Origin of the sequence: Malikia granosa (assembly GCF_002980595.1) — a bacterium.
Lineage (GTDB): Bacteria > Pseudomonadota > Gammaproteobacteria > Burkholderiales > Burkholderiaceae_C > Malikia > Malikia granosa.
In genome coordinates this window covers 223,729-279,865 of the sequence record NZ_PVLQ01000027.1, presented here as the reverse complement: position 1 = coordinate 279,865, position 56,137 = coordinate 223,729, and the positions used below count along the sequence as shown (strand labels likewise).

General features: G+C 67.3%; 51 protein-coding genes and 1 pseudogene (2 of these 52 running past the window's edge). 15 read left to right on the top strand and 37 right to left on the bottom strand.

Annotation, left to right across the window (positions count from 1 at the left end; genetic code table 11):
* The 4 genes in view from C6P64_RS09035 to C6P64_RS09020 are tightly spaced (at most 46 nt apart) and all read right to left on the bottom strand, a layout consistent with a single transcriptional unit that may run on beyond the window.
* A protein-coding gene (locus tag C6P64_RS09035; RefSeq protein WP_170073073.1) for an STAS domain-containing protein crosses the window boundary here: on the bottom strand, positions 1 to 74 show its start. The gene continues 211 nt to the left of window position 1, outside the view; the window shows 74 of its 285 coding nt (coding positions 1–74); its start codon is at positions 72 to 74; its stop codon lies off the left edge, out of view.
* 46 nt (positions 75 to 120) lie between these two features.
* On the bottom strand, positions 121 to 1,419 hold the full coding sequence (locus C6P64_RS09030) for a methyl-accepting chemotaxis protein (protein ID WP_105748220.1): 1,299 nt from the start codon (positions 1,417 to 1,419) through the stop codon (positions 121 to 123).
* Positions 1,409 to 1,774, bottom strand: coding sequence for a response regulator (locus C6P64_RS09025; RefSeq protein WP_105748219.1), 366 nt, complete (start codon positions 1,772 to 1,774; stop codon positions 1,409 to 1,411). Before C6P64_RS09025 ends, C6P64_RS09030 begins: the two co-directional genes overlap by 11 nt.
* A gap of 46 nt (positions 1,775 to 1,820) precedes the next feature.
* A complete protein-coding gene (locus C6P64_RS09020) occupies positions 1,821 to 2,210 on the bottom strand; it encodes a response regulator (RefSeq protein WP_245911683.1) in 390 nt (129 codons plus the stop codon).
* Between the two features lie 312 nt (positions 2,211 to 2,522).
* Here C6P64_RS09020 and C6P64_RS09015 point away from each other — a divergent pair, with 312 nt between their 5' ends.
* The 5 genes from C6P64_RS09015 to C6P64_RS08995 all read left to right on the top strand — a co-directional run bounded on the left by C6P64_RS09015 (position 2,523) and on the right by C6P64_RS08995 (position 10,019).
* Positions 2,523 to 6,371: a PAS domain-containing hybrid sensor histidine kinase/response regulator gene (locus tag C6P64_RS09015; RefSeq protein ID WP_170073072.1), complete on the top strand. Its 3,849-nt coding sequence runs from the start codon at positions 2,523 to 2,525 to the stop codon at positions 6,369 to 6,371.
* Positions 6,372 to 6,495: 124 nt separating this feature from the next.
* Entirely contained in the window at positions 6,496 to 7,542 is a 1,047-nt protein-coding gene (locus tag C6P64_RS09010) for a TRAP transporter substrate-binding protein (protein ID WP_170073071.1), read from the top strand.
* A gap of 122 nt (positions 7,543 to 7,664) precedes the next feature.
* Positions 7,665 to 8,204, top strand: coding sequence for a TRAP transporter small permease (locus C6P64_RS09005; protein WP_105748216.1), 540 nt, complete (start codon positions 7,665 to 7,667; stop codon positions 8,202 to 8,204).
* Positions 8,205 to 8,209: 5 nt separating this feature from the next.
* Positions 8,210 to 9,529, top strand: coding sequence for a TRAP transporter large permease (locus tag C6P64_RS09000; RefSeq protein ID WP_342747524.1), 1,320 nt, complete (start codon positions 8,210 to 8,212; stop codon positions 9,527 to 9,529).
* A gap of 7 nt (positions 9,530 to 9,536) precedes the next feature.
* Entirely contained in the window at positions 9,537 to 10,019 is a 483-nt protein-coding gene (locus C6P64_RS08995; protein ID WP_105748214.1) for a MarR family winged helix-turn-helix transcriptional regulator, read from the top strand.
* A gap of 106 nt (positions 10,020 to 10,125) precedes the next feature.
* Here C6P64_RS08995 and C6P64_RS08990 read toward each other — a convergent pair whose 3' ends face one another.
* From C6P64_RS08990 to C6P64_RS08950, 9 genes are all read right to left on the bottom strand, one after another.
* On the bottom strand, positions 10,126 to 10,653 hold the full coding sequence (locus C6P64_RS08990) for a MarR family winged helix-turn-helix transcriptional regulator (RefSeq protein ID WP_105748257.1): 528 nt from the start codon (positions 10,651 to 10,653) through the stop codon (positions 10,126 to 10,128).
* Between the two features lie 49 nt (positions 10,654 to 10,702).
* Positions 10,703 to 12,400 carry an acyl-CoA dehydrogenase family protein gene (locus C6P64_RS08985; RefSeq protein WP_105748213.1) on the bottom strand — a complete coding sequence of 566 codons (1,698 nt, stop codon included), beginning with the start codon at positions 12,398 to 12,400 and terminating at the stop codon, positions 10,703 to 10,705.
* Between the two features lie 88 nt (positions 12,401 to 12,488).
* On the bottom strand, positions 12,489 to 13,475 hold the full coding sequence (locus tag C6P64_RS08980) for a Bug family tripartite tricarboxylate transporter substrate binding protein (RefSeq protein ID WP_105748212.1): 987 nt from the start codon (positions 13,473 to 13,475) through the stop codon (positions 12,489 to 12,491).
* A 49-nt stretch (positions 13,476 to 13,524) separates the two neighbouring features.
* Positions 13,525 to 13,950 carry an acyl-CoA thioesterase gene (locus tag C6P64_RS08975; RefSeq protein ID WP_105748211.1) on the bottom strand — a complete coding sequence of 142 codons (426 nt, stop codon included), beginning with the start codon at positions 13,948 to 13,950 and terminating at the stop codon, positions 13,525 to 13,527.
* A 17-nt stretch (positions 13,951 to 13,967) separates the two neighbouring features.
* Positions 13,968 to 14,732: an SDR family NAD(P)-dependent oxidoreductase gene (locus C6P64_RS08970; RefSeq protein ID WP_105748210.1), complete on the bottom strand. Its 765-nt coding sequence runs from the start codon at positions 14,730 to 14,732 to the stop codon at positions 13,968 to 13,970.
* A gap of 49 nt (positions 14,733 to 14,781) precedes the next feature.
* Complete coding sequence (locus C6P64_RS08965) at positions 14,782 to 16,338, bottom strand: acyl CoA:acetate/3-ketoacid CoA transferase (protein ID WP_105748209.1); 1,557 nt, start codon at positions 16,336 to 16,338, stop codon at positions 14,782 to 14,784.
* A gap of 41 nt (positions 16,339 to 16,379) precedes the next feature.
* The gene (locus C6P64_RS08960) at positions 16,380 to 17,630 is read right to left on the bottom strand and encodes a thiolase family protein (RefSeq protein ID WP_105748208.1); all 1,251 of its coding nucleotides are present in this window, start codon (positions 17,628 to 17,630) and stop codon (positions 16,380 to 16,382) included.
* A gap of 13 nt (positions 17,631 to 17,643) precedes the next feature.
* Positions 17,644 to 19,509 carry a feruloyl-CoA synthase gene (locus C6P64_RS08955; RefSeq protein WP_105748207.1) on the bottom strand — a complete coding sequence of 622 codons (1,866 nt, stop codon included), beginning with the start codon at positions 19,507 to 19,509 and terminating at the stop codon, positions 17,644 to 17,646.
* Positions 19,510 to 19,546: 37 nt separating this feature from the next.
* Positions 19,547 to 20,341: a crotonase/enoyl-CoA hydratase family protein gene (locus tag C6P64_RS08950; protein ID WP_105748206.1), complete on the bottom strand. Its 795-nt coding sequence runs from the start codon at positions 20,339 to 20,341 to the stop codon at positions 19,547 to 19,549.
* A gap of 260 nt (positions 20,342 to 20,601) precedes the next feature.
* Here C6P64_RS08950 and C6P64_RS08945 point away from each other — a divergent pair, with 260 nt between their 5' ends.
* The 5 genes from C6P64_RS08945 to C6P64_RS08925 all read left to right on the top strand — a co-directional run bounded on the left by C6P64_RS08945 (position 20,602) and on the right by C6P64_RS08925 (position 25,536).
* On the top strand, positions 20,602 to 21,699 hold the full coding sequence (locus tag C6P64_RS08945; RefSeq protein WP_105748205.1) for a TRAP transporter substrate-binding protein: 1,098 nt from the start codon (positions 20,602 to 20,604) through the stop codon (positions 21,697 to 21,699).
* A gap of 159 nt (positions 21,700 to 21,858) precedes the next feature.
* Positions 21,859 to 22,326 carry a MarR family winged helix-turn-helix transcriptional regulator gene (locus C6P64_RS08940; RefSeq protein ID WP_105748204.1) on the top strand — a complete coding sequence of 156 codons (468 nt, stop codon included), beginning with the start codon at positions 21,859 to 21,861 and terminating at the stop codon, positions 22,324 to 22,326.
* A 19-nt stretch (positions 22,327 to 22,345) separates the two neighbouring features.
* Positions 22,346 to 24,037: an FAD-dependent monooxygenase gene (locus C6P64_RS08935; protein WP_105748203.1), complete on the top strand. Its 1,692-nt coding sequence runs from the start codon at positions 22,346 to 22,348 to the stop codon at positions 24,035 to 24,037.
* A gap of 14 nt (positions 24,038 to 24,051) precedes the next feature.
* Positions 24,052 to 24,243: a DUF2783 domain-containing protein gene (locus C6P64_RS08930; protein WP_105748202.1), complete on the top strand. Its 192-nt coding sequence runs from the start codon at positions 24,052 to 24,054 to the stop codon at positions 24,241 to 24,243.
* A gap of 51 nt (positions 24,244 to 24,294) precedes the next feature.
* On the top strand, positions 24,295 to 25,536 hold the full coding sequence (locus C6P64_RS08925; protein ID WP_105748201.1) for a multidrug effflux MFS transporter: 1,242 nt from the start codon (positions 24,295 to 24,297) through the stop codon (positions 25,534 to 25,536).
* Between the two features lie 141 nt (positions 25,537 to 25,677).
* Here the strand turns inward: C6P64_RS08925 and C6P64_RS08920 are convergent, their stop codons facing one another.
* The 3 genes from C6P64_RS08920 to C6P64_RS08910 form a co-directional block, all read right to left on the bottom strand.
* On the bottom strand, positions 25,678 to 26,994 hold the full coding sequence (locus C6P64_RS08920) for a TRAP transporter large permease (protein WP_105748200.1): 1,317 nt from the start codon (positions 26,992 to 26,994) through the stop codon (positions 25,678 to 25,680).
* A complete protein-coding gene (locus C6P64_RS08915; protein ID WP_105748199.1) occupies positions 26,991 to 27,512 on the bottom strand; it encodes a TRAP transporter small permease in 522 nt (173 codons plus the stop codon). Before C6P64_RS08915 ends, C6P64_RS08920 begins: the two co-directional genes overlap by 4 nt.
* A gap of 104 nt (positions 27,513 to 27,616) precedes the next feature.
* Positions 27,617 to 28,657 (bottom strand): TRAP transporter substrate-binding protein, encoded by a 1,041-nt coding sequence (locus C6P64_RS08910; RefSeq protein ID WP_105748198.1) that lies wholly within the window; start codon positions 28,655 to 28,657, stop codon positions 27,617 to 27,619.
* Between the two features lie 237 nt (positions 28,658 to 28,894).
* Here C6P64_RS08910 and C6P64_RS08905 point away from each other — a divergent pair, with 237 nt between their 5' ends.
* Positions 28,895 to 31,543: a bifunctional acetate--CoA ligase family protein/GNAT family N-acetyltransferase gene (locus tag C6P64_RS08905; protein WP_105748197.1), complete on the top strand. Its 2,649-nt coding sequence runs from the start codon at positions 28,895 to 28,897 to the stop codon at positions 31,541 to 31,543.
* A 27-nt stretch (positions 31,544 to 31,570) separates the two neighbouring features.
* Here the strand turns inward: C6P64_RS08905 and C6P64_RS08900 are convergent, their stop codons facing one another.
* The 20 genes and pseudogenes from C6P64_RS08900 to paaX all read right to left on the bottom strand — a co-directional run bounded on the left by C6P64_RS08900 (position 31,571) and on the right by paaX (position 50,664).
* On the bottom strand, positions 31,571 to 32,353 hold the full coding sequence (locus C6P64_RS08900) for an enoyl-CoA hydratase (RefSeq protein WP_105748196.1): 783 nt from the start codon (positions 32,351 to 32,353) through the stop codon (positions 31,571 to 31,573).
* Positions 32,354 to 32,457: 104 nt separating this feature from the next.
* Positions 32,458 to 33,561, bottom strand: coding sequence for a 2Fe-2S iron-sulfur cluster-binding protein (locus C6P64_RS08895; RefSeq protein WP_105748195.1), 1,104 nt, complete (start codon positions 33,559 to 33,561; stop codon positions 32,458 to 32,460).
* A gap of 20 nt (positions 33,562 to 33,581) precedes the next feature.
* A complete protein-coding gene (gene paaD / locus C6P64_RS08890; RefSeq protein WP_105748194.1) occupies positions 33,582 to 34,112 on the bottom strand; it encodes a 1,2-phenylacetyl-CoA epoxidase subunit PaaD in 531 nt (176 codons plus the stop codon).
* A 4-nt stretch (positions 34,113 to 34,116) separates the two neighbouring features.
* Positions 34,117 to 34,899 carry a 1,2-phenylacetyl-CoA epoxidase subunit PaaC gene (gene paaC, locus C6P64_RS08885; protein ID WP_105748193.1) on the bottom strand — a complete coding sequence of 261 codons (783 nt, stop codon included), beginning with the start codon at positions 34,897 to 34,899 and terminating at the stop codon, positions 34,117 to 34,119.
* Positions 34,900 to 35,193, bottom strand: coding sequence for a 1,2-phenylacetyl-CoA epoxidase subunit PaaB (paaB, locus tag C6P64_RS08880; protein ID WP_105748192.1), 294 nt, complete (start codon positions 35,191 to 35,193; stop codon positions 34,900 to 34,902).
* A complete protein-coding gene (paaA, locus tag C6P64_RS08875; protein WP_105748191.1) occupies positions 35,190 to 36,200 on the bottom strand; it encodes a 1,2-phenylacetyl-CoA epoxidase subunit PaaA in 1,011 nt (336 codons plus the stop codon). Before paaA ends, paaB begins: the two co-directional genes overlap by 4 nt.
* A 42-nt stretch (positions 36,201 to 36,242) precedes the next feature.
* Positions 36,243 to 37,025, bottom strand: a complete 783-nt coding sequence (locus tag C6P64_RS08870; RefSeq protein WP_211296817.1) for an enoyl-CoA hydratase/isomerase family protein — start codon at positions 37,023 to 37,025, stop codon at positions 36,243 to 36,245.
* Between the two features lie 24 nt (positions 37,026 to 37,049).
* Complete coding sequence (locus C6P64_RS08865; RefSeq protein WP_105748189.1) at positions 37,050 to 38,195, bottom strand: ABC transporter substrate-binding protein; 1,146 nt, start codon at positions 38,193 to 38,195, stop codon at positions 37,050 to 37,052.
* Between the two features lie 21 nt (positions 38,196 to 38,216).
* On the bottom strand, positions 38,217 to 39,422 hold the full coding sequence (gene pcaF, locus C6P64_RS08860; protein WP_105748188.1) for a 3-oxoadipyl-CoA thiolase: 1,206 nt from the start codon (positions 39,420 to 39,422) through the stop codon (positions 38,217 to 38,219).
* 10 nt (positions 39,423 to 39,432) lie between these two features.
* Positions 39,433 to 40,758, bottom strand: a complete 1,326-nt coding sequence (paaK, locus tag C6P64_RS08855; protein ID WP_105748187.1) for a phenylacetate--CoA ligase PaaK — start codon at positions 40,756 to 40,758, stop codon at positions 39,433 to 39,435.
* Positions 40,759 to 40,807: 49 nt separating this feature from the next.
* Positions 40,808 to 41,272 carry a hydroxyphenylacetyl-CoA thioesterase PaaI gene (paaI, locus tag C6P64_RS08850; RefSeq protein ID WP_105748186.1) on the bottom strand — a complete coding sequence of 155 codons (465 nt, stop codon included), beginning with the start codon at positions 41,270 to 41,272 and terminating at the stop codon, positions 40,808 to 40,810.
* Positions 41,265 to 42,791, bottom strand: coding sequence for a 3-hydroxyacyl-CoA dehydrogenase PaaH (gene paaH / locus C6P64_RS08845; protein WP_105748185.1), 1,527 nt, complete (start codon positions 42,789 to 42,791; stop codon positions 41,265 to 41,267). Before paaH ends, paaI begins: the two co-directional genes overlap by 8 nt.
* 2 nt (positions 42,792 to 42,793) lie before the next feature.
* On the bottom strand, positions 42,794 to 43,594 hold the full coding sequence (paaG, locus tag C6P64_RS08840; RefSeq protein ID WP_105748184.1) for a 2-(1,2-epoxy-1,2-dihydrophenyl)acetyl-CoA isomerase PaaG: 801 nt from the start codon (positions 43,592 to 43,594) through the stop codon (positions 42,794 to 42,796).
* A 10-nt stretch (positions 43,595 to 43,604) separates the two neighbouring features.
* Positions 43,605 to 45,272, bottom strand: coding sequence for a phenylacetic acid degradation protein PaaN (paaN, locus tag C6P64_RS08835; protein ID WP_105748183.1), 1,668 nt, complete (start codon positions 45,270 to 45,272; stop codon positions 43,605 to 43,607).
* A gap of 267 nt (positions 45,273 to 45,539) precedes the next feature.
* A complete protein-coding gene (locus C6P64_RS18520; protein ID WP_245911685.1) occupies positions 45,540 to 46,241 on the bottom strand; it encodes an ABC transporter ATP-binding protein in 702 nt (233 codons plus the stop codon).
* A gap of 216 nt (positions 46,242 to 46,457) precedes the next feature.
* Positions 46,458 to 46,850 (bottom strand): annotated as a pseudogene (locus C6P64_RS18515) (hemerythrin domain-containing protein); the annotation flags it as partial.
* Between the two features lie 10 nt (positions 46,851 to 46,860).
* Complete coding sequence (locus C6P64_RS08825) at positions 46,861 to 47,622, bottom strand: ABC transporter ATP-binding protein (protein ID WP_105748181.1); 762 nt, start codon at positions 47,620 to 47,622, stop codon at positions 46,861 to 46,863.
* A gap of 2 nt (positions 47,623 to 47,624) precedes the next feature.
* Positions 47,625 to 48,557: a branched-chain amino acid ABC transporter permease gene (locus C6P64_RS08820; RefSeq protein WP_105748180.1), complete on the bottom strand. Its 933-nt coding sequence runs from the start codon at positions 48,555 to 48,557 to the stop codon at positions 47,625 to 47,627.
* Between the two features lie 2 nt (positions 48,558 to 48,559).
* Entirely contained in the window at positions 48,560 to 49,432 is an 873-nt protein-coding gene (locus C6P64_RS08815; protein ID WP_105748256.1) for a branched-chain amino acid ABC transporter permease, read from the bottom strand.
* Positions 49,433 to 49,695: 263 nt separating this feature from the next.
* A complete protein-coding gene (paaX, locus tag C6P64_RS08810; RefSeq protein ID WP_105748179.1) occupies positions 49,696 to 50,664 on the bottom strand; it encodes a phenylacetic acid degradation operon negative regulatory protein PaaX in 969 nt (322 codons plus the stop codon).
* Positions 50,665 to 50,788: 124 nt separating this feature from the next.
* Here paaX and grpE point away from each other — a divergent pair, with 124 nt between their 5' ends.
* The 4 genes from grpE to C6P64_RS08790 all read left to right on the top strand — a co-directional run bounded on the left by grpE (position 50,789) and on the right by C6P64_RS08790 (position 56,015).
* Positions 50,789 to 51,349 carry a nucleotide exchange factor GrpE gene (gene grpE / locus C6P64_RS08805; RefSeq protein ID WP_105748178.1) on the top strand — a complete coding sequence of 187 codons (561 nt, stop codon included), beginning with the start codon at positions 50,789 to 50,791 and terminating at the stop codon, positions 51,347 to 51,349.
* 120 nt (positions 51,350 to 51,469) lie between these two features.
* Positions 51,470 to 53,395 (top strand): molecular chaperone DnaK, encoded by a 1,926-nt coding sequence (gene dnaK / locus C6P64_RS08800; RefSeq protein ID WP_105748177.1) that lies wholly within the window; start codon positions 51,470 to 51,472, stop codon positions 53,393 to 53,395.
* Between the two features lie 92 nt (positions 53,396 to 53,487).
* Positions 53,488 to 54,624: a molecular chaperone DnaJ gene (gene dnaJ / locus C6P64_RS08795; protein ID WP_105748176.1), complete on the top strand. Its 1,137-nt coding sequence runs from the start codon at positions 53,488 to 53,490 to the stop codon at positions 54,622 to 54,624.
* A 26-nt stretch (positions 54,625 to 54,650) separates the two neighbouring features.
* Entirely contained in the window at positions 54,651 to 56,015 is a 1,365-nt protein-coding gene (locus tag C6P64_RS08790; RefSeq protein WP_105748175.1) for an MBL fold metallo-hydrolase, read from the top strand.
* Positions 56,016 to 56,069: 54 nt separating this feature from the next.
* Here C6P64_RS08790 and C6P64_RS08785 read toward each other — a convergent pair whose 3' ends face one another.
* On the bottom strand, positions 56,070 to 56,137 hold the 3' portion of the coding sequence (locus C6P64_RS08785) for a GGDEF domain-containing protein (protein ID WP_170073070.1). It continues 1,186 nt past the right edge of the window; the window shows 68 of its 1,254 coding nt (coding positions 1,187–1,254); the start codon falls outside the window, past its right edge; its stop codon occupies positions 56,070 to 56,072.

The following is a 56,137-nucleotide window of genomic DNA, read 5'->3' as shown; positions in this document are numbered from 1 at the left end:
CGGGACTTGAAGTCCGCAGCCTGGTAGATCGTGAGCTCGGCGGGCAGGACGAGATCGACTGCAGCTTGTTCCATGCGTGGCATCAATTGGGGTGGGGAAAATGCGCCGGCCGCCTGCCGATCAGAACAGCTCGATGCTCGGCGCGGCCGCTGCCGGACGTGCTGCTGCCCCGCCCACGACCTGGTGATGGGTATCGATCTGGCTGTGCATCACGTAGCGCTCGGCCTGCGCTGCCAGCAGGTCCTGCAGGCGCTGGCCGTCGGGCAGCGCGCCCTCGGGGCTGTCGAGCGCGCTGGCGAGCTGCTGCAAGTGGGCGCTCAGGTCGTGGATAGCGCCCTGCACATGGCCCACGCGCTGGCTCATCACGTCATAGAACTGCATCTCGCCCAGGGCCTGGGTCATCAATTCGACCAGTGCCCGGTGGCCCTGGCCCATGGCGCCGAACACCTGCTCGATGTCGTTCTTCTTCGCCGCCTCGTTGAAGCGCTGCTGCATGGCGTAGATGTCGGCCAGCACCTTGTGCATGTTGGCGACGGCGGTGTTGCGGTTGACGCTGTTGTTGGCCGCCTCGAGCTCCTTGTCCACCCCGACGGTGACGGCCTTGATCTTGGCCGAGATGTCCTTGACGGTCGCCGCCGTCTGGGTCGAGAGGCTGCGGATCTCGGCGGCCACCACGGCGAAGCCGTTGCCGCTGTGCCCGGCCCGGGCCGCTTCCACCGCCGCATTGATCGACAGGAAGTTGATCTGGCGCGCCACCGTCGCTATCGCGTCGACCAGCGGCTCGAGGGCCTTGACCTCCTTGAGCCGCTGCATGCGACTGAGGTTTTCGGTCACGTCCTGCTGGAGCTTCTGCACGAACATCTCGAGGATCAGGCCGAGCTGCTGGTCGAGCTGGATCTTCTCGTGCACCAGGTTCAGCAGGTCGGTCCCGTTGAGCTTGGAGACCTCGATGCGCTCGAGCTCCTCGAGCGAGACATCGTTCATCCGGTTCAGCGACTGGACGATGGCAGCCACGCTGCGCTCGGCATCCTGCAGCGCGCCCTGCAGCTGGCTGGTCAGCAACTCGAGGTAGGGCGCCGCGTCCCTGACCTCGGACACCACCTCGGTCAGGGGCAGGCTGCGGTCGATCAGCAGCCAGGGGAAGCGTTGCAGCCGCGGCTGCAAGGCCACCAGGACCCACAGCAGCCCGAGCAACAGCAGCAGCGTCAGCGCGGCGACGGCCAGCACCGAGGGCCAGGCCAGCTCGCCCGAGCCCGACAGCGACGCCAGCGCGCCGACCAGCACGAGCGTCAGCAGCGAGGCCAGCAGCACCGGACCGGCCAGGTTCAGGCCCGCCGAGGCGCCGCTGGCTGGCGACGTGGCCTGGGGACGGGACATCGGGCGCAGGGGCAGCGCGCTATCGGCGGCATCAGTTGGCATGGTCGTCAATCAGGTCGAGCAGCTGCATGGGATTGAACGGCTTGGTCAGGAAGACCCGCGCGCCGGCCTCCTGGCCCTGGCGCCGCAGCTCGGGGTCGTTGCTGCCGGTGAGCAGGATCACCGGAATGGCCGACAGCTGCGGATCGCGGGACAGGCGCTGAAAGAACTCGATGCCGTTGACACGCGGCATGTGCAGGTCGAGCAGGATCAGGTCGGGCTTCTCGCTGCGCGCGACCTGCAGGCCCTGCTCGGCATCCATGGCCTCGACCACCTGATGGCCCTCGAACTCCAGCGCCATCCGGATCAGGCGGCGGATATCGCCCTGATCATCGATCGTCAGAATCTTTTTTTTCATGATCTTCCACTACCCGGCCTCAGGCTGAGGACCGGCCGACGCCGACTCAGCGCCCTGCCGGCAGCACCTGGGCAATCACCTTGAGCAGGTCGGGACCCGAGACCGGCTTGACCATCCAGCCCGTGATTCCCATCTTGCGGGCTTCGTCGCGCTTTTTCGGGTCGCTTTCGGTGGTCAGCATCAGGATCGGGGTGAACTTCAGGCTGGGAATGGCCTTGACGGCGCGCACCAGCTCGCCGCCGTTCATCTTTGGCATGTTGAAGTCGGTAATGATCAGCGCCGGACGCAGACCGCCCTGAAGGCGACTCAGTGCTGCTGCACCGTCGGCTGCCGCTTCCACCTGGTAGCCGTTGAGCGTCAGGTTGGACTTGAGGCTCAGGATGACTGTGGGCGAATCATCCACAATCAGAATCAACTTGGACATCGGCAACTCCATCACAGGGACCCGCATCTTGATGCTGTCGTATTTATCGCATCAGCCACCAAAACCGCAGGAAGCGTAAAAATGCGAGTCCGATATGTGTAAGAGTATGTCACGAAATACCCAAATACATAAGTCAATCTAAAGAATTTTTTATCTCGTTCATGCTACAACCGCACCCGACAGGGACGCGGTCAGCCCCTGCCGCGGGCGGCAGCCAGGCCGTCGGCAGTGCAGCTTGGCGGCGAGCGCTTCGCACGGCTCGACTTCGGCGCCAGCAGTTTTCGCATTATCCAGGATGACATTGGAATGGAATTTGGTGACCGTTTGAAGAAACTCGTCCGCCCGTCGGCGCAGGCCGCGTCACCCCGCTCCGAGGCGGCGGGCTGGATGCTGAGCCTGGCGCGCTCGAACCGGCCGGTCGGAGGGCTGGTGCTGTGCCTGGGGGTGCTGCTCAGCCTGGGACTCGACCTCATCCTGCAGCACCAGAACGGGGTCCGGGTCCAGAACGATTTCGACAATGCGGTGGAGAGCGCCAAGTCCGAGCTGCTGGACCGCTTCAGGCAGCCAGTCCATGGCCTGAACGGGCTGCGCGGCACCTTTACCGGTGCCGAGCCCCTGACGCGCGCCCAGTTCAACCGCTACGTGGCCTCGCGCGACCTGCCCACCGAGTTCCCCGGCATCCTCGGCATCGGCTTCTCGCAGCGGGTGCAGCGGCAGGATCTGGAGCGCTTCCTGGCGGATGCCCGCAACGACGGGGTGCCCGACTTCGAACTGCGCCGCTTCAGCGACAGCGCCCATGACGACCTGTATGTCATGAAGTACATCGCGCCGCTGTCGCACAACAAGAGCGCGCTCGGGCTGGACCTGGGCTCGGACCCGACGCGCCGTGAGGCCATCGAGCAAGCCGTGCGCAGCGGCCAGGCCACCATGACCCAGGGCATCCAGCAGGTGCTCGACCATGAGCACAAGCGGCCCGGGGTGCTGATCAACGTGCCGGTCTACGCCTATGACTCGCCGCTCGATACCCCCGAGGAGCAGCAGGCGGTGCTGATCGGGGTGCTCAGTTCGCCGCTGGTGGTCTCGAGCCTGCTCGATGCGCGGGGCGAGATCGGCAACGGCAAGCTGCACATCCGCCTGTTCGGCCCGACGGCCCCCACGGGCTCGCACACCCTGTGGTACGACAACCAGGCCGATACGACCCGATCCACGCGGGCGCAACCGCGCTACCAGATCCGCGTGCCGCTCAAGCTCTACGGCCAGCAGGTCGAACTGCAGTTCGCCAGCACGCCCTACTTCGAGGACCTGCACCTGAGTTCGGTCCATTGGTGGGTGATGAGCACCGGCTTGCTGCTGAGCGCCGGGGCGGCCCTGTGGCTGTCGCGCCATGTACGCGCCCTCAGGCGGGCCGACAGCGAGCTGGAGCTGGCACAGCGCTCCCTGGACAGCTACCGCCAGCTCGCCGGCCAGACCCACTCGGCCTATATATCGACCGATCTGACGGGCCGCATCACCTCGGTCAGCTCGGGCTTCGAGCAGCTGACCGACTACAGCAGGAGCGAGGCCCTGGGCAAGCGCCCCGGCTGGCTGCTGCAATGCGAACAGACCGACGCCGACGAGGCCAGGCGCATCCGCGAGTCGCTGCGCAGCAGCGGGTATTACGTGGGCGAGATCCTCAACCGCAGCAAGCAAGGCCGGCTGTACTGGGTGGAACTGCACATCCAGCCCCACCTGAACAACGAAGGCGAACAGATCGGCTTCATTGCCAGCTCGATCGACGTGACGCAGCGGCGCCAGTCGCAACTGCTGATGGAGGAAGCCGAGCGCAGCAAGCGCAACCTGCTCGAGGCCCTCGACCACAACGCCATCGTCTCGGTCACCGACCGCAAGGGCGTGATCCAGCAGGCCAACGACGGCTTTTGCCGCATCAGCGGCTACAGCCGCGAGGAGCTGGTGGGCCAGCGGCACAACATCGTCAATGCCAGGGCGGACAATGTGGTCGACTGGGACCTGGTCTGGCAGACCATCAGCGAGGGTCGTGCCTGGCATGGCGAGGTCTGCAACCGCGCCAAGGACGGCCACCTGTACTGGGTCGACACGGTCATCATGCCCCTGTTCGGCAACATGGGCGAGGTCGACAGCTATGTCTCGGTGCGCTTCGAGATCACGCAGCTCAAGCTGGCACAGGCGCGCGCCGAGGAGCAGACCGCGCTGCTCGAGGGGGCGATCGCGACCATCGACGAGGCGTTCTGCATCTTCGACGCCCACGAAAGGCTGGTCTACTTCAACGAGCAGTACCGCCAGGTCTATGCCAGGAGCGCGGAGAAGATCGTCGCCGGCGAATCCTTCGAGAACATCGTGCGCTTCGGCGTCGAGAACGGCCAGTTCCCGGAGGCGGTCGGCCGCGTCGAGGAATGGGTGGCCGAACGGCTGGCGTTCTACCGCGGTGGCAAGGGCGAACTGATCCAGCACCTCGACAACGGGCGCGTCCTGCGCGTGGTCGAGCGCCGCATGCCCAACGGCTATGTCGCGGGCTTTCGCGTCGACATCACCGACATGGTCAAGGCCAAGGAGGCGGCCCAGGCCGGCGAAAGCGTCAAGAGCCAGTTCCTGGCCAATATGAGCCACGAGATCCGCACCCCGATGAATGCGGTGCTGGGCATGCTGGCCCTGCTGCGCAAGACCCCGATGACCGAGCAGCAGAAGGACTATGCCGGCAAGGCCGAGCGGGCCGGCAAGTCGCTGCTGGGCCTGCTCACCGACACGCTGGACCTGTCCAAGATCAACGCCAGCATGATGGTGCTCGAGCAGCGCCCGTTCCGGATCGGCCAGGTGCTGCGCGACCTGGCGGAAATCTTCGCCAGCACCCTGACCTCGCCGCGGGTGGAGCTGCTGCTCGACCTGGACCCGGCCGCCGATCTCTCGGTACTCGGCGACAGCCTGCGCCTGCACCAGATCCTGCTCAACCTGGGCAGCAACGCGATCAAGTTCACCGAGCAAGGCCATGTGCTGATCGGGGTCCGCCTGGTCGCGCGCGAACCGGGCCAGCTGCGCCTGCTGTTCGAGGTCAGCGATACCGGCATCGGCATGGACGCCAGCTTCCAGCGCGTGATATTCGACGCCTTCACCCAGGCCCAGCCGGCGACCACCAGCCAGTACGGCGGCACGGGCCTGGGCATGGCCATCACCAACCAGCTGGTCAAGTTCATGGGCAGCCAGTTGCAGGTCGAGAGCGAACTGGGCCGGGGCAGCCGCTTTTTCTTCGAGGCCGAGCTGGCGCTGGACCCGGCCGCCCCCGCCGGCCTGCCCGACGCCAGCCCGGGCGGCGGGCACGGCAAGGCCCTGGAGGTGCTGCTGGTCGACGACCACCCGCAGTCGCGCCGGCTGCTCGAGCAGATGTGCCGCTCGCTGGGCTGGCAGGCCCAGGTCTGCGACAGCGGTACCACGGCGCTGGCGCTGCTGCGCGAGAAGGCCCGGCAGGGCCAGCGCTACGATGTCGTGTTCATGGACTGCCAGATGCCTGGACTGAGCGGCCTGCAGACCTGCGAGCAGTTGCGCGCCTGGGACCCGGACACGCCGGTGGTGCTGATGGCCACCCTGGCCTACCTGGAATCGGCAACGCCCGGCGCCGATGCGCCGGGCCTGGTCAACGGCCAGCTCATGAAGCCGGTGACCGCCTCGATGCTCCACGACGCCTGGGCCCAGCTGGCGCGGCAGGACGGGCCGCAGGCCCAGGCAGCAGCCCAGCCGACCCTGGACGATGCCCCGCTGGCGGGCCTGCGCCTGCTGCTGGCCGAGGACAACCTGGTCAACCAGCAACTGGCGCGCGAACTGCTGGTGCTCGAGGGGGCCGAGGTGGACATTGCCGCCAACGGCCAGGTCGCCGTCGAGCAGGTGCTCGCCGCCCGCCCGCCCTACGACCTGGTGCTGATGGACATCCACATGCCGCTGATGGACGGGCTGCAGGCGACGCGCAAGCTGCGCGAGAGCTTCGATGCGCTCGAGCTGCCGATCGTGGCCATGACCGCCAATGCCATGAGCGAAGACCAGCAGGCCTGCCTGGATGCCGGCATGAACGGGCATGTGGCCAAGCCGCTGGACATGGACGAACTGATCGACGTGATCCTGCAGCAGGTGCCTGCGGGCCGCAACCCGGCCGGCAGGGCCCGGAGCTGAAAGGGAAGCGCGGTGGGAATTAGGGTAAACCTAGGGTTAACGATAGTTGATGTCGCAACCAAGCACGCATAAAGTTGCGCTCGCAACGGATTGCCATCCGATCCTTCCATTTGCCGGAGTTTCCATGAAAAACCTCTTCACTCCTGTCGCCACCCTGTCGGCCGCCATCGCGCTGGCCTTCGGCGCCTCGGCCGCCCAGGCCCAGACCGTCACGATCAAGTTCTCGCATTTCCTGGCGTCGAACTCGAACTTCCACAAGGGCGTGGCCGAACCCTGGTGCGCCGCGATCGAGAAGGATTCGGGCGGCAAGATGAAGTGCCAGATCTACCCGGCGCTGCAGCTCGGCGGCACCCCGCCGCAACTGGCCGACCAGGTCAAGAACGGCGTCGCCGACGTGGTCTGGACCTCGCCGAGCTACTCGACCGGCCGCTTCCCGCGCACCGAGGCGCTCGAGCTGCCGTTCAGCATGCCCCCGGGCGGCGTGGCCGGTGCCCGTGCGATGTGGGACTACACCCAGAAGCATGGCCTGGAGGACTACAAGGACTTCAAGCTGCTGGCCATCTTCAGCGGCACCAACGTCGTCATCAGCACCGCGAGCAAGCCGGTCATGTCGGCCGATGACCTCAAGGGCCTGAAGCTGCGCAGCCCGTCGCGCTTCACCTCGCTGTTCCTGAGCTCGCTCGGCGGCACCCCGGTCAACATGCCGGTGGCGGCCGTGACCGAGGGCATCTCGAAGGGCGTGATCGATGGCGCGATGGCCCCGTGGGAGATCCTGCCGGCGGTCAAGATCGACGAAGTCACCAAGTACCACATCGAAGGACCCGCGAACCTGGCCGGCTTCTCGCAGACCCCGTTCACGGTCCTGATGAACAAGAAGAAGTACGAGAGCCTGACGCCCGAGCTCAAGGCCGTGATCGACAAGAACAGCGGCCTGTCGCTGTCCGAGAAGGCCGGCAAGGTCTGGGACGACGGCAATGCCGAGGCGCGCAAGAAGCTCGCCGCCCAGGGCAACAAGGTGCTGGTGATCAAGGACGCCGAGTACAAGGCCATGGTCAAGGCATCGGCCGGCGTCGAGGCCGACTGGATCAAGCAGGCGACCGCCAAGGGCCTGGACGGCGCCAAGCTGGCCGCCGAGGTCCACAGCATCGGCAACAAGTACCTAGGCAAGTAAGGCTTGCGCGGGGCCCGGGTCCCGCGTGACTTCAGGCTCGACTCGCAAGCTGGCGTCGAGCCTTTTTCTTGAGGCGCGGCCACTGGTCGCGCTGTTTTCACAACCTCTACCCCTCCCTTCCCATGGCAGAACTCATTCCTGATGACATGGGTGCGGCAGCACCCAAGCGCACCGGCCTGGCCGGCCTGCTCGACACCGTGATCACCTGGTGGGCGCTGGCCGGCGGCATGGTCTTCGTCGCCCTCGTGATCATGTCCATCGTCTCCATCGTCGGCCGCAAGCTGTTCTCGCACCCGATCGAGGGCGACATGGAGCTGCTCATGATGGGCGCGGCCATCGGCTCGGCCGCCTTCCTGCCCATCTGCGAGCTCGACGACAACCACATCAAGGTCGACGCGCTGACCACCGGGATGAGCGAGCGTGGCCGCGCCGCCCTCGACGTCCTCGCCCACCTGCTGCTGACCATCGCCTCGGCCGTCATCACCTGGCGCAGCGCCCTCTATGTCGAGGAATGCTACGAGAACATGGAAGTCTCGACCCTGCTGCTGATCCCGGTCTGGCAGCCGGTGCTGCTGCTGGTGCCCAGCTTCGTGCTGCTGACCCTGGCGGCGCTCTACCGCACCCTCGTTTCCCTGAACACCGTTGTTGGAGGCCACAAATGAGCGGCATGGCCATTGGACTTTCGATTTTTGCCGGCCTGCTGGTGCTGCTGGCCTTGCGCATCCATGTCGGCGTCGGCATGCTGATCGGCGGCGCTGCCGGCTTCATGGCCATGAACGACTGGGACCCCTCGGCCCTGCTGTTCACCATGAACCACCTGGCCTACGCGCGCCTGTCCAACTATGACCTGGCGGTGATCCCGCTGTTCATGCTGATGGGCCAGTTCGCCACCCATGGCGGCCTGTCCAAGGCGCTGTTCCGCTTCGCCGCGGCCTTCATGGGCCACTGGAAGGGCGGCCTCGCGATGGCCTCGACCGGCGCCTGCGCCGGCTTCGGCGCCATCTGCGGCAGCTCGCTGGCCACCGCCGCCACCATGGCCCAGGTCGCCCTGCCCGAGCTCAAGTCGCACGGCTATTCGGGCCGCCTCTCGACCGGCACCCTGGCAGCCGCCGGCACGCTGGGCATCATGATCCCGCCCTCGGTGCCGCTGGTGATCTACGCCGTGCTGACCCAGGAGTCGATCGGCAAGCTGTTCATGGCCGCCGTCGTACCGGGCCTGATCGCGATGACCGGCTACATGCTGGTGATCAAGCTGATCGTCACCCTCGACCCCAAGGCCGGCCCCGCCAGCGAGAAGCACAGCTGGGCCGAGCGCCTGACCGCCACCCTGGCCGTGCTGCCCGTGATGGGCGTGTTCGCGGTCGTCATCGTCGGCATCTACGGCGGCTGGGCCAACCCGACCGAGGCCGCCTCGATCGGCGCGGCCGCCTGCGGCCTGCTCGCCATCATCACCGGCGGCATGCGCTGGGACGGCATCAAGAAGAGCCTGATCGGCACCGCGCACGCGACCGCCATGATCTTCCTGGTGCTGCTGGGCGCCGACCTGCTCAACTCGGGCCTGGCGCTGACCCAGTTGCCGACCGAGCTGGCCGAATGGGTGAAGAACTCCGGCCTGCCGCCGCTGATGGTGCTGTTCGCGATCCTGGTCGTCTATGTGCTGCTGGGCTGCGTGATGGACTCGCTGGCCATGATCCTGCTGACCATCCCGATCTTCTACCCGATGGTCATGGGCCTGGACTTCTTCGGCATGAGCGTGCCCGACAAGTCGGTCTGGTTCGGCATCCTGGCGCTGATGGTGGTCGAGATCGGCCTGGTCCACCCGCCGGTCGGCATGAACCTGTTCATCATCAGCAAGCTGGCCAAGGACGTCCCCTACATGGAAACCGCCAAGGGCGTGATGCCCTTCCTGGCTTCGGACTTCATCCGCATCGGCTTCCTGGTCTTCTTCCCGAGCATCACCCTCGGCCTGGTCCACTGGATGGGGTAAGCGCCAGATGAGCAGCGAGCAGCAGGCCCAGCCAGTATTGAGGCGGCATTTCACCTACCGCCTCAACACCCTGAGCAAGCTCAACGACATGATGAGCCAAGAGCTCTACCAGGCCGGCTCGGGACTGAGCCTGCCGGAGGCGCGCTGCCTGGCGGCCATCGGCTCCCAGCCCGGGCAGGTCACGGTCATGCAGCTCGCCTTCGAGGCCAATCTCGACAAGGCACAGGTCAGCCGCACGACCAAGCTGCTGGTCGAGCGCGGCCTGGTCTCCAAGATCCCCAGCCCCGAGGACGGCCGCTGCGTGCAGCTCACGCTCACCGCGCTGGGCCGGCAATGCTGGGAACAGGTGATGCCGCTGATCCAGCAGCGCAACCAGGACCTGCTGCGTTGCCTGAGCGAGTCCGAGCAGGCCAGCCTGCTCGACATGTTCGACCGCATGCTTGAGCAGGCGCGCCAGCAGGTCAGGTCAGACCGGTTGAACAACTACTGAAATAACCCGGGCCGGACGGCGGCCCATGACGACAAAAAGGCATTGCTTGGCAATGCCTTTTTGCTTTTCCGCACCCGAGCCGGCAGCAGGCCGGCGCTGGCGAGCTTCAGTGATCGGGCCGGTAGACCTTGCGCAGCAGCCGGATCAGCGTGACGCGCTCGAGCGGGGTCAGGCGCGGGGTCGCCTCGACCTCGAGCGCCAGCGCGGTGGCCTGGGCCTGCTCGAGGATGGCGGAGCCCTCCTCGGTCAGGTGCAGGCCCTGGGCCCGGCGGTCGCTCGGGTGGTCGCGCTTCTCGAGCAGGCTGCGCTTTTCCAGCCCCTTGATCATGCCGACCAGGTTGGGCGGCTGCAGGTCGAGCGTCGCGCAGAGCTGGCGCGCGGTGATGCCGGGGTTATGGCCGATCAGCGTCAGCACCGAGAACTCGACCGGACGCAGGCCGAACTGCGCCATGCGCGGCAGGAAATGGCTGATGATGGTGAGCGCCGTGCGGCGCGCGTTGTAGCCGATCAGCGCTTCGAGGAAGGAGGTATCGACCCGCTCCACCGCCAGTCCGACCGGTGCCGGGTCGGCCCCAGGCTGGGGCGCAACCGGCAAGGCAGGAGAGGAATGGCGGACCGGGCGGGACTCTGTCATGGTCTGGGACATGGCTGGTGGATCAACCCGCCATCATAGAGGGCGCGCTTCAGGCCGCCGCACCCAGGGCCTGGCGGATCATGAGCTGGCGCATCGCGAGCTCCGGCCAGACCCAGCGCGCGAAGGCGGTGCCGCCCTGGCCGGGAGCGCCGGCAGTTTCCAGCTTGGCCCAGGCCCAGGCCATCAGGGTCAGGGTGACGACGCGCAGGAAGTCGCCGGCGACCGGATACAGCTGCGCCGCCACGCCCGGACCGCCGGCCTGCAGCAGGCCGACCAGCTCGCGCAGCTGCTCCAGGCCGGTACGCGCGCGCGCCGCGGCGTCCGAGTCCAGGCCAGCCAGATCCTGTTCCAGCCCGCCCAGCATCGCGAGCAGGCCCGCGCCCTGGTCGGCCAGCACCTTGCGGAACAGCAGGTCCTGCGCCTGGATCTCGTTGGTGCCCTCGTAGATCATCGCCACGCGCGAGTCGCGCACCACCTGCTCGATGCCCCATTCGCGCACATAGCCATGGCCGCCGAAGACCTGCAGGCAGTCGCTGCCGCCATGGAAGGCCTGGTCGGTCCAGCTCGCCTTGAGCACCGGCGTCACCAGCGCGCACCACAGGTTGGCCTGCTGGCGCTGCGCCGCTTCGGGGTGATGCTTGGCGACATCGAGCTCGAGCGCGGTGCGATAGGCCAGCACCCGGCCGGCATCGACCCAGGCACGCTGGGTGTCGAGCAGGCGCTGCATGGCCGGATGCTCGATGATCAGGTCGGCCGGTTGAGCGGGGTCGCGCCGCACCGGCGCGCGCATCTGGCGGCGCTCGCGGGCATAGCCGTCGGCCTTCTGCCAGGCCGCGTCGAGCAGGCCGACGCCCTGCAGCGCCACATGCAGGCGGGCCGCGTTCATCATCAGGAACATCGCGTTGAGGCCCTTGCCGAGCTCGCCGACCAGCCAGCCGCGCGCCTCGTCGAAGCGCATCACGCAGGTCGGGCTGCCGTGCAGGCCCATCTTTTCCTCGATGCGCTCGCAGACCACCGCGCTGCGGCTGCCGTCCGGATAGAACTTGGGCACCAGGAACAGCGACAGGCCCTTGGGGCCGGGCGGGCTGTCGGGCAGGCGCGCCAGCACCAGGTGCACGATGTTGTCGGTCAGGTCATGCTCGCCGCCCGAGATGAAGATCTTGGTGCCGCTGACTGCATAGCTGCCGTCGGACTGGGCGACCGCCTTGGTGCGGGCCAGGCCGAGGTCGCTGCCGGCGTGCGGCTCGGTCAGGCACATGGTGGCCAGCCACTCGCCGGTGATGAGCTTTTCCAGGTACTGGCTCTTGAGTTCGGGGCTGGCATGGTGCTTGATGCACTCGCAGGCGCCATGCAGCAGGCCCGGCGCCATGGTCCAGCCCAGGTTGGCGCCGCTGAGCCATTCGTACAGCACCATCTCGAGCACGGTCGGCAGGCCCTGGCCGCCATGCAGCGTATCGCCCGACAGGGCCGGCCAGCCAGCCTGCCAGAAGGCCTGGTAGGCCTCGCGCGCACCGGGCGGCATGGTCACTGCGCCGTCCTTGAACCTCGCGCCAATCTCGTCGCCATCGCGGTTCAGCGGTGCCACCACCTCGCCAACGAACTTGCCGGCTTCTTCCAGCACCTGACGCAGCAGGTCGGGGTCGGCATTGTCGGCCAGCGCGGGCAGTTGTGACAGGGTGTCCTGCGCCTGCAGGACGTCGAACAGGATGAAGCCGATGTCGGAGGCTTGGGGGCGGTAGGCGTTCATGACGGGTCTCGGGATGCGCGTGGGTCGCGCGGGGATTCAGAAGTTGAAAAAGGGGGCCGGCTCCAGGCATCGGCCCCCGGGCCGGGGATCAGGAGTCGGCGCGGAAGCCGATTTCCTTCACGAAGCCGCGCCATTGCTCGGCGTCGGCCTTCATCCAGGCGGCCAGCTGGTCGGGGGTGGAGGACTGCACCTCCATGCCGACCTGGGCCATGCTGTCGATCAGGTCCTTGCTGTTGAGCGCGGGCTGCAGGTAGGCGGCGGCGCGGCGGCGTGCTTCCAGCGTGGCCTTGGCCGGCAGGAAGAAGCCATACCACTCGCGCACCGCGATGTCGATGCCCTGCTCCTTGAAGGTCGGCACGTCGGGCGTGAAGGGCGAGCGCTGCGGGCCCGAGGTGGCCAGCAGGCGCAGCTTGCCGCTCTTGACATGCTGCAGGTAGTCGCCGACCGGGGAGCACATGGCCGAGATCTGCCCGCCCAGCAGGTCCTGGATGCCGGGCGCCGAGCCACGGTAGGGCACATGGCTCAGGTTGGACTTGGTGAGCTTGTTGAGCAGCGCCGCGGTCAGGTGCGGGATCGAGCCGGCGGCGGGCGAGCCGTAGTTGGCCTTGTCCGGATTGGCCTTGGCCCAGGCCAGGAAGTCCTTGACCGTCTTGACCGACTCGGGCACGGCCGGGCCGACGCCGAAGCCGTGGCTGAAGAAGCAGCCGACCGAGACCGGAGCCAGGTCGTCCAGCGTGTAGGGCAGCTTGGCGTAGGTGAAGGGATAGACCGACAGCATCGACGACGGGGTCAGCAGCAGCACGCTGCCGTCGGCCGGCGCGGCCTTGAGCGCGCTGATCGCGATCTGGCCGCCGGCGCCAGGCTTGTTCTCGATGATGACGTTGCCGGCGTAGCCGCCACGCAGCTTGTCGGCGACGCGGCGCGACAGGGTGTCGGTGGTGCCGCCCGGCGGGAAGCCGACCAGGATCTTGGCCATGTCCATGCTGCCCTGGGCCATTGCCGCCAGCGGCAGGCCGAAGGCCGACAGGGCGGCAGATCCCAGCAGGGATTGGGTGAAAGCGCGTCGGGTAGTCATCTTGTCTCCTGGGTATTGTCGTGGTGGTGAAATCTCTTGCCGCGCGAGGTCAGCGGCACAGGTCCTTGATATCCTGCGGGATCGCAATCGCCTTGATCAGGGTCGGGTCTTCGGGCGGGTGGACGACGAAGGCACGCACCTCGGTGCCCTCGCACAGCAGTTCGTCGCCGCGCTTGACCACATGCTTGTGGATGAAGACCTTGTCGCGCCACTCGATCACGCTGGTGTGGACCTGCAGGCGCTCGCCGTAGGTGGCAGGACGGCGGAACCGGGTCTGGATCTCGAGCAAGGGCATGCCGGCGATGCCGCGCGTCTTCCTGAGCTGCTGCAGCGAGGGCAGGCCGCACTGGCGGAAGTAGTTCAGCGACGAGGCGTCCATCCACTTCGAGTAGTTCGGGAAGAACACGATGCCGGCAGGATCGCAATCGCCGAACATCACTTCGACCTCGTAGATGGTGGTGCGGGGCTCGCTCATGTCCTGCCGTCCTGCCTTCAGCGCGGTGCCAGGCGCAGCGCGCCGTCGAGCCGGATGGTCTCGCCGTTGAGGTGGCCGTTGCTCGCGATATGGCAGGCCAGCTCGGCGAACTCGCTCGGCTTACCCAGGCGCGACGGGAAGGGGATGCTGGCCGCCAGCGAGGCCTGCACGGCGTCGGGCAGCGTCTTCATCAGCGGGGTCGAGAACAGGCCCGGGGCGATGGTGCAGACGCGGATGCCGTACTGTGCCAGGTCGCGTGCCATCGGCAGCGTCATGCCGACCACGCCGCCCTTGGACGCGCTGTAGGCCTGCTGGCCGACCTGGCCGTCAAAGGCCGCGACCGAGGCGGTGAACACGATCACGCCGCGCTCGCCGTCTTCCATCGGCTCGGCCTTGGCGCAGGCGGCGGCGAACAGGCGCGCCACGTTGTAGCTGCCGATCAGGTTGACGTTGACCACGCGGGCAAAGTCCTCCAGCGGTGCCGGGCTGCCGTCCTTGGCGATCACGCGCTTGGCGGTGCCGATGCCGGCGATCTGCATCAGGATGCGGGCCGGGCCGTGGGCGGCGGCGGCGGTCTCGATCGCGGCCTGCACGCTGTCGGCATTGGTCACGTCGCACAGCAGCGCGATGCCGCCGATCTCGTCGGCGACGCGGCGCGCGTTGTCGAGGTTGACGTCGAGCACGGCGACCTTGGCGCCCAGGCGCGCGAGTTCGCGCGCGGTGGCCTCGCCGAGGCCGGAGCCGCCGCCGGTCACGAGTGCTGCTTGTCCTTGGATGTTCATGATGGGAATCCTGCTTGATCGGTTGGAAAAATGAGGGAGCTCGCTGGCTTCAGTGCTGGATCGCGCGCGCCAGGCCGCCCCATTGCTCGCTGAAGATGCCCGGGTCCATGGTCTTGAGATCGCGGATGATGGGCTTGAAGGCCATGTGCGCGAGCACGTCGCGCTCGAGGTCGACGCCGGGCGCGATCTCGGTCAGCTCGAGGCCGTCGGCAGTCAGGTGGAACACCGCGCGCTCGGTCACGAACAGCACGTTCTGCTGGCGCAGCGCGGCATCGTGGCCGTTGAAGGTGACCTGCTCGACCTGCTCGATGAATTTCGACATCTTGCCTTCCTGCTCGATCACCAGCTTGCCGTCGCCGACCTTGACCTTGAGGCCGCCGGCGGTGAAGGTGCCGCAGAACACCACCTTGGGCGTCGAGCGCGTGATGTTGATGAAGCCGCCGCAGCCGACCGGGCGGCCGTTGAACTTGCTGACGTTGACGTTGCCGTGGCTGTCGGTCTGCGCCAGGCCCAGGAAGGTCGCGTCGAGTCCGCCGCCGTCGTAGAAGTCGAACTGGAAGCTCTGCTCGATCATCGACTCGGGGTTGTAGGCCATGCCGAAGTCGCCGAGCTGGGCCGGGATGCCGCCGTTGACGCCCGACTCCACGCTCAGGCTCAGCAGATGGGCCACGCCCTCCTCGGCCGCCACGGCGGGAACGCCGGCTGGCACGCCGATGCCCAGGTTGGTCTGCTTGCCCGGGTGCAGCTCGAGCGCGGCGCGGCGCGCGATCACCTTGCGCTCGTCGAGCGCCATCGGCTCGATCGAGCCCAGCGGCACCTTGACCTCGCCGCTGAAGGCCGGGTTGTAGTGGGTCGCGATCGACTGCATGTGGTTCTCGGGCTGGGCCACCACCACATAGTCGACCAGGAAGCCCGGCACCTTGACCGATTTCGGATGCAGGCTGCCGGCCTTGACCACGCGCTCGACCTGGCAGATCACGATGCCACCCCAGCGCTTGACCGCCTGGGCGATCGAGAGCTGCTCGAGCAGCACGCCTTCCTTGTCGAGCGCGATGTTGCCGTTCTCGTCGGCGACGGTGCCGCGGATGATGCCGACGTCGATGCGCGGCGGCGGGTAGAACAGCCACTCCTCGCCCTCGAACTCGACCAGGCGCACCAGGTCCTCGGTGGTGCAGGGGTTCATCTTGCCGCCTTCCTGGCGCGGATCGACGAAGGTGCCCAGGCCAACCTGGGTCAGCAGGCCCGGCGAGCGGTTGGCGGTCTGGCGCGTCAGGTGGGACAGCGAGCCCTGCGGGAAGTTGTAGGCCTCGACCTCGTTGTCGGCGACCATGCGCATCATTTCCTTGCCGGTCTGGCCGAAATGGCCGGCGACCACGCGCTTGATCAGGCCCTGGTGCGCGAAATGCTTCATGCCGGCGTCGTTGGCGTTGCCGATCGCGCCGCAGGCCCAGGTGCTGACCAGGCGCGGATGGCCGGTCTCGAGGAACTGGTTCTCGATGCCCTTGAGCACTTCCTCGGCCAGGCCGGCCATGGCCAGCCCGCCCAGGAAAATGGTGGCGTGGTCCTGGATCAGGGCGCCGGCTTCGTTGGCGGTAATGACTTTCATGCTTGGATTTCCGATTCGATTATGGGAGGGCTTCGGATGGCTCAGGCAGCGTCCGGGTTCTCGATCAGCAGCGCGATGCCCTGGCCGCCGCCGACGCAGGCGCTGGAAATCCCGTAGCGCAGGCCCGAGCGCTTGAGCTCGCGCGCCAGCGTGATCGTCAGGCGTACGCCGGTGCAGGCCAGCGGGTGGCCCAGCGCGATGGCACCACCGTTGACGTTGAGCTTGCTCAGGTCCATGCCCAGCTCGCGGCCGACCGCCAGCGTCTGCGCGCCCTGCGCCTCGTTGATCTCGAAGCGGCCGATGTCGCTCAGCTGCAGGCCGCTGCGCTCGAGCAGCAGGCGGATCGCCGGCGCCGGGCCGATGCCCATGATCTCGGGCGGCACGCCGACCACCGCGGCGGCGACCACGCGCGCCAGCGGCTGCTTGCCGTTGGCCTTGGCATAGGCACCCGAGGTGACGATGCAGGCCGCAGCCGCATCGACCAGCGCCGAGCTGTTGCCGCCGGTCTGCACGCCACCCTCGTAGACCGGGCGCAGCTTGGCCAGCACCTCGGCCGGCGAGATGCGCGGGTGGGTGTCGGTCGCCACCTCGGTGACCTTGCCCTGCAGCTTGATGCCGCGCGGCTTGTAGCCCTCGAGCTCGAACTTCTCGCTCACCACCGGCACGATCTCGCCGGCGTGGAAGCCGCTCTCTTGTGCCGCCACCGCCTTGGCAAACGACTCGCTGGCGAACTGGTCCACGTCCTCGCGGCTGATGTCGTACTTCTTGGCCAGGTTCTCGGCGGTCTGGATCATGTTGATGCCGGCGGCCGGGTCCTTCAGCGCCTCCCACATGTAGTCCTTGAAGCCGACCGGCGCGCCGAGCTTGAAGCCGGTGCGGTGGTCGAAGGCCGCGATCGGATTGCGCGTCATGCTCTCGGTGCCGACCACCAGCGCGGCCTCGCAGGCGCCCGCCTCGATCTGCTCGCCGGCCTGGCGGAACAGCTCGAAGCCGGTGCCGCAGATGCGCTGCGCCATCAGCGCCGGCACCTGCTGCGGCACGCCCGCGTACAGGCCGATGTGGCGCGGCAGGAAGAACTGGTCGAAGTCGCCCGGCGCCATGTTGCCGGTGATGACCGAGCCGATGTCGGCCGCGGGCACGCCGTTGCGCGCCAGCACCTCGCGCGCCACCTTGATGCCGAGATCGGTCGGCGAGATGTGGCCGAGCGAGCCGCAGTAGTCCACCATCGGGGTGCGAACGCCCTCGAGCATCCAGACGTCATTGAAGGCGTTGAAGAATCCCTTGTTTGCCATGATCCAGCTTCTTTCAGATTTGGGGTTTGATGATGTAGTGCAGCTCGTCGGCATGCAGCTTGGTCACGGTATCGGCGCGCAGCCTGAGCACGGCGCGCTGGTTGACCGAGCCCTTGTCGGTGATTTCGCCGCGGTCGATGGTGGGCGGGTCGGCCAGCAGGCACAGGCGCGCGATCCGGTTGGCGCTGCCGGTGGCAGTCTTGGCCAGCTCGTCGACGATCTGCTGGAACTTCTGCAATACCGGTGCGCTGTCGACCACATCGTGCATCGACGCGTCGGCCGGCAGGCCGGACAGCGCGCGCACCGCCTGGGTCGGGAACACCATGGCGCCGACCTCCTTGAGGTTCAGGCCGGTGATGACCACGTCCTGGATATAGGGGGCGCCGGCGGCGACGATCTTGTTGCGCAGCGGACCCACGCTGACGAAGGTGCCGGTCGAGAGCTTGAAGTCCTCGGCAATGCGGCCGTCGAACTTCAGTCCGAGGTGGATGTCGGTCTCGTCGATCCACTTGACCGCGTCGCCCGACTTGAAATAGCCCTCCTCGTCGAAGGCCTCGGCGGTCTCGACCGGAGCCCGCCAGTAGCCCGGCGTGATGTTGGGGCCCTTGTAGCGGATCTCGGTCTTGTCGCCGATCTCGACCAGCTTGACCGCCATGCCCGGCGTCGGCACGCCCAGGTCGCCGGCCTTGACCTCGGGCGAGGTGACATAGAGGCCGAAGGGGCCGGACTCGGTCATGCCAAGGCCAGTGCTCATGACGATGCGCTCGCCGATCTCCTGCTCCTCGCTCTCGTACAGGCTGTCCCAGATCGGCTGCGCCAGCGAGGCCGCGGCATAGAAGAACATCTTGACGCGCGACAGCAGGGTCTTGCGCAGCACCGGATCGGTCTTCATCGCGTCGGCGATCGCCTCGAAGCCGGTCGGCACGTTGAAGTAGACGGTGGGCGCGATCTCGCGCAGGTTGCGCAGCGTCTCGTGGACCAGCGCCGGGGTCGGCTTGCCGTCGTCGATGTAGAGCGTGCCGCCGTTGTAGAGCACCATGCCGACGTTGTGGTTGCCGCCGAAGGTGTGGTTCCACGGCAGCCAGTCGACCAGCACCAGGGGCCCTTGCGTGAGCACCGGCATCGACTGCGACATCTGCTGCTGGTTGGCGCACCACATGCGCTGGGTGTTGATCACCGCCTTGGGCAGCTTGGTCGAGCCGCTGGTGAACATGAACTTGACGATGGTGTCCGGGCCGGTGGCGGCGATCGCGGCGTCGACCGCCGGCGTCTCGGCCGTGGCGCACAGGGCGTCGAAGCCCGTGCTCTTGAGCCCGGCCAGCTCGCCCTCGACCAGCACCACTTCCATGTCGGGGGTGGCGACCGCCTGCAGCGCCTTGCCGTAGCGCGCGGCATCGCTGGCGAACAGCATGCCGGGCGTCACGGTGTTGACCACATGGCGCAGCTTGTCGTAGTCGGTGCTGATCAACGAGTAGGCCGGCGAGGTCTGGACATAGGGCACGCCGGCGATCATGCAGCCGAGCGAGAGCAAGCCATGCTCGAGGCTGTTCTCGGACAGGATCACGACCGGACGCTCGACGCTCAGGCCGCGGTCCAGGATGGACTGCGCGATGCGACGCGCCGTGGCCCAGACCTCGGCATAGCTCAGATGGCGCCAGTCACCCAGACTGCCGTCGGCCTGCTTGACGCGGCGCGCCATGAAGGTGCGCTGCGGCACGGTCTCGGCCCAGTGCTGCAGACGGTCGGTCATGCGCTCGGGATAGGGCAGCAGCGGCTGGTCGGCCTGCAGGTAATGCGTGCCGGGCGCGCCGTCGCGCAGCTTGACCCGGGTCACGCCGAAGATGAGCGGGCGGTACTTGGGGGACTGGTCGAAACTCATGGTCTTGATCTCCTCTGCTCTGGGTCTAGCGGGCCGTTCAGGCCTTCTGCACCTTGGCGGCCTTACCTTCCAGGAAGGCACGCACGCGCGCCTTGGCCTCGGGGGCCGACTGGGCGATCGAGGAGATCAACGCCTCGGTGAACAGGCCGTGGTCGGCCGGCTGCTCGGCGATACGCGGCAGCGCATGCATCAGCGCGTAGTTGGTCAGCGGGGCATTGGTGGCGATGCGGGTCGCCAGCTCGAGCGCCTTGTCGAGCGAGCTGCCGGTCGGCACCAGGTACTGCGCCAGGCCGATGCGCTCGCCGCTGACGGCGTCATGGACGCGGCCGGTCAGCATCATGTCGGTCATGCGGGCGACGCCGATCAGCTTGGGGATGCGCACCGAGCCGCCGCCACCGACGAAGATGCCGCGCGTGCCCTCGGGCAGGGCAAAGAAGGTCGACTCGTCGGCGACGCGGATATGGCAGGCGCTGGCCAGCTCCAGGCCACCGCCGACCACGGCGCCATGCAGCGCCGCGACCACCGGAACCGTGCCTTTCTCGATGCACTCGAGCGCGCTGTGCCACAGGCGGGAATGGTGCACGCCTTCGCCGGCATCGCGCTCCTGCAGCTCGGACAGGTCAAGGCCGGCGCAGAAATGCTCGCCTTCGCCATGGATGACGGCGGCGCGCGCCTCCTTGGGCAGGTTCTGGAACAGGTCGCGCAGGGCCAGGATCAGGCCGTCGTTGAGCGCATTGCGCTTGCTCGGACGGCACAGGCGGATCAGGGCGACGCTGCCGCGCATTTCCAGTTGCACGGGGGCTTGAACGGAAGGGGTGGACGAAGGGCTCATGATCGACTCGGCGGTAAGTTGAAGAACTGACTATAAGTTATGTTTGATAACTTTATATTCTCACGTCTTGAACAGGTTTTTGATTGGGGTAAACCCTCTAAATCCAATATTTCTGCAGTTCTGCTGGCTTTTCTAGGCATAAATACCCGAACCAGGCTAGAACTCGCCCTCATAAGGGAAAACCCCAGTCTTGCCAGCTTGGCGACTGGCGCAGAATAACGATATCAAAAATAATCTTTAACAGACCCAAAGGTGACTCCATGATCTCCCTCTCCAGCCAGCAGTCCACGTCCGCCACGACCCCGGTCTGGCGTCAGGCCTCGAGCCAGATGCTGGCCGCCCTGACCGTGGCGCTGCCGGCCCTGTTCGGCGCCGCAGCCGCCCAGGCCCAGACCGTCACGATCAAGTACTCGCATTTCCTGCCGGCGAACTCGGGCTTCAACCAGAAGGTGGCCCTGCCCTGGTGCGCCGCGATCGAGAAGGACTCGGGCGGCAAGATGAAGTGCCAGCTCTATCCCTCACTGGCGCTCGGCGGCACGCCGGCCCAGCTGGCCGACCAGGTCAAGAACGGCGTCGCCGACGTGGTCTGGACCTCGCCGAGCTATTCGACCGGTCGCTTCCCGCGCACCGAGGCGCTCGAGCTGCCCTTCACCATGCCGGGCGACGGCCTGATGGCCTCCAAGGCGATGTGGGACTATGTCCAGCAGCATGCGATGGCCGACTACAAGGACTTCAAGCTGCTGGCCATCCACAGCGGTGGCAACAGCGTCATCAGCACCGCCAGCAAGCCAATCATGTCAGCCGAGGACCTCAAGGGCCTGAAGCTGCGCAGCCCGTCGCGCTTCGCGGCGCTGTTCCTGTCGGCGATCGGCAGCACCCCGGTCAACATGCCGCTGGCCCAGGTCACCGAAGGCATCTCCAAGGGCGTGATCGACGGCGCCATGATCCCGTGGGAAGTGCTGCCGGCGATCAAGGTCGACGAGGTCACCAAGTACCACATGGAAGGCATGCCGAGCCAGCCCGGCTTCATCCAGACGCCGATGGCGATCATGATGAACAAGGCCAAGTACGACAGCCTGGCACCTGAGCTCAAGGCGGTGATCGACAAGCACAGCGGCCCGGCCCTGGTCGAGCTGACCGGCAAGGCCTGGGACGAAGGCATCGCCGACACGCGCAAGAAGCTCGCCGCCCAGGGCAACAAGACCCTGGTGATCAAGGACGCCGAGTACAACGCGATGAAGAAGACCACCGCTTCGGTCGAGGCCGACTGGATCAAGCAGGCCACGGCACGCGGCCTCGACGGCAAGCAGCTGGCTGCCGCCGTGCACAGCATCGGCCAGAAATACCTGACCAAGTAATGCAGCCTGCGCGGGGCCTGGCCCCGCGCGACTTGCCAGCCGCGACCGCCAGCCGGTCGGGCCCCGTCTCCTGCCGGCCCGATCCGGCATTAGGGAAAGCACTTAGTTGTGTGCGCAACCAACCAAACTAGAATCTGCCGCTAGACAGGATTCCTCCCCATGACGCGCCCACATCAAGACACCAGCCCGGCGACCGCACCCTCGCTCGAGCGCTCGCTGACCTACCGGCTGCACCTGCTGCACAAGCTGACCGACCATGACAGCCAGCACGCCTACCCGCGGGAGGCCGGGCTGTCGCTCAGCGACGGCCGCTGCCTGGCCACCATCGGCAGCTTCGAGCCGCTGTCGGTCAAGGACCTGGCGCAACGGGCCAACCTGAACAAGGGCCAGGCCAGCCGCGCTGCCCAGGCCCTGGTCGACCTCGGCCTGGTGCACAAGCAAGACGACAGCAGCGACGCCCGCGGCGTGGTGCTGACGCTGACCGAGAACGGACGCGCCGCCTTCGAACGCACCATGGCCCTGATCAACAAGCGCAACCAGGAAATCTTCGGCTGCCTCGACGCCGACGAGCAAGCCACCCTGAGCGCCCTGTTCGACCGCCTGATCCAGCATTCCCTTCGATCCTGAACCTCACCGGAGACAGACCATGCACCAACCGACCAGCGAAGCCCGTCCTTCCATCTATTACCAGTACCAGGTGTTCCAGCCCTGGCTGCCCTCACAGCATCCGGCGCAGCAGCGCCAGCAGGTGGTGATCGTCGGCTCCGGCCCCTCGGGCATGGTCACGGCGCTCGAGCTGGCGCGCCACGGCGTGGCCAGCGTGGTGCTGAGCGCCGAGCTGCAGTTCTCGCAGGGCAGCCGCGCGATCTGCTTCACGCGCCGCTCGATGGAGATCCTGCAGCAAGTCGGCGTGGCCGACCGCATGACCGAGGGCGGCCTGCCCTGGCGCTTCGGCAACTCCTTCTACCGCGGCCAGCGCGTGTTCCGCATGGAAGCGCCGCATGATCCGGATGACCGCTTCTTCCCCATCATCAACGTGCAGCAGCAGTACATGGAGGAATACCTCTATGACGCCTGCAAGGCCAATCCGCTGATCGACTTCCGCTGGGGCAACAAGGTGGTCCAGGTCGAGCAGCAGGACGGCTACGCCCGCGTCACCGTCGACACGCCCGAGGGCGAGTACCGGCTCGAGAGCGACTGGGTGGTCGCCGCCGACGGCGGTCGCTCGCCGATCCGCACCGCGATGGACCTGCAGATGGAAGGCGCCTCCTACGAGGGCTTCTTCGTCATCGCCGACATCAAGATCGACCTGCCGCTGCCGACCGAGCGCCTGGCCTACTTCGATCCGGAGTGGAACCCGGGCAACACCATCCTGATGCACCGCGAGCCCAACGGCATCTGGCGCGTCGACTACCAGCTGCCCGAAGGCGAGACGCCCGAGCAGGCGCTGCGCCCCGAGTCGCTGAAACAGCGCATCGACGCCCAGCTGGAGATGATCGGCTTTGGCGGCACGCCCTGGGAGATGGACTGGAGCTCGGTCTACTCGGCGCGCACCCTGACCCTGCCCGACTATGTGCATGGCAGCGTGATCTTCACCGGCGACGCGGCCCACCTGCTGCCGATCTTCGGCGTGCGTGGCGCCAACACCGCGTTCCAGGACGCGCAGTCGCTGGGCTGGCAGCTGGCCCATGTGGTCAAGGGCCTGGGCAGCCAGCAGCTGCTGGCCAACTACAGCGCCGAGCGCGTCGGCGCCGCGCGCGAGATCATCGCCGAGGCCGGCAAAAGCACCCGCTTCATGACGCCGCCGGCCGGCGGCTTCCAGCTGCTGCGCGACGCCGTGCTGTCGCTGTCGCTGACGCAGGAATTCGTGCGCCCGCTCTACCACTGGCGCACCTCGCGTCCGCACGAGTACAGCCACTCGATGCTCAACAGCCGCGGCGACGACAACGCCCTGTTCACTGCCGGCCCGGCGCATGGCGCGCCGCCGCAGAACATCCGCCTGGCGGCCAACGACTTCCTGCTCGACCACCTGGGCGGCGGCTTCGACCTGCTCTACTTCACCGAAGCCGAGTCGATCCCGGCTGCGCTGCAGGCCGCAATCGATGCGGCCCGCGCCAAGGGCATCGCGCTGCGCGTGACTGCCGTCGGCGCGGCCCAGCCGGTGGCCGGTGCCGACCAGACCTTCGCCGATGCCGACGGCCATTTCCGCGCCCGCTACGGCGTGCGCGCCAGCGGTGCGGCCTATCTGCTGCGCCCCGACCAGCATGTCTGCGCGCGCTGGCTCACGCTCGACGCGGTGCGCCTGCAAGCCGCCCTCAACGCCGCCCTGCCCCAGTAAACGGAGAACCAACCATGACTGCACCAAAAGCCCTCACGATCGACGGCCTGGAAACCGTCTACGACGCCCTGGCCAGCGCCATCGACCAGGCCGGCAAGGACAAGACCGAACTGTTCCTGGTCAAGCTCGCGCTGCTCAACGCCAATGCGCTGGGCGACGCCGAGCTGTTCCAGCAGCAGCTGCAGGCCGCCTTGCTCGACCTGTAAGCGGGCACCGACCATGACCACAAGCCGCCAGCCCGCAGGCATGCCGCCCGGATGCACCGACCTGAATCCAGCACGGGCGCGCTGACGATGCAGCAGCCCCGCACAGCCCGCGGCAGCCAGGGGCTGCTGGTCGCCGTCCTGCTGGCGCAGATCACCTTCGGCCTGCTGACGATGACGCTGCACCTGCCTTCGATGCAGGACTGGACGCAGCAGTTCGGCGCCGAGCTGAGCAGCGTCCAACTGACCTTCAGCGGCTATGCGATCGCCTTCGGGTCGCTGCAGCTGCTCTACGGCCCGCTGTCCGACCGCTACGGCCGCCGGACCATCCTCTACGGCGGCCTGCTGCTGAGCCTGGCCGGATCGCTGCTGGGAATGGCAGCGGCCAGCCTGCCGGTGCTGATCACCGCGCGCGTGCTGCAGGGCGCGGGCACCGCGGCCGGCATGGTCGTGGGCCGGGCGCTGGTGCAGGACCTGTTCCAGGGCCCCGCGCGCACCCGGATGATGGCTTATATCGGCATGGTCATGGGCCTGTGCCCGACGCTGTCGGTGCTGATCGGCGGCCAGCTGCATGTCCGGCTGGGCTGGCAGGCCAATTTCGTCCTGGTCGCGCTGCTGGCGCTGCTGCTGATGCTGGCCACCTGGCGCTTGCTGCCGGCGCAGGCGCCCAGCTCCCGATCCAGCCAGCATTGGCTGCGCGCGATGCTCGAGGCCTATGGCCAGCTGGCGCGCGAGCGCCGCTTCCTGCTCTATGTCGCGATCCTGGCGCTGACCTACGCGACCTTCTACGCCTACCTGGGCGGCTCCGGCATCGTGCTGGGCAGCTATGGCGTCGGCCCGGAGGACGTCGGCTGGTACATGCTGTTCATGTCGCTGTCTTACTTCGTCGGCAACTTCGGCACCAGCCGGCTGATCCATCGCGTCGGCGAGCGCGCCCTGATGGGGGCCGGCCAGCTGCTGAGCCTGTCGGGCATCGGGCTGATGCTGGTGCTGGGCCTGTCCGGCTGGCCCAGCCCGCTGGCCTTCGCACTGCCGCTGGTGCTGCTCGGCATCGGCCATGGCTTCCTGATGCCGCCCGCGCTGGCCGGCACCGTCGGCGCGATACCGCTGCTGGCGGGCTCGGCGGCGGCGGTCGCCGGCCTGATGCAACAGCTCATGGGCGCGCTGGGCGGCTACAGCGTGGGCCTGGTTTCGCACCACGGCAGCGCCAACCTGGCGGCGCTGATGCTGCTCTTCACGACCGGCTCGGTGGTGGCCCAGGTCGCGCTGCACTGGAACAGCAGGCGCCAGTCCTGAATCGACTTTGCGCCAGGGCTTCGTCTGCGGATGTCGCATGGCCGACAGCCCAATGCAGAGAAAAATGCAAGGAGGCCTGTGAAGGGCCTCGCTGGCGACTGGAGGAATCCGGGGCAGGCCACAGGCCCGCCCCGGAGGCAGTCAGAACTTGAGCGCGACCAGCGTGATGACGGGGAAGAACACCAGCGCGACGATGCGCAGCAGGTCCGACGCCAGGAAGGCCATCACGTAGGCGAAGATCTCCTTCATCGGCACGCCCTTGGTCATGCTGCTGATGATGAACACGTTCATGCCCACCGGCGGCGTGATCAGGCCGATCTCGACCACCATCAGCACGATGATGCCGAACCAGATCGCCTTGGCCTCGGGATCCAGGCCGAACAGGTCGATGCCCATGATGATGGGGAAGAAGATCGGGATCGTCAGCAGGATCATCGACAGGCTGTCCATCACGCAACCCAGCACCAGGTAGATGGCGATGATGGTGAACAGCACCGCAATCGGCGCCATGTCGAGGCCGATCACCCAGGCGGCGAGCTCGGTGTTGAGTCGGGTCAGCACCAGGAACACGTTGAGCACGTCGGCGCCGATCAGGATCATGAAGATCATGCCGGTCGAGGCAGCCGCGCCGTAGATGCACTCCATGAAGCCCTTGCCGCGCAGGCCGCCCGAGGTCAGGGCGACGATGGCGGTGGCCACGGTACCGATGGAAGCCGCTTCGGTCGGGGTGAACAAGCCGCCATAGATGCCGCCGATCACGACCGCGAAGATCAGCATCACCGGCCAGGTCTCGAGCACGGCCTTGAGGCGCTGGCCCCAGCTGAAGCGGTCGCCGGCAGGCGCCTCGTCGGGCTTGCGGCGCGCAATGATGCTGATGACGACCATGTAGCCGATCATCGCGACGATGCCCGGAATGAAGGCGGCCATGAACAGCTTGGCAATGTTCTGCTCGGTCAGGATGGCGTAGATCACCAGCGGCACCGAAGGCGGGATCAGGATGCCGAGCGTGCCACCGGCAGCGATCACCGCAGCGGCGAAACGCTGCGAGTAGCCGTGCTTGGTCATCTCGGGCAACGCAACCTGGCCCATGGTGGCGGCAGTCGCGAGCGAGGAACCGCAGATGGCGCCAAAGCCGGCGCAGGATGTCACGGCCGCCATCGCCATGCCGCCCTTCCAGTGTCCGATGAAGGCGTTGCCGGCCTTGAACAGCGCGCGCGACAGGCCGCCGTGGGTAGCGAACTGGCCCATCAGCAGGAACAGCGGCACGACCGACAGGTCATAGTTGGAGAAGCGCGCGTAGGCACCGCTCTTGAAGTAGTTCAGCAGCGGCTCCCAGCCGCCCACGATGCCATAGCCGAGCGAGCCGGCCAGCATCATCGCCATGCCGATGTGGACCCGCAGTGCCAGCAGCACCAGCAGGAACACGAACATCAGCGCGCCCCATTCAATACCAGTCATGATTTGATCTTCTTCAGGTTTTCAAGGATGCCGTACAAGGTGGCGACGGCCAGCAGGGCAAAGGACAGCACCATCGGCCAGTAGGCCCACCAGGTCTGGATCTCGAGCATCATGGAGGCGTCGCCGTTGTCCTTGAGCTCGAGCAGGCCGACATAGAGGCGCCAGGCAATCAGGCCGGAGAAGCAGGCCATGATCAGGCGCGCGATGGCGTCGAGCAGGGCATTGAGCCTGGCTGGCGCGTTGTTGGTGAAGAAGTCGACGATCACGTTGCCGTTGACCCATTGCGCGTAGGGCAGGCCCATGCTGACGGCCAGCGCGCAGAGGAACTGCACGATCTCGAAGTCGCCCAGCAAGGCGGCATCGAAGAAGGTACGGCCGACGATCGACCAGAGCGACATCACGGCCATCGCCAGCAGCGACAAGCCGGAGCCAAGCGCAAACAGCTTGCAGAGGGCGTCGAGGACCAGACCGAAGCCGCGGTGACGCGGCCCGCTGTCCGACAGTAGGAGTTCAGCCAAGGGAGTTTCCTTTTCTTCTGGTTTTCAATTCCCCACTGGTTGACATTGCAAGCGTGGGGACGAAAAAAAGCCCCCCGACCTCGAAGGAGACGGGAGGCCAGGACTTACTTGGTGTACTGCTTGATCAGCGCAGTGGCGTCGTTGAGCATGGCCTGGCCGTTGAGGCCGCGCTTGTCCATGTCCTTGACCCAGGCGTCGTCCTGCTCGGAAGTCTTTTCCTTCCAGCGCTGCAGCTCGGCAGCCGGGATCAAGCTGATCTTGTAGTTGGGCTGCTGGGTGAAGGCCTTGCGGCCCGGAATGTCGTCGGCGGCTTGCTGGCGACCCAGGGTGGCCGAGAGCTCGCGGCCCGAGTTCTTGTCGATCACGGCCTTGAGGTCGGCCGGCAGCGATTCGTACTTGGCCTTGTTCATCGGCAGCACGAACACGGTGGTGTAGACGGACGGGAAGCTCGGATCGGTCTCGGCGGCGTAGCCGGTCAGCTCATGCACCTTCAGGCTGGGAGCAACCTGGTAGGGAATCACGGCGCCGTCGATCACGCCCTTGGACAGCGCCTCGGGCACCTGCGGCACTGGCATGCCGACCGGGGTCGCGCCCATGGCGGCCAGCATGCGGCCAACGTTGGCGGTCGGGTTGCGCAGCTTCATGCCCTTGAAGTCTTCCAGCTTGGTGATCGGCTTGCTCTTGGTGAAGAAGACGCCGGGGCCGTGCACGTGGATGGCCAGCAGCTTGACGTCCTTGTACTCGTCCAGGGCATATTTCTGCACGAAGTCCCAGGCCGCGCGGCTGGTGGCTTCGGCATTGGTCATCATGAAGGGCAGCTCGAACACCTGCGAGCGGACGAAGCGGCCGGTGGTGTAGCCCGGCGCCGTCCAGACCACGTCGGCCACGCCGTCACGGGCCTGGTCGAACAGCTGCGCGGGAGTGCCGCCAAGCTGCATGGCCGGGAAGATCTGGCACTGCAGGCGACCCTTGGAATCCTTCTCGATGCTCTTGCACCAGTCGGCCAGCATGGTGGTGTGCTGGACCGTCTGCGGCCCCAGGAAATGATGGACCTTGATGGTGATGGGCTGATTCTGCGCCTGGGCTGCGAATGCGGAGCAAGCCAGGCCTGCGGCCAGCACGACAGTCTTAAGAATATGATTCACAGGGTTTACCTCAAGAGTGAAAGAAAGTATCGCGACTGTACTTTTGATACAGATCAAGGAAGATCAGGGTTTGCCCTCGCATAGGCCCTAGGATTTACCCTAAATATGGTTAAATTGATACAGCAAAAGTATCACTGCAGACTCAAAAGGTATGGCATCCGGCCTTGGCCCGGTCAGGCCACCGAGACGGGCCCTGCAAGTGATATCGTGAAATGCTGAAGACCCTGAGCTGCGACCATGTCGAACCACCACTACCTCAAGCCGCTGCTTGAACCACTTAGCCTGGCCATCATCGGTGCCTCCGACAAGCCCGATGCGATCGGCCATGTGATCCTGCGCAACGTGATCGCTGGCGGCTACAAGGGCAAGGTCTGGGCGGTCAACCCCAGGCACGACGAGGTGCTGGGCCAGCCCTGCGTCGCCTCGGTCGAGCAGATCGGCGCGCGCGTCGACCTGGCCATCGTGACGACGCCGCCGCGCACCATGCCGCTGATCATCGAGCAATGTGCCCAGGCCGGCATCCGGCACCTGGTCATCGTGACCAGCCCGGCGACCGTCGGCCAGACGGCGCTCGACAAGCGCATCGCCGACGCGGGGCGGCACTGGGGCGTGCGCATCCTGGGCCCGAAGTCGCTCGGCATCGTGCGGCCCAGGCTGGCGCTGAACGCGACCTTCACCGACACCGCGCCACTGTCGGGCGACCTCGGCCTGGTCGCGCAGTCAGGCGCGATGTGCGCCGCGGTGCTCGACTGGGCCACGCTGAACCGGATCGGCGTTTCGTCGGTGGTGTCGCTGGGCAATGCGCTCGACATCGACTTCGGCGAGATCCTCGACTTCATGGTCCATGACGAGCGCACGCGCTACATCCTGCTGCATGTCGAGCGGGTGCGCGACGCGCGCCGCTTCGTCAGCGCGCTGCGCTCGGCCGCGCGCAGCAAGCCGGTGATCCTGTTCAAGTCGAGCGAGCTCGACGCCCAGGCCGGCGATGCGGCGTCGGACGCGGTGTTCGACGCCGCGGTGCGCCGCGCCGGCGTGGTGCGCGTGCGCGGCATCAACCAGCTGTTCCATGCCGCCAAGGCGCTGGCGACCGGATTCCGCCCGCGCGGCGGCCGGCTGGGAATCGTCAGCAACGGCACCGGTCCGGCGGCGATGGCGGTGGACAAGGCGCGCGCGCTCGGCGTGCCCCTGGCGCTGCTGTCGGAGGCGACCGTCGCCACGCTCAGGGCCTTCCTGCCACGCGACTGGAACGGCACCAATCCGGTCGACCTGGGCGGCGACGCGACGCCCGAACGCTACCTGCAGGCAATCGCCGCGCTGCGCAACGACCCCTCGGTCGGCGCGCTGCTGGTGGTGCTGTCGCCGCTGGCCATGGTGCAGCCCGAGCGCGTCGCCGCCGGCATCGCCGAGCAAGCCGGCAGCAGCCGCGTGCCGATCTGCTGCTGCTTCATGGGCGGCGCCCAGGTGGCCGCGGCGCGCCAGCGGCTGGAGCAAGCCGGGGTGCCGGTGTTCGGCACGCCAGAGACCGCGGTCGAGCTGTTCAGCGACATCGCGGGCTACTACGACAACCAGAACCTGCTGCTGCAGGCGCCGGGTCCGGACCAGGACTACGAGCGCGCCGGCAGCGGCAACGCGCGCGTGCTGGCCGACCAGCTGCTGGCCGAGCAGCGGCGCGTGCCTTCGGCGCTCGAGACGCGCGCGCTGCTGCGCAGCTTCGGCATCGAGGTGCCGCCGGTGGCGATCGCGCGCTCGACCAGCGAGGCGATCTTCATGGCCGAGCAGCTCGGGCTGCCAGTCGACATCCGGCTCGAGGGCCAGGACCTGGCCGCCGATGCCTCGCTGGCGCGCGTCAACCTGAGCAGCCTGGAGTCGGTGCGGCTGGCCTACCAGGACCTCATCGAGGCCGCGCGCGCGTCCCAGCCCGGCGGCCATGTCGGCGGGGTCGCGCTCGAGCGCCACCGCGAACAGCCGCACGCGCGCAAGCTCAGCGTCGGCGTGCTGCGCGATGCGGTGTTCGGGCCGGTGATCGCCTTTGGCGCTGGCGGCGATCCGATGGACGTGTTCCAGGACCGCGCGCTGGCCTTGCCGCCACTCAACCGCTTCCTGGCGCAGCGTCTGATCGAGTCGACGCGGGTCGCGCGCACGCTCGACGCCTTCCGCCAGCTGCCGCCGGTGAACCGGCAGGCGCTCGAGAACACGCTGCTCGCGGTGTCGAACCTGGCCTGCGAGCTGCCCTGGCTGCGCGAGCTGTCGATCGACCTGCTGGCCGACGAGGATGGCGCGACCGCAGTGGGCGCGCGCCTCGCGATGGACCCGGCGCTCGGCGCGGGCAAGGCGCGCTATGCGCACCTGGCGATCCACCCCTACCCGTCCCACCTGACGCAGGAATGGCCGATGCGCGAGGGCCGCCGGGTCACGGTGCGTGCCGTGAAACCGGAGGACGCGGCGCTGCTGCTGGGCTTCTTCCAGCGCATGTCGCCCGCGACGCGCTACTACCGCTTCATGGAGCGGATCGACGAGATGCCGCCGGGACTGGTGGCGCGCTTCACCCAGGTCGACTACGACCGCGAGATGGCGCTGGTCGCGCTGACCGAGGAGGACGGCGTGACGCAGCAGATCGGCGCGGCGCGCTACACCCTGACCGCCGACGGCGAATCGGTCGAGTTCGCGCTGGTGGTCGACGACCGCTGGCAGCGCAGCGGGCTGGGCCGGCGCCTGATGGGCGCGCTGATGGACTGCGCGCGCGACAAGTCCTACCGCTACATGGTCGGCGACGTGCTGGCGGACAACGAGAAGATGCTGCGCCTGATGGCCAGCCTGGGCTTCTCGGTGCTGCCGCACCCGGACGGCGCCGACCTGAAGCGGGTGCTCAAGCCGCTGCAGGCCTGAGCGGCTCGCCGGTGCTGTGGCACCGGATCAGCGGTGCTTGAATTCGGGCTTGCGCTTCTCGACGAAGGCGGTCATGCCTTCCTTCTGGTCGGCGGTGGCGAACAGGGCGTGGAACATGCGGCGCTCGAACATCGCGCCATCGGTCAGGCTGCCTTCGAAGGCGCGGTTGACCGCCTCCTTGGCCACCATCACGCTCGGCAGCGAGTAGTTGCAGATCGTCAGCGCTGCGCCCAGTGCCTCGTCCATCAGCTTGTCCAGCGGCACCACGCGGCTGACCAGGCCGGCGCGCTCGGCTTCCTGCGCATCCATCATGCGGCCGGTCAGCACCAGATCCATCGCCTTGGACTTGCCGATGGCGCGCGGCAGGCGCTGGGTGCCGCCGGCGCCCGGAATGATGGCCAGCTTGATTTCGGGCTGGCCGAACTTGGCGTTGTCGGCCGCGATGATGAAGTCGCACAGCATCGCCAGCTCGCAGCCGCCGCCGAGCGCGAAGCCGCTGACCGCGGCGATCACGGGCTTCCTGATCGAGCGGATCAGGTCCCAGTTGTGCGTGATGTATTCGCTCTTGTAGACATCGGAGAAGGTGTAGCTGGCCATGGCACCGATGTCGGCGCCAGCGGCGAAGGCCTTCTCGCTGCCGGTGACGATCATGCAGCCGATCTCGTCGTCGGCATCGAAGGCCTTGAGGGCGGCGACCAGTTCGTCGATCAGCTGGTCGTTGAGCGCATTGAGCTGCTTGGGACGATTGAGCGTGAGGATGCCGACGCGGCCTTCGGTACGGATCTGGATGAATTCGGGAGTCGATGTCATGGAGAAGGTCCTGATGTGAAAAAACCGCCTCACTATAGCCAGACCCAGGGGCCGGACCAGCGACAGCGGTCAAAAAATGACGGGCGCGCGAGCGCCCGGGTAGCTCAACGGTGGTCGAAGCTCAGCACCAGCTTCATCGTATCGGCGGCGGCGCGGGCCTGGCAGCTCAGCACATAGCCCTGCGCGACCTCGTCGGCCTCGAGCGTGTAGTTCTTGTCCATGGTGGCGCTGCCCTCGACCACCTTGCAGCGGCAGGTGCAGCAGACGCCGGCCTTGCAGGAGAACGGCAGGTCCAGGCCGGCGCCCAGCGCGGCATCGAGCAGGTGCTCGTCGCGGCTGACCGGGATCTCGAATTCCTTGCCATCGACCACCACGGTCATCTGCACCTCCTTGGCGGCAGCGGCCTTGGCTGTGGCGGCATCGGTGTCGGCCTGCACCTTGGCCGCCTGGGCCGCCGAGCTGGCGAAGCGCTCGCTGTGGACCCGGCTCTCGGGCACGCCGGCCTCGACCAGCGCCTGGGTGGTGGCCTCGATCATGGCCTCGGGGCCGCAGATGAAGACCTCGTCCATGCTCTTGACCGGCAACAGCGCGTCAATGATGGCGCGCACCTTGGGGCCGTCGATGCGGCCTTGCAACAGATCGACTTCCTGCGCCTGGCGCGACAGGATGTGGATCATGGTGAAGCGGCCGGCAAAGCGGTCCTTCAGGTCCTGCAGCGCCTCGTTGAACATCACGCTGGACATGCGGCGGTTGCCGTAGACCAGGGTGAACTTGGACTCGGGCTGCTCCTCCAGCGTGGTGGCGGCGATCGACAGGATGGGGGTGATGCCGGAGCCGGCGGCAAAGCCGACGCGGTGGATGGCGCGCGCCTTCTTGACCGTGAAGCGGCCCTCCGGCGGCAGCACGCTGATGCGGTCACCGGCCTTGACGGCGGTCGCCGCCCAGTTGGAGAACAGGCCGCCCTCGACCGGACGGATGCCGACCTCGAGCTCGCCGCTCTTGAGCAGACGGCTGCGCGGGCTGCTGATCGAGTAGTTGCGGCGCAGGTCCTGGCCGTCGACCGTCGCGCGCAGGGTCAGGAACTGGCCGGGCTCGAAGTGGAAGTCATCCCTGGCAGCGGCCGGAATGTCGAAGGTGATGGCCACCGAGCCAGCCGCTTCCGGACTGACTTGCTTGACCATGAGCTCTTGAAAACGGGGGGCAGACATGCGGGTGTCTCCGGTAAAACTTAATACGGCTTGAAGTAGTCGAACGGCTCTTGGCAGTCCAGACACTTGTAGAGCGCCTTGCAGGCGGTGGAGCCGAAATGCGAGGACTCCACCGTGTGGCTGGAGCCGCAATGCGGACAGGGCACGACCTCGGGCCGGGCGGCCTGGCGCACGAAGCGCAGCGGGCTCTCGCCGGCCGGCGCCTGGCTGGCGCAGCGATGCTGCGGCGGGGCGATGCCGTAGACACGCAGCTTCTCGCGCGCCACGTCGCTCATCCAGTCGGTGGTCCAGGCCGGGGCCAGCTGCGTGATCACCCGGCCCTGCAGGCCGGCGGCCTGCAGCGTGGCGCGCACGTCATCCTCGATCTGGCCCATGGCCGGGCAGCCGCTGTAGGTCGGCGTGATCACCACCTCCAGGCCGTCGGCGCCCTGGCGCACGTCGCGCAGGATGCCGAGCTCACGCAGCGAGACGACCGGAATCTCCGGATCGGCCAGCGCCTCCAGCGCGGCCCAGGCCGCCTGCACGGCATCGCTTGGAATGACGGCGTTCATGGGCTTACCAGCTGGCGTTGGGATGGGCGCGGGCCAGGCCCTGCATCTCGGACAGCAGGAAGCCGAGGTGCTCGGAATGCAGGCCGTTCTTGCCCTGGGTCACGTAGCCGCCGACGGCCGGGCGCACCAGGGTGGCTTCCTGCAGCGCGTCGTCGACCAGTGCATCCCAGTCGGACTTGAGCGCGGCGACATCGACCCCGACGCCAGTGGCGACCGCGGCGGCCTCCATGCTGCTGCCAGTCCAGAATTCCTGGGTGTAGGGCATCAGGTGGTCGAGCGCGGCCTGCACGCGGGCGTGCGACTCGTCCGTGCCGTCGCCCAGGCGCACCAGCCAGTCGCGCGAGTGGCGCAGGTGGTAGCGCACTTCCTTCAGCGACTTGGCGGCGATGGCGGCCAGCTGCTCGTCCTTGGACTGCTGCAGCCGCTCCCAGACCAGCACCATCAGCGCGCTGTAGAGGAAGTTGCGCACGATGGTGGTGCCGTAGTCGAGGTCGCTCTTGGCATAGCCGACCAGCGCGCTGTGGTGCGGCAGCTCCAGCAGGGTGTAGTTGCGGAACTCCGGCACGTCGCGGAAATAGGCCAGACGGTCCTCGGTGGCGTCGCCGCCGAGTTCGGTCGCTGCCTGCTGGTACAGCAGGCGCGCCTGGCCGATCAGGTCCAGGCTGACGTTGGCCAGCGCGATGTCTTCCTCGATCGCGGGGCCATGGCCGCACCATTCGGCGTTGCGCTGGCCCAGCACCACGGCGTTGTCGGCCAGGTGCAGCAGGTAGTTGGCGGTCGCGCTCATTTACATGTGCCCCACTTCTTCCGGGATCTCGTAGAAGGTCGGATGACGGTAGATCTTGTCGGCCGCCGGGTCGAACAGCTCGCCCTTGTCATCCGGGTTGCTGGCGGTGATCTGCGCCGAGGGCAGCACCCAGATGCTCACGCCTTCCTGGCGCCGGGTGTAGACGTCGCGCGCCATCTCGAGCGCATGCTGCGCGTCGGACGCGTGCAGGCTGCCGCAGTGCTTGTGCTCAAGACCCTGCTTGCTGCGAACAAAAACTTCCCACAGGGGCCATTCCTTCAGTGCTGCGCTCATGCTGCCTCCTTCATTGCACGTTGTTGCTGTTTGCGGGCATGGGCCAGCGCGGCTTCGCGCACCCATTGGCCATCGTTGTGCGCTTTCACGCGGGTCGACAGGCGTTCCTTGTTGCAGGGGCCGTTGCCGTTGACGGTCTGCCAGAACTCGTCCCAGTCGATCTGTCCGTAGTCGTAGTGGCCGCGCTCCTCGTTCCACTTCAGGTCCGGGTCGGGCAGGGTCACGCCCAGCACCTTGGCCTGCGGCACGGTCGCGTCGATGAACTTCTGGCGCAGGTCGTCGTTGCTGATGCGCTTGATGCCCCAGCGCATGCCCTGCACGCTGTTGGGGCTGTCGGCGTCGGGCGGTCCGAACATGGCCAGGCATTTCCACCAGTAGCGGTTGACGGCATCCTGCACCATCGCGCGCTGCTCGTCGGTGCCCTTCATCATCACCAGCAGCGCCTCGTAGCCCTGGCGCTGGTGGAAGGACTCCTCCTTGCAGACGCGCACCATGGCGCGGGCATAGGGGCCGTAGGAGCAGCGGCACAGCGGCACCTGGTTCATGATGGCGGCGCCATCGACCAGCCAGCCGATCACGCCGACATCGGCCCAGTTCAGCGTCGGATAGTTGAAGATCGAGCTGTACTTGGCCTTGCCCGAGTGCAGCGCGTCGAGCATCTGGTCACGGCTGGTGCCCAGGGTCTCGGCGGCGGAGTACAGGTAGAGGCCGTGGCCGCCCTCGTCCTGCACCTTGGCGATCAGGATCGCCTTGCGCTTCAGGCTCGGGGCGCGGCTGATCCAGTTGCCCTCGGGCAGCATGCCGACGATCTCGGAATGCGCGTGCTGGCTGATCTGGCGCACCAGTGTCTTGCGGTAGGCCTCGGGCATCCAGTCCTGCGGCTCGATGCGGCCGTCGGCGTCGATGCGGGCGTCGAACCTGGCCATCAGCTCGGCCGGCTCAGTCGAGGCCACCGGCTTGAGCGCCTTGCCCGGTTCGTCCGATACGCTGAAGGATTGCGTGTACATGGGGATTACTCCTTGGGGTTGAAGCTTTGCGGGCCAGGCCTGTCAGAGCAGCCAGCTCGGGGTTCGCTTGTCGAGAAAAGCGGCGATGCCATCGCGCGCTTCGTCGGTCGCCCGCTGGCGGGCGATACGCTGAGCGGTTTCCTCGCTCACGTCGTCGTCGATCGGGCGAGCATGGATCGCCGCGATCAGATCCTTGGCCGCCTGCTGCGCCTGCGGCGCGCCGGCGATCAGCGGCTCGATCAGGCGCTCCAGCGTCGCGTCGAGGTCGTCGCGCTCGCAGACCTCGTTGACCAGGCCGATCTCGTAGGCGCGCCGGGCACTGAAGCGCTCGCCGCTCTGGAAGTAGCGCAGCGCCTGGCGCGGCCCGATGGCGCGCAGCACATAGGGGCTGATCACCGCCGGGATGATGCCGAACTTGACCTCGGAGGTCGCGAACAGCGCATCGCTGCTGGCCACCGCCATGTCGCAGGCCGCGGCCAGGCCGGTGCCGCCGCCGAGCGCTGCGCCCTGGATGCGCGCAATGGTCGGCTTGGACAGGCCGGACAGGGCACGCAGCATGCCGGCAAAGCGGCGCGCGTCGGCGCGGTTCTCTTCCTCGCTGAAGGCCGAGGCACGCTTCATCCAGTTCAGGTCGGCGCCGGCCGAGAAATGCCTGCCCTTGCCGCCCAGCACCACCACCCGCACCGAGGCGTCGGCGTCGAGTTCGGCGCAGGCCGCGGCCAGCTCGTCGATCAGCTGCTCGTCGAAGGCATTGAACACCTCGGGCCGGTCCATCCAGACGGTGGCGACGCGGCCGCGGCGCTCGATACTCAGGGTCTTGTACATGATGCAACGATCAGAAGGACGGGCTCAGGGCAGCAGGGACCACTGGCCGCCCTTGACCTCGAGCATGCGGAAGGCCGACAGGTTCAGGCCCATGTGGTCGGTGGGAGACAGGTTGAAGCTGCCGCTGGTGGCCACATAGCCCTTGGTCGCCTCGAGGGCATCGCGCACTTTGGCCTTGTCGGTGCTGTTGGCGCGCTTCATCGCGTCGACCGTCAGCATCAGCGCGTCGTAGGCATAGCCGCCGAAGGTGGAGGCCTCCTCCTTATAGCGCAGCTTGTAGGCCTTGTCATAGGACTGGACGATGGCCTTCTGCGGGTCGTTGGCCGGCAGCTGGTCCGGGATCAGCTGGGCTGGCGAGGGCAGGCGCACGCCTTCGGCGGCCGGGCCGGCAAGCTTGAGGAACTCGTCCGAGGCCACGCCATGCGACTGGTAGAGCGGCAGGCTGATGCCGAGCTGCTTGTAGTTCTTGGTCACGATCGCCGGACCCTGGCCGAGGCCGAACACGAACACGGCCTGCACGCCGGCGCTGTTCTTGATCTTGGTCAGCTGCGGGCTCATGTCGGTGTCCTTGGGACCGTAGGTCTCGTTGGCCACCAGCGTGATGCCGTACTTGGCGGCAACCGCCTCGGTCTCCTTCTTGCCCGACTGGCCGAAGCCCGAGGTCTCGGACAGCAGCGCCACCTTGCTCAGGCCACGCTTCTTCATGTCCTCGAACACCTTCTCGGCGGCCATGCGGTCGGTGTGCGGCGTCTTGAACACCCATTTCTTGACCGGCTCGATCACCACCACGGCGCCGGCAAGCGAGATGAAGGGCACTTCGGCCTTGGTGACCAGCGGCACCATCGACATGGTGGCACCGGTCGTCGTGCCGCCGATCACGACATCGACCTTGTCGTCGTCGAGCAGGCGCTTGGTGAAGCCGTTGGCCTTGTTGGCGTCGCTGCCATCGTCGTAGTGCACCAGCTCGAGCTGGCGGCCGAGCACGCCGCCCTTCTTGTTCAGGTCCTCGACATACATCTGCAGCGTCTTGAGCTCGGGGTCGCCGAGGAAGGCGGCCGGTCCGGTCACCGACAGCACCGAGCCGATCTTGATCGGGTCGGCCGCGAAGGCAGCGATCGCGCCGAGGGTCAGGGCGGCGCCCAGGGCAATTTTCTTGATGGCGAATTTCATGGTTTTGTCTCCGTTGTCAACTCAAACACGCTCGATGACCAGCGCGATGCCCTGCCCCACCCCGATGCACATGGTGCACAGCGCATAGCGGCCATTGCGGCGACGCAATTCGTAGGCGGCGGTGGTGACCAGGCGCGCGCCGCTCATGCCCAGCGGATGGCCCATCGCGATCGCGCCGCCATTGGGGTTGACGCGTGCCTCGTCGTCGGCCAGGCCGAGGTCGCGCGTCACGGCCAGCGCCTGCGCGGCGAAGGCCTCGTTGAGCTCGATCAGGTCCATCTGGTCCAGCGTCAGGCCGGTCTTGGCCAGCACCTTGCGCACCGCGGGTGCCGGGCCGAAGCCCATGATGCGCGGGGCCAGGCCGGCGCTGGCCATGCTGACCACGCGCGCCAGCGGCTGCAAGCCATGGCGGCTGGCGGCCGACTCGGAAGCCAGCAGCAGCGCGCAGGCGCCGTCGTTGACGCCCGAGGCGTTGCCTGCCGTCACGCTGAGCTCGGGGCCATTGACACCCTTGAGCTTGGCCAGCATCTCGAGCGTCGTCTCGGGGCGCGGATGTTCGTCGGTATCGAAGACGATGGCGTCGCCCTTCTTGCGCGGGATCGTCACGCTGACCAGCTCGTCGGCAAAGCGGCCGGCGGCATGGGCGGCGGCCCAGCGCTGCTGCGAGCGCAGCGCGAAGGCGTCCTGGTCGGCGCGGGCGATGCCGAAATCGGCCGCCACGTTGTCGGCCGTCTGCGGCATCGAGTGCGTCTCGTAGAGCTTCTTCATCAGCGGGTTGATGAAGCGCCAGCCGATGGTGGTGTCGTAGACCGCGTTGCTGCGGCTGAAGACGGATTCGGCCTTCGGCATCACGAAGGGCGCCCGGCTCATGCTCTCGACGCCGCCGGCGATCATCAGCTCGGCATCGCCGGCCTTGATCGAGCGCGCCGCCAGGCCGACGGCATCCATGCCGGAGCCGCACAGGCGGTTGACCGTGGTGCCGGGCACCTCGACCGGCAGGCCGGCGAGCAGGCCGGACATGCGCGCCACGTTGCGGTTGTCCTCGCCGGCCTGGTTGGCACAGCCATAGATGATGTCCTCGACCGCGGCCCAGTCGAGTTGCGGGTGGCGCTGCATCAGCGCCTTGAGCGGAACGGCGCCGAGGTCGTCGGCGCGCACCGCCGCCAGCGTGCCGCCGTAGCGGCCGATCGGGGTGCGGATCGCGTCACAAATGAAAGCCTGTGTCATGGCCTGTTCCTCAGAGTTGCTTCGGACGCTCGTCGAACACGCGCCTGGCCTTGCCGGTCAGGGTGCGCGGCAGGGCATCGGCATCCATCACGCTGACCTGGGTCGAGATGCCGACGATGGTCTTGATGTGGTGCTGCAGCTCCTTGGCGATCTGCTGGATCTCGGCTGCGCCGAGCTTGCCCGACAGCGCACGCTGCAGCTCGCAGCGGATCTCGACCTGGTCGAGGTGGCCGTCGCGCGCCAGGTGGATCTGGTAGTTGCCCGACAGGCGCGGGTCACGCAGGATCTGCTCCTCGACCTGGGTCGGGAACACGTTGACGCCGCGCACGATCAGCATGTCGTCCGAGCGGCCGGTGATCTTGCCGATGCGGCGGAAGGAACGCGCGGTCGGCGGCAGCAGGCTGGTCAGGTCGCGCGTGCGGTAGCGGATGACCGGGAAGGCTTCCTTGGTCAGCGAGGTGAACACCAGCTCGCCCTGCTCGCCGTCGGGCAGCACCTCGCCGGTCTCGGGGTCGATGATCTCGGGGTAGAAATGGTCTTCCCAGATCACCGGGCCGTCCTTGGTCTCGATGCATTCGCAGGCCACGCCCGGGCCCATCACCTCGGTCAGGCCGTAGATGTCGATCGCGTCGATGCCGAGTTTCCTCTCGATCTCGGCGCGCATGCCCTCGCCCCAGGGCTCGGCACCGAAGACGCCGACCTTGAGCGAGATGTCCTCGGGCGCGATGCCCTGGCGCTCGAACTCCTCGGCGATCACCAGCGAATACGACGGCGTGACCATGATGCCCTCGGGCCTGAAGTCCATGATCTGCTGGACCTGCTTCTCGGTCTGGCCGCCCGACATCGGGACCACGGTGCAGCCCAGGCGTTCGATGCCGTAGTGGGCGCCGAGGCCGCCGGTGAACATGCCGTAGCCGTAGGAGTTCTGCACCATGTCACCGGCGCGCAGGCCGGCCGCGCGCAGCGAGCGCGCGACCAGGTCGGCCCAGTTCGAGAGGTCCTGCTGGGTGTAGCCAACCACGACCGGCTTGCCGGTGGTGCCGCTCGAGGCGTGCAGGCGGGCCACCTTGTTGCGCGGCACCGCGAACAGGCCGAAGGGGTAGTGGTCACGCAGGTCCAGCTTCGTCATGAAGGGGAACCTGGACAGGTCGGCCAGCGTCTTGAGGTCGTCCGGATGCACACCCTTGGCGATGCATTTCTCGCGGTAGGGCGCGACGTTGTCATAGGTGTGGCGCAGCGACCACTTCAGGCGCTCGAGCTGCAGCGCGGAGATCTCGTCGCGGCTGGCGGTTTCGATCGGATCGAGTTCGCCGGGCAGGGGTTTCTTGACGGTCATGGATGTGTCCTTTATCGTTTTTCTGGATGGGTGGGCTGCGGGCTGCCGTTCAGCCTTGTGGCGCGAAACTGGCCGTCACCTCGCCCTTGATGCGGGCGCTCTTGCCGCGGAACAGCGCAATCGACTTGCCGCCGACGACGCTGACCGTGACGTCATAGACGCCGCTGCGGCCGCCGGCCGAGCGCTCGACCGCCACTGCCTCGAGCAGATCGCCCTCGCGGCCCGGGGCCAGGAAGTCGATGTGGCAGGCCGATGCCACGGTGTTCAGGTTGTAGCTGTTGCAGGCGTAGGCAAACGCGGTGTCGGCCAGCGTGAAGATCAGGCCGCCGTGGCAGATATGGTGGCCGTTGACCATGTCGGGGCGCACGCGCATGCGCAGCTTGGCCTGGCCGGGCGCGACCTCGACCCGCTCCATGGCCATCGCGTGGGCGACGGCATCGCGCGACCACATCGCGTCGGCGGCGGCATCGGCGAGCGCCTGGGCCTGTGCGGGCGTCAGTGCGGCTTCAGTCATGGAGCGATCCCCCGGCAAAGACGGCCTGCTGGATCAGCGGCGAGACGCGGTAGCGGTCCTCGCCGTAGAAGGCGGCCAGGTGGGCCAGCACGGTGCGGATCTGCCCCGCCCCGACCGCGTCGGCCCAGGCCAGCGGCCCGCGCGGGTAGTTGACGCCCAGGCGCATCGCGGCGTCGGCCGCTGCAGCGTCGCAGACGCCCTGGTTGACCGCATCGGCGGCCTCGTTGGCCAGCATGGCGACGGTGCGCATCACCGGCAGGCCCGGCACGTCGCGCAGCACCGACAGCGCAAAGCCCGCCGCCTGCAGCAGGCCGATGGCGGCCTGGCTGGCAGCGGCATCGGCCTGGCGTGCCACCGCCAGCGCCAGCCGGCTGGCCTTGGCGTAGTCGAGCGCGAGGTCGACCAGCAGCAGATTCGCGATCCCGGTCTCGGCAGCGCGCTGGGTGGCGCTGCGGCCATCGGTCTGGAACAGCACGGCGCCATTCGCCTCGGCCACGCGGCCGTCGGTCGAAGCCGCGCGGGTGAACGCCACCCCTGCGGCCTGCAGGCGATCCGCCAGCGCCAGCGCCAGCGGACTGGCGCCGCAAATGGCGATCGCGGCCGGAACAGCGGCTGCCGCTTCGGTGCGCGGCTGTGGACGCTCGGCGCCCGCGCGGTAGTCGTAGAAGCCGCGTCCGCTCTTGCGGCCGATGAAGCCGGCCTCGACCAGCTCCTGCTGCACCAGCGAAGGCTGGAAGCGCGGATCGTTGTAGAAGGCATTCCAGACCGACTTGGTGACGGCGAAGTTGACGTCATGGCCGATCATGTCCATCAGCTCGAACGGCCCCATGCGGAAAGCGCCGGCCTCGCGCATCACGGCATCCAGCGTCGCGCAGTCGGCAGCGCCTTCCTGCAGCAGGCGCAGGCCCTCGGCATAGTAGGGACGCGCGACGCGGTTGACGATGAAGCCGGGCGTGGACTTGGCGTACACCGGGGTCTTGCCCCAGGCGGCGGCGGTATCGAACAAAACTTCGGCCAATTGGCGGTCGGTCGCCAGGCCCGAGACGATCTCGACCAGCGCCATCAGCGGCGCCGGGTTGAAGAAATGCAGGCCGACCAGGCGTTCCGGGCGCTGCAGGCCGGCCGCGATCGAGGTCACCGAGATCGACGAGGTATTGGTCGCCAGGATGCAGTCGGCGCCGCAGATAGCCTCGAGCTCGCGGAACAGGCCGCGCTTGACCTCGAGGTTCTCGACGATGGCCTCGACCACCAGGCCGCAGCCGGCCAGCTCGGCACTCGTTGCGACCGCGCACAGGCGCACAGAAGCAGCCTGCGCCGCCTCGGGCGTCAGCTTGCCCTTGTCGGCCAGCTTGGCCAACTGGGCGCGGATGCCGGCGACCGCCTGCGCGGCCGCACCGGGGCGGTTGTCGAGCAGCCGGACCGGATGACCGGCGACGGCCGCGACCTGCGCGATGCCGGCGCCCATGGCGCCGGCGCCAACCACGGCCACCGGGGTCGAAAGCGACAATGCCTGGCTCATGCTCAGACTCCGGTGAAGCGCGGCGCGCGCTTTTGCAGGAAGGCGCTCACGCCCTCGATGTAGTCGGCACTGCGGCCGAGCTCGCGCATGAAGCCACCTTCCATCTCGAGCTGCTGCTCGAGGCTGTGCGTCGGCGCGGCCTGCATCAGCTGGCGGGTGCGCACCAGCGCCTTGGTCGGCAGCGCGGCCAGCTTGGCAGCCAAGGCATTGACTTCCGCGCCAAAGCTCGCGTCCTCGTGCACGGCCCAGATCAGCCCCCAGGCGGCGGCCTGCTCGGCCGGCAGCTTGTCGGCCAGCAGCGCCAGTCCCATCGCGCGCGCCATGCCGACGCGCTGCGGCAGCAGCCAGCTGCTGCCGGTATCCGGGATCAGGCCGATCTTGCTGAAGGCCTGCAGGAAGGACGCCGATTTCGTCGCCACCACCAGGTCGCAAGCCAGCGCGACGCTGGCACCGGCGCCAGCCGCGATGCCATTGATCGCCGCGACGGTCGGCACGCGCAAGTTCTTCAGGCGCATGACCAGCGGCTTGTAATGCTGCTCGACCAGGTCGCCGAGGTCGGGCGGCATCTGGCCGGGCTCGAAGCGCACGCCCTCGTCGGCCAGGTCCTGGCCGGCGCAGAAGGCACGGCCGGCGCCGCTCAGCACCAGCACCCGCACCGCCGGGTTGGCCTGGATCGCGTCGAGCGCATCGCGCAGCTCGGCGTGCATCGCCGCCGTGAAGCTGTTCATCTTGTCGGGACGGTTCAGCGTGATGCGCGCCACGCCGGCGTCGTCCAGCTCGAACCGGATGTTCTGGTAGCTCATGGCCTCAGGCTCAGACATGGTAGCGACGCTGCACGACGCGGAAGCGGTTGGCGACGAAGGCCGAGTCGGCGTAGGACGCGTTGGCCGCCGGGTTGCCGCCGGTGCCATGGTAGTCCGAGAAGGCCGACGACTGGTTGACGAACACGCCGCCGGTCAGGTTGATGGAGAGCGCCACCTTGCCACGCCAGGTCGCTTCGGTCATGGCATCGATCACGTCCTGACGGGTCGAGTACAGGCCGACGGTCAGCGCGCCATGGGTGTTGACGATGCGCTCGGACAGCGCGATCGCGGCTGCCGTGTCGGCGGCCTTGACGACGAAGCTGATCGGGCCGAAGCGCTCTTCCATGTAGGCAGCCTCGTCGGCGGCATCGACCGCCAGCAGCACCGGGGTGCGCACGTCGGCGCCGGGGAACTCGGGGTTGGCCAGTTTCTTCGACGCCAGCACGACCCGGCCCAGGCTGCCGCTGTTGGCCAGCTCGACGCGCTCGGCGGTGGCGCTGGACTGCATCGCGCCCAGCACGGCGCAAGCAACCTCGGTCTTGCCGAGGAAGCGCTCGATCGCGGCGGCCAGGTCGGCGCAGAACTCGTCATAGCTCTTGTGCCCCTGGTCGGTCTCGATGCCGCCGGCCGGCACGATGATGGCCTGGCTGGTGGTGCACATCTGGCCCGAGTAGAGCGAGAGCGTGAAGGCCAGGTTGCCCAGCATCGCCTTGTAGGCGTCGGTCGAATCGACCACGATGTTGTTGACGCCAGCCAGCTCGGCATAGACCTGGGCCTGCTTGGCATGGTCGATCAGCCACTGGCCGAACACGTTGCTGCCGGTGAAGTCGACCGACTTGACGCCGGCATGGGTGGCCAGCGCCTGGGTCACGCTGCGGCTCTCGGCGACGCACAGGGTCACCAGATTCGGGTCGATGCCGTTCTCGGCCAGCACGGCGCGGATGGTGCGCACGGTGATCGCCGCCGGCAGGATGGCGTTGCTGTGCGGCTTGACGATGACGGCGTTGCCGGTCGACAAAGCCGCAAACAGGCCCGGATAGGTGTTCCAGGTCGGGAAGGTGCCACAGCCGACCACCAGGCCGACGCCGCGGCCGACGATCTCGTAATGCTTCTTCATCACCAGCGCCGGGTTCTTGCCCTGGGGCTTTTCCCACTGCGACTCGGCCGGCACGAAGCTCTGCTCGCGCCAGGCGTAGGCGACCGACTCCAGGCCGCGGTCCAGCGCATGGGCGGCGCCGGCCTGGAAAGCCATCATCCAGCCCTGGCCGGTGGTCATCATGACCGCGTGGCCCATCTCGAAGCTCTGCTTGTAGAGACGGTCCAGGATCTCGAGGCAGATGCCGGTGCGGCCCGGTGCACCGATGGCCTGCCAGCCCTTCATCGCAGCCAGGCCGGCGGCGACCAGCGCCTCGTGGTCGCAGACCGGATAGCGCACCTCGAGCGCGACACCGTAGGGAGAGGACTCCTTGCCGCCCCAGCCGCTTTGACCCGGCTGGTCGAGCTCGAAGTTCCGGCCCAGATGGGCCTCGAACGCGGCCTTGCCGTCAGCGGCAGCGGTCTCGCCATAGACCTTGGGGCTGGGCATCTCGCTGTAGGGCGACCAGTAGCCACGGGTGGCGATGGCATTGAGGGCGCCATCGAGCGTGGCACGGTGCTTGTCGAACAGAGGATGTGACATCGATCGCTTCCAAAAAAACAGGCGTAGAGGACTCGGAATGGCGGCCATGACCTTCGACCCGCGCCGCCTAAACATTACAAAAAAACAAATTTAATAAGCAAAATGTATCACGTTAGGAGAAAAAAAAGATCCGGGTTTTCCCGCGATCTTTTTGTTGCCGCGCCGTCAGCGGCAGGGCGGCCGACGCCAGCGGCTGGCAAGCCCGGACGCCGATCACGCGGCGTCCGAGGCCGGCCTGAGCGCATGCGCCAGCCCAGCCTTCGACAACTACATGCCCAGGTAAGCCGCCCTGACCTTCTCGTTGCGGATCAGCTCCTGCCCGCTGCCGGTCAGGGTGATCTCGCCGGTCTCGAGCACATAGCCGCGGTCGGCGATCGCCAGCGCCGCGAAGGCGTTCTGCTCGGCCAGGATGATGGTCATGCCCTGGCGCTTCAAGGCCTTGACGACGTTGAACACCTCCTCGACCAGCAGCGGGGCCAGGCCCATCGAGGGCTCGTCGAGCAGCAGCAGCTTGGGACGTCCCATCAGCGCGCGGCCGATCGCCAGCATCTGCTGCTGGCCGCCCGACAGGGTGCCGGCTGGCAGCTTGCACTTCTCCTTCAGGATCGGGAACATCGAATAGACCTTCTCCAGGTCCTCGGGCACCTGTTGCCTGGGCTGGGTATAGGCGCCCAGCAGCAGGTTGTCCTCGATCGAGAGCGGCCCGAACACCTGCCGGCCCTCGGGGCTCTGGCAGATGCCGCGCCGCATGCGCCGGTCCGAGCGCAGCCTGGAGATGTCCTCGCCGTCGAACCAGAGCTGGCCCGCCCCCATCGGCTGCACGCCCGAGAGGGTGCGCAGGAAGGTGGTCTTGCCCGCGCCGTTGGCCCCGACCAGCGCCACGGTCTCGCCGCGGCGCACCTCCAGGTTCAGGCCCTTGAGCGCCTTGATGCGGCCGTAGCTGCTCTCCAGGCCCGAGACCTTGAGCAGCAGGTCGCCGACCGCGGGGGCCGCCGAACGGTCGAGCGCGCCGCTGCTGTGGCCGCCCAGGCCGACTGACTCGGGCGCCAGGCTGACCACGCGGTGGTAGAGCTCGCGGAATTCGGCCCGCGCCTGCTCGCCGAACACCGGGTCCTGGTTGTCCGAGAAGCGGGCATCGATCTCGGCCCAGTCCGACTCAGCCAGGAGGCGGCGCGCCAGCGGCATCGCCTCGGTCTCCTCGGTCGTGATGTGGTTTTTTAGGCGCTTGGCGTAGTCGCGCAGCGAGGCCGCCAATGCGCCCTGCCGGCCGGTGCCGGCCTGGGCCAGCTCGGCGCGCAATTGCACCAGATGCTCGCTGGCCAGGCGGTGATCCTGCTCCAGCGCCTCGATCAGCGGCACGGCCTCGGCCGAGCGCAGCCGCATCAGGCGGAACAGGTGATCGTCCTCCTTCAGGTGGTGGGCATGGTCGGCGAACTGCTCGATGTAGTCGAATACCGAGCGGAAGAACTCCGGGTCCACGGCGCCGCCGGCGTCGAGCTCGCCGGCCACCTGCTCCAGCGTCACCGCGATGCGCCAGAAGTTCTTGTGCTCGTCGGAAATGATGCGCAATGCTTCCATGTCTCCCCCCTCAGGCATGTGCGCCCAGATAAGCTGCAATCACGTCGGGGTTCTTGCGAACCTCCGCGCCCGTGCCCTCGGTGAGCTTCTTGCCGTAGTCGAGCACCAGGATGCGGTCGGACAGGTTCATCACCATCTTCATGTCGTGCTCGACCAGCACCACCGTGATGCCGGAGTCCGCCACCTTGCGCACCAGCTGGTCGACCTCGATGGTTTCCTTCGGGTTCAGGCCGGCGGCCGGCTCGTCGAGGAAGATCAGCCGTGGCTTCATGGCCAGGGCGCGCGCGATCTCGAGCCGCTTGAGCGTGCCGTAGGACATCGCATCGGCGCGCGCGTCGATGTAGTTCTCGAGGCCGACGAAGCGCATCAGCTCGGCGGCTTCCTCGCGCAGCTCGCGGTCGCGCCGGCGCAGGCTGGGCCAGCGCAGCGCGGCCTTGAGCAGGTTGCGGTCGAGCCGCAGGTGGGCGCCCACCATCACGTTCTCGATCGCGCTCATGTTCATGCAGACCTGCAGGTTCTGGAACGTGCGCGCGACGCCGCGCTCGGCCAGCTCGTTGGGCGACTTGCCCTGGATCGGCTCGCCGTCGAGCCGGATCTCGCCCGCGGTCGGCTTGTAGACCCCGGTGATCAGGTTGAACAGCGTGGTCTTGCCCGCGCCGTTGGGGCCGATCACCGAATAGACGATGCCCGCGTCGATGTTGAACGACACATTCTGGACCGCCTTGACGCCACCGAAGTGGATCGACAGGTCCTTGACTTCCAGCAACGCCATGCTCACTCCCCCTTACCGAATCGGGCTGCCAGCGTGGGCACCAGGCCCTTGGGCAGGAAAATCATGCATCCCATCAGCACCGCGCCGAACACCACCGTCTCCCAGCCCTCGAAGGTGGCCAGCGCCTGCGGCAGCGCGGTCAGCAGCACGGCGCCGACGATGGAGCCGAACACCGAGGCCATGCCGCCGACCACCACCATGGTCACCAGCTCGATCGAGTGGAAGAAGTCGGCGAAGTTGGGCGTCACGAAGCCGACGTAATGCGCCGTGACGCTGCCCATGATGCTGGCGAACACCGCCGACAGCACGAAGATCGACACCTTGTAGCGCACCACGTTGACGCCCACCACCTGCGAGGCCACCTCCGAACCGTGCAGCGCGCGCAAGGCGCGGCCGAAGGGCGAGTCGATCAGGCTCAGCGAAGCCCAGACGCTGACCGCCAGCAGCAGCGCCACCACCCAGTACCACTGCTTGTCGCTGCCGAGCTCGAAGCCCAGCAGTGCCATGGCAGGCACCGGCATGCCGTCCGGGCCGCCGGTCCACTGCGCCTCGTTGCGCAGCGCGATGTTGATGATGATGCCCAGGCCCAGCGTCGCCATCGCGAGGTAGTTGCCCTTGAGCTTGAAGATGGGCCGCGCCACCACGGCGGCGATCAGGCCGGTGGCCGCCGCGCCGGCGCCCAGCGCCAGCAGCGGATGCCAGCCGAAATGCGTCGGCAGCACCGCCGAGGCATAGGCGCCGATGCCCAGGAAGCCCGCATGGCCCAGGCTGATCTGGCCGGCGAAGCCGATCAGCAGGTTGAGGCCGATCACGATGATGGCGTTGATCGCCATCCGGATCGCCAGGTCCATGTAGTAGCTGTTGGGCAGCACGAAGGGCAGCGCGAGCAGCACCGCCACCACGAGGCCCAGTCCGATGTAAGCACTCTTTTGCATGGTCACACCCGGTCGGTCGATTTGCCACCGAACAGTCCGCGCGGCATGAAGAACAGAATGAACAGGATCAGCACGAAGGGCATCGAATCCTTGTAGGCCGACGAGATGTAGCCCGCGCCCATGGCTTCCAGCACCCCGACCAGCAGGCCGCCCAGCACCGCGCCGAGGCCGTTGCCCAGGCCGCCGACGACGGCCGCCACGAAGCCCTTGAGGCCGAGCATGATGCCGACGTCATACGAGGTCATCGTGATCGGCGTCACCAGGATGCCGCCGAGCGCGCCCAGCGCCGCCGACATCGCGAAGCTCATGAACAGCACCCAGCTGGTGTTGATGCCGACCAGCTCGGCCGCGGTGCGGTTGAACGAGGTCGCCAGCATCGCCTTGCCGGTCAGCGTGCGGCTGAAGAAGTACCACAGCGCGACCACCACCAGCGCGGTGACGCCCAGCACCCACAGGCTCTGCGGCAGCAGCGTGGCACCCAGGATCTCGATCGGCGCATCGCCCGAGAAAGGCGCCAGGCTGTGCGTGCCCTTGCCGAAGCCGATCTGCACCAGGCCGCGGATCACCAGCGAGGCACCGATGGTGATGATGATCAGCGACACCGTCTCGGCGCCCTTGACCGGCTCGATCGCCACCTTCTCCATCACGATGCCGACGATGGCGGGAATGGCGATCGCCAGCAGCAGGGCCAGCGGCAGCGGCAAGCCCAGGTGGGAGAAGAACACCGCCAGCATGCCACCGAGCATGATGAACTCGCCCTGGGCGAAGTTGATGACGTTGCTGGCGTTGTAGATCAGGGTGAATCCCAGTGCCGCCAGCGCATAGGTGGCCCCCACGGTGATGCCCGAGAACAGGAATTGCAGGAACTGGGCCAGCATCAGACTGGCCCTCCAGGAATCGCGCAGGCGGCAGGGCAGCCATGAATCTGCATGGGCATTCAGCGTCTCCGTAATGGTTCAGGGATAGGAAGGCGGGCTTGCGCCCGTTCCGGCCTCGGTGGCGGAATTCCGGCGTGCAGAATCCACACCGACCGAGAATGTGTTACTTATTATGTCCCACTAAGAACCATTTTGTATCGCTTCTAGACCTCGACCAAGGGTAAGCCCTAGTCAGGTTCGGCACCGCTGCGCCGGTTCGATCAGGCCGGCCCGGCCAGCGGATCGGCGCCCTGGAAGCGCTTGCTCACCATGCTGGAAGCCGCCGGCACCTCGCCGCTGGCCAGCAGGAGATGGCGGTCCAGATGGCGCTCCGACGCCGGCAGCAGGCGCCGGTACACCTCCTTGCAGAGCCGGCGCGCCTCGTGCCCCGGCCAGCCCGCGGGTTGCAGCACCTCGGGCAGCTCCGGGTCGCGCAGCAGCAGGCGGCGGAAGTCATGGATCAGCAGGGTGCGGATCAGGAAGGCACCCTCCTCGTCCACGCTGTCGGCCCCCGACTGGCGCAGCGCCTCCAGGATGGGCCGGTAGCAAGCCACGAAGCTGCCGTAGTCGGCGGCCAGCTGCTCCAGGTTCCAGGCCGAGCGCACGATGTCGGCATCGCTAGCGGACTGGCCCAGCCTCGGGTTGGCCGCGACCAGCGGCATGAGCCGGGGCAGCAGGTCGGACATGCCGTCGGCCCCCAGCGCGGCAAAGGCCGACCCCAGGTCGGCACCGGGGTGGACGAAGCAGCCAGCGCCGATCTGCCCGAAGCCCTGCCAGTACAGCGCGCGCCGCAGCCGCTCGCGCTCGCGCGCCGACAACTCGCCCATCACCATGATGAGGCGCCAGCGCAGGTCCCACAGCGGCGCATGGGCGGCGTAGATCTGGCGCGCGGCCTCCTCGAAGCGGCGCTGGCCCGATGGGGTCAGCATGTAGTCGGTGCGCCGCCCGTGGGTCTGGGTGGTGAGCCACTCGTCCTTGACGAGACGGAACACCGTGGTGCGAACCAAGCGCTCGTTGAGATCGAGCGGCTGCAGCAGCCGGATCAGGCCGCCGAGCCAGATCTGTCCCCCGCGCGGCAGCACGGCATCACCGAAGACAGAAATGATCAAGGATCCCGCCTTGACGCGGCTTATCTGGCGAAAGCTGTCCAGTCTCTGGTTGACCGCCTGCTCGATGACCTGGGTTCTCATGATGACTTTTTTGTTGCACGCACTCGCGGATGTGGCGGAATTCTCCACTGGAAGGGGCTTGAAATCCTTGGCACCTGCCCCAATTACGCTACTGTTTTCACGACAACCCATTCACCAGTCCGCCATGTCTGCACCGCAAGACCTCCAATCCGAAGCCGCTCAAGCCGCCCCCATCAGCCCCGAGGAAGCGCAAGCCGCAGCAGAAGCCACCCAGGCCGATGCCGCAGCCGCCCAGGTCAACGAGATCGAGAGCCTGAAGGCGCAGAACGCCGAACTCGCCGAGCAGTTCCTGCGCGCCAAGGCCGAGGTCGAGAACATCCGCCGCCGCTCCGAGGACGAGATCGCCAAGTCGCGCAAGTTCGCCGTCGAAGGCTTCGCCGAGAGCCTGCTGCCGGTGCTCGACAGCCTGGAAGCCGGCCTGAGCATCCAGGAAGCCACCGTGCAGCAGATCCGCGAAGGCTCGCAAGCCACGCTCAAGCAGCTGCTGTCGGCGCTGAACCGCAACAAGGTGGTCGCGATCGCGCCGGCCGCCGGCGAGAAATTCGATCCGCACCAGCACCAGGCCATCAGCATGGTGCCGGCCGAGCAGGAGGCCAACACGGTCGTGACCGTGCTGCAGAAGGGCTACCTGATCGCCGATCGCGTGCTGCGCCCGGCCCTGGTCACGGTGGCCGCGCCCAAGTAAGGCGCGCCCGGACGCCGTCACAAACCCTGCGGCAAGCGGGGTCTTGAAAAGAAAGCCGGCGTCCTCATCTCAGATTCAAGCAATTTTTCACAGTTTTTCCAAGATTTTCCGGAGCAACTCATGGGCAAGATCATCGGCATCGACCTCGGCACCACCAACTCCTGCGTGGCCGTGATGGAAGGCAACACCACCCGCGTCATCGAGAACAGCGAAGGCGCGCGCACCACCCCGTCCATCATCGCCTACCAGGAAGATGGCGAAGTGCTGGTCGGCGCGTCCGCCAAGCGCCAGGCCGTCACCAACCCGCGCAACACCCTGTACGCGGTCAAGCGCCTGATCGGTCGCAAGTTCACCGAGAAGGAAGTGCAAAAGGACATCGACCTGATGCCCTACACCATCGCGGCGGCCGACAACGGCGACGCCTGGGTCGAGGTGCGCGGCAAGAAGATCGCGCCGCCCCAGGTTTCTGCCGAAGTGCTGCGCAAGATGAAGAAGACCGCCGAGGACTACCTGGGCGAGGCCGTGACCGAGGCCGTCATCACCGTGCCGGCCTACTTCAACGACGCCCAGCGCCAGGCGACCAAGGACGCCGGCCGCATCGCCGGCCTGGAAGTCAAGCGCATCATCAACGAGCCGACCGCTGCCGCACTGGCCTTCGGCCTCGACAAGCATGGTTCGGGTGACCGCAAGATCGCCGTGTTCGACCTGGGCGGCGGCACCTTCGACATCTCGATCATCGAGATCGCGGACGTCGACGGCGAGAAGCAGTTCGAGGTGCTCTCGACCAACGGCGACACCTTCCTGGGCGGCGAGGACTTCGACCAGCGCATCATCGACTACATCATCGACGAGTTCCAGAAGGAAGCCGGCGTCAACCTCAAGCAGGACGTGCTGGCCCTGCAGCGCCTGAAGGAAGCCGCCGAGAAGGCCAAGATCGAGCTGTCCAACAGCACCCAGACCGACATCAACCTGCCCTACATCACGGCAGACGCGACCGGTCCGAAGCACCTCAACCTCAAGCTGACCCGCGCCAAGCTGGAAAGCCTGGTCGACGAGCTGATCGAGCGCACCATCGCCCCCTGCCGCATGGCGATCAAGGACGCCGGCGTGTCGGTCTCCGACATCCAGGACGTGATCCTGGTCGGCGGCATGAGCCGCATGCCCAAGGTGCAGGAAAAGGTCAAGGAATTCTTCGGCAAGGAGCCGCGCAAGGACGTCAACCCCGATGAGGCTGTCGCCGTCGGCGCCGCGATCCAGGGTCAGGTGCTGTCGGGCGACCGCAAGGACGTGCTGCTGCTCGACGTGACCCCGCTGTCGCTGGGCATCGAGACCATGGGCGGCGTCATGACCAAGATGATCGGCAAGAACACCACCATCCCGACCAAGTTCAGCCAGGTGTTCTCGACCGCCGAGGACAACCAGCCGGCCGTGACCATCAAGGTGTTCCAGGGCGAGCGCGAGATCGCCGCCGGCAACAAGCTGCTCGGCGAGTTCAACCTCGAGGGCATCCCGCCGGCGATGCGCGGCACGCCGCAGATCGAAGTCTCGTTCGACATCGACGCCAACGGCATCCTGCATGTCGGCGCCAAGGACAAGGGCACCGGCAAGGAAAACAAGATCACCATCAAGGCCAACTCGGGCCTGTCGGAAGCCGAGATCGAGAAGATGGTCAAGGATGCCGAAGCCAACGCCGCCGAAGACCACAAGAAGGTCGAGCTGGTGCAGGCGCGCAACCAGGCCGACGCCATGGTCAGCTCGGTCAAGAAGAGCCTGACCGAGTACGGCGACAAGATCGACGCGGCCGAGAAGAGCGCGATCGAGGCCGCGATCAAGGAAGCCGAGGAAGCCGTCAAGGGCGACGACAAGGCCGCCATCGAAGCCAAGACCGAAGCGCTGATGACCGTCAGCCAGAAGCTGGGCGAGAAGATGTATGCCGACATGCAGGCCCAGCAGGCCGCAGCCGGTGCCGCCGGCGCGGAAGCCGGCGCCCGTCCGGCCGACGACAATGTGGTCGACGCCGAGGTCAAGGAAGTCAAGAAGGACTAAGCGCCTTCCGCTCCTGACCTGAACACCGCCGCGCGCGGGTCTGCCGACCCGGCGCGGCGTTCGCACAATCAGCCCTACCCCCTGCAAGCACCATGGCCAAACGAGACTTTTACGAAATCCTGGGCGTCGGCAAGACCGCCAGCGACGACGAGATCAAGAAGGCATATCGCAAGCTGGCGATGAAGTACCACCCTGACCGCAACCAGGGGGACGCCGCCAAGGCCGCCGAAGAGAAGTTCAAGGAGGCCAAGGAAGCCTACGAGATGCTCAGCGACCCGCAGAAGCGCGCCGCCTACGACCAGTACGGTCACGCCGGCGTCGACCCGAACATGCGCGGCGGCCCGGGCGGCGCCGAGGGCTTCGGTGGCTTCGGCGATGCCTTTGGCGACATCTTCGGTGACATCTTCGGCGGCGCGCGTGGCGGCCAGCGCGGCGGACGCCAGGTCTACCGCGGCAACGACCTGTCCTACGCGATGGAGATCACGCTCGAGGAAGCCGCCGCCGGCAAGGACAGCCAGATCCGCATCCCGAGCTGGGAGGACTGCGACAACTGCCACGGCAGCGGCGCCAAGCCCGGCACCAGCGCCAAGACCTGCAACACCTGCCAGGGCAGCGGCGTGGTGCAGATGCGCCAGGGCTTCTTCAGCGTGCAGCAGACCTGCCCGCACTGCCATGGCAGCGGCAAGATCATCCCCGAGCCCTGCACCAGCTGCCACGGCCAGGGCAAGGTCAAGAAGAACAAGACGCTCGAGATCAAGATCCCGGCCGGCATCGACGACGGCATGCGCATCCGCTCGGCCGGCAACGGCGAGCCCGGGCGCAACGGCGGACCCGCAGGCGACCTGTTCATCGAGATCCGCGTCAAGCGCCACGAGCTGTTCGAGCGCGACGGCGACGACCTGCACTGCAAGGTGCCAGTCAGCGTCACGACCGCCGCGCTCGGCGGCGAGATCGAGGTGCCGACCCTGGCCGGCAAGGCCGCGATCGACATCCCCGAGGGCACCCAGCATGGCAAGCAGTTCCGCCTGCGCGGCAAGGGCATCAAGGGCGTGCGCTCGAGCTACCCCGGCGACCTCTACGTCCATGTCGATGTCGAGACCCCGGTCAAGCTGACCGAACACCAGCGCAAGCTGCTGAAGGAACTCGACGAATCGTTCAAGAAGGGCGGCCACAAGCACAGCCCGAACGACAAGGGCTGGTTCGAGAAGTTCACCGAGTTCTTCTCTTAAGCCGCAGAACATGCTGAAATAGGCGCATGAGCGTCCAGATCAGCTTCCTCGGCGGAGCCGGCACCGTGACCGGCTCCAAGTTCCTCGTCCAGCATGAGGGCCAGCGCCTGCTGGTCGACTGCGGGCTGTTCCAAGGCTACAAGCAGCTGCGGCTGCGCAACTGGACGCCGCCGCCAGTAGCAGCGCGCGAAGTCAACGCGGTAGTGCTGACCCATGCCCACCTCGACCACAGCGGCTACCTGCCGCTGCTGGTGCGCGAAGGCTTTGCGGGCCAGGTCTGGTGCACGCCGGGCACGCGCGACCTGTGCGAGATCCTGCTGCCCGACTCGGGCCATATCCAGGAAGAAGACGCCGCCTATGCCAACCGGCACGGCTTCTCCAAGCATCACCCGGCGCTGCCGCTCTACACCGTCGCCGACGCCAAGGCCAGCCTGGCGCGACTGCAGACCGTGCCGCCCTTCCGCGCCTTCGCGCCGCTACCCGGCTGGCAGGCCCGGCTGCAGCCGGCCGGCCACATCATCGGCGCAGCCAGCCTGCTGCTCGAGGTCGGCGGCAAGCGGCTGCTGTTCTCGGGCGACCTCGGGCGCTCGGACGACCTGCTGATGCTGCCACCCGAAGCCCCGCCAGCGGCGGACGCCGTGATCATCGAGTCGACCTATGGCGACCGCGAGCACCCGGCCCAGGGCCTGCTCGACGAACTGGCGCCAGTGCTCGCGCGCGTCGCGGCGCGCGGCGGCACGGCCGTGGTGCCGGTGTTCGCGGTCGGCCGGGCCCAGGTGCTGCTGCACGCGATCGCCCGGCTCAAGCAGGACGGCCGCCTGCCCCGTGCGCTGCCGGTCTACCTCGACAGCCCGATGGCGATCCACAGCACCGAGGTGTTCGCGCGCCACCCGGGCGAGCACCGGCTCGACGCCGGCCAGGTGCGCGACATGGCGCATGCCGCCACCATGGTACGCACTCCCGACGAATCCAAGGCCATCGCTGCGGTCCATGGACCCAAGATCGTGCTGGCGGCCAGCGGCATGGCGACTGGCGGGCGGGTGCTGCACCATCTGGTGCAATACCTGGGTGACCACCGCAACATGGTGGTGCTGACCGGCTACCAGGCGCCGGGCACGCGCGGCGCGGCGCTGGTCAAGGGCAGCGACATATTGCGCATCCACGGCCAGGACCTGCCGGTGCGGGCCGAAGTGGTGCAGCTGCTGTCGGCCTCGGCGCATGCCGACGCGGGCCAGCTCATGACCTGGCTGCACGCGGTGCCGGGCAGGCCGCACCGCGCCTTCGTGGTCCACGGCGACCTCGAGGCCTCGGACGCGCTGCGCCAGCGCATCGAGCGCGAACTGCGCTGGCATGCCGTCGTGCCCGAGCATGGATCGAGTTGGGCGGTGTAAGCCTGGACACAGGGCCTGGCTGCTGCGGGACTGGTCAGCCGGCGGTTGCCGGCTTCAGCTCGGCCGGGTTTCCCTTGACCGGTGGCGGGCCGGCCGCAACGCTGAAACGGATGCCAGCCTGA

Excerpts from the sequence above, each read along its gene's own strand:
- C6P64_RS08825 (WP_105748181.1), bottom strand. The coding sequence starts at position 47,622 with ATGGCGTTGCTGGAAGTCAAGGACCTGTCGATCCACTTCGGTGGCGTC.
- C6P64_RS08865 (WP_105748189.1), bottom strand. The coding sequence starts at position 38,195 with ATGAAATTCGCCATCAAGAAAATTGCCCTGGGCGCCGCCCTGACCCTC.
- C6P64_RS09025 (WP_105748219.1), bottom strand. The coding sequence starts at position 1,774 with ATGAAAAAAAAGATTCTGACGATCGATGATCAGGGCGATATCCGCCGC.
- C6P64_RS08945 (WP_105748205.1), top strand. The coding sequence starts at position 20,602 with ATGATCTCCCTCTCCAGCCAGCAGTCCACGTCCGCCACGACCCCGGTC.
- C6P64_RS08980 (WP_105748212.1), bottom strand. The coding sequence starts at position 13,475 with ATGACTACCCGACGCGCTTTCACCCAATCCCTGCTGGGATCTGCCGCC.
- C6P64_RS08970 (WP_105748210.1), bottom strand. The coding sequence starts at position 14,732 with ATGAACATCCAAGGACAAGCAGCACTCGTGACCGGCGGCGGCTCCGGC.
- paaK (WP_105748187.1), bottom strand. The coding sequence starts at position 40,758 with ATGACCGTCAAGAAACCCCTGCCCGGCGAACTCGATCCGATCGAAACC.
- C6P64_RS08935 (WP_105748203.1), top strand. The coding sequence starts at position 22,346 with ATGCACCAACCGACCAGCGAAGCCCGTCCTTCCATCTATTACCAGTAC.
- paaH (WP_105748185.1), bottom strand. The coding sequence starts at position 42,791 with ATGAGCCAGGCATTGTCGCTTTCGACCCCGGTGGCCGTGGTTGGCGCC.
- C6P64_RS08985 (WP_105748213.1), bottom strand. The coding sequence starts at position 12,400 with ATGAACGCCTACCGCCCCCAAGCCTCCGACATCGGCTTCATCCTGTTC.
- C6P64_RS08975 (WP_105748211.1), bottom strand. The coding sequence starts at position 13,950 with ATGAGCGAGCCCCGCACCACCATCTACGAGGTCGAAGTGATGTTCGGC.
- C6P64_RS08995 (WP_105748214.1), top strand. The coding sequence starts at position 9,537 with ATGAGCAGCGAGCAGCAGGCCCAGCCAGTATTGAGGCGGCATTTCACC.
- C6P64_RS08900 (WP_105748196.1), bottom strand. The coding sequence starts at position 32,353 with ATGACATCGACTCCCGAATTCATCCAGATCCGTACCGAAGGCCGCGTC.
- C6P64_RS08965 (WP_105748209.1), bottom strand. The coding sequence starts at position 16,338 with ATGAAAGTCATTACCGCCAACGAAGCCGGCGCCCTGATCCAGGACCAC.
- C6P64_RS09030 (WP_105748220.1), bottom strand. The coding sequence starts at position 1,419 with ATGCCAACTGATGCCGCCGATAGCGCGCTGCCCCTGCGCCCGATGTCC.
- C6P64_RS09000 (WP_342747524.1), top strand. The coding sequence starts at position 8,210 with ATGGCCATTGGACTTTCGATTTTTGCCGGCCTGCTGGTGCTGCTGGCC.
- paaC (WP_105748193.1), bottom strand. The coding sequence starts at position 34,899 with ATGAGCGCGACCGCCAACTACCTGCTGCACCTGGCCGACAACGCCGTG.
- C6P64_RS08990 (WP_105748257.1), bottom strand. The coding sequence starts at position 10,653 with ATGACAGAGTCCCGCCCGGTCCGCCATTCCTCTCCTGCCTTGCCGGTT.
- C6P64_RS08960 (WP_105748208.1), bottom strand. The coding sequence starts at position 17,630 with ATGGCAAACAAGGGATTCTTCAACGCCTTCAATGACGTCTGGATGCTC.
- pcaF (WP_105748188.1), bottom strand. The coding sequence starts at position 39,422 with ATGACACAGGCTTTCATTTGTGACGCGATCCGCACCCCGATCGGCCGC.
- paaD (WP_105748194.1), bottom strand. The coding sequence starts at position 34,112 with ATGAACGCCGTCATTCCAAGCGATGCCGTGCAGGCGGCCTGGGCCGCG.
- C6P64_RS08790 (WP_105748175.1), top strand. The coding sequence starts at position 54,651 with ATGAGCGTCCAGATCAGCTTCCTCGGCGGAGCCGGCACCGTGACCGGC.
- paaX (WP_105748179.1), bottom strand. The coding sequence starts at position 50,664 with ATGAGAACCCAGGTCATCGAGCAGGCGGTCAACCAGAGACTGGACAGC.
- C6P64_RS09010 (WP_170073071.1), top strand. The coding sequence starts at position 6,496 with ATGAAAAACCTCTTCACTCCTGTCGCCACCCTGTCGGCCGCCATCGCG.
- C6P64_RS08895 (WP_105748195.1), bottom strand. The coding sequence starts at position 33,561 with ATGTCTGCCCCCCGTTTTCAAGAGCTCATGGTCAAGCAAGTCAGTCCG.
- C6P64_RS08925 (WP_105748201.1), top strand. The coding sequence starts at position 24,295 with ATGCACCGACCTGAATCCAGCACGGGCGCGCTGACGATGCAGCAGCCC.
- C6P64_RS08870 (WP_211296817.1), bottom strand. The coding sequence starts at position 37,025 with ATGTACAAGACCCTGAGTATCGAGCGCCGCGGCCGCGTCGCCACCGTC.
- C6P64_RS08955 (WP_105748207.1), bottom strand. The coding sequence starts at position 19,509 with ATGAGTTTCGACCAGTCCCCCAAGTACCGCCCGCTCATCTTCGGCGTG.
- paaB (WP_105748192.1), bottom strand. The coding sequence starts at position 35,193 with ATGAGCGCAGCACTGAAGGAATGGCCCCTGTGGGAAGTTTTTGTTCGC.
- paaN (WP_105748183.1), bottom strand. The coding sequence starts at position 45,272 with ATGTCACATCCTCTGTTCGACAAGCACCGTGCCACGCTCGATGGCGCC.
- dnaJ (WP_105748176.1), top strand. The coding sequence starts at position 53,488 with ATGGCCAAACGAGACTTTTACGAAATCCTGGGCGTCGGCAAGACCGCC.
- dnaK (WP_105748177.1), top strand. The coding sequence starts at position 51,470 with ATGGGCAAGATCATCGGCATCGACCTCGGCACCACCAACTCCTGCGTG.
- C6P64_RS08920 (WP_105748200.1), bottom strand. The coding sequence starts at position 26,994 with ATGACTGGTATTGAATGGGGCGCGCTGATGTTCGTGTTCCTGCTGGTG.
- C6P64_RS09005 (WP_105748216.1), top strand. The coding sequence starts at position 7,665 with ATGGCAGAACTCATTCCTGATGACATGGGTGCGGCAGCACCCAAGCGC.
- C6P64_RS09020 (WP_245911683.1), bottom strand. The coding sequence starts at position 2,210 with ATGGAGTTGCCGATGTCCAAGTTGATTCTGATTGTGGATGATTCGCCC.
- C6P64_RS08930 (WP_105748202.1), top strand. The coding sequence starts at position 24,052 with ATGACTGCACCAAAAGCCCTCACGATCGACGGCCTGGAAACCGTCTAC.
- C6P64_RS08905 (WP_105748197.1), top strand. The coding sequence starts at position 28,895 with ATGTCGAACCACCACTACCTCAAGCCGCTGCTTGAACCACTTAGCCTG.
- C6P64_RS08950 (WP_105748206.1), bottom strand. The coding sequence starts at position 20,341 with ATGAGCCCTTCGTCCACCCCTTCCGTTCAAGCCCCCGTGCAACTGGAA.
- C6P64_RS08940 (WP_105748204.1), top strand. The coding sequence starts at position 21,859 with ATGACGCGCCCACATCAAGACACCAGCCCGGCGACCGCACCCTCGCTC.
- paaG (WP_105748184.1), bottom strand. The coding sequence starts at position 43,594 with ATGAGCTACCAGAACATCCGGTTCGAGCTGGACGACGCCGGCGTGGCG.
- C6P64_RS08820 (WP_105748180.1), bottom strand. The coding sequence starts at position 48,557 with ATGCAAAAGAGTGCTTACATCGGACTGGGCCTCGTGGTGGCGGTGCTG.
- paaA (WP_105748191.1), bottom strand. The coding sequence starts at position 36,200 with ATGTACACGCAATCCTTCAGCGTATCGGACGAACCGGGCAAGGCGCTC.
- grpE (WP_105748178.1), top strand. The coding sequence starts at position 50,789 with ATGTCTGCACCGCAAGACCTCCAATCCGAAGCCGCTCAAGCCGCCCCC.
- paaI (WP_105748186.1), bottom strand. The coding sequence starts at position 41,272 with ATGACTGAAGCCGCACTGACGCCCGCACAGGCCCAGGCGCTCGCCGAT.